Source organism: uncultured Maricaulis sp., assembly GCF_963975345.1.
Classification (GTDB): domain Bacteria; phylum Pseudomonadota; class Alphaproteobacteria; order Caulobacterales; family Maricaulaceae; genus Maricaulis.
Genome location: NZ_CAXBGE010000008.1, coordinates 1 through 57,671, shown reverse-complemented (window position 1 = coordinate 57,671; position 57,671 = coordinate 1). Strand labels below are relative to the sequence as shown.

The 57,671-nt window shown below is 61.9% G+C and carries 47 protein-coding genes and 1 pseudogene (1 of these 48 running past the window's edge); 32 read left to right on the top strand and 16 right to left on the bottom strand.

Features of this window, described 5'->3' with window-relative positions; all coding sequences use genetic code 11:
* The 6 genes in view from nuoN to AAC029_RS10000 are tightly spaced (at most 47 nt apart) and all read left to right on the top strand, a layout consistent with a single transcriptional unit that may run on beyond the window.
* On the top strand, positions 1 to 1,432 hold the 3' portion of the coding sequence (nuoN, locus tag AAC029_RS10025) for an NADH-quinone oxidoreductase subunit NuoN (protein ID WP_339747048.1). Its footprint begins 11 nt before the window's first position; the window shows 1,432 of its 1,443 coding nt (coding positions 12-1,443); its start codon lies off the left edge, out of view; its stop codon occupies positions 1,430 to 1,432.
* A 3-nt stretch (positions 1,433 to 1,435) separates the two neighbouring features.
* Complete coding sequence (locus tag AAC029_RS10020) at positions 1,436 to 2,188, top strand: biotin--[acetyl-CoA-carboxylase] ligase (RefSeq protein WP_339747046.1); 753 nt, start codon at positions 1,436 to 1,438, stop codon at positions 2,186 to 2,188.
* 2 nt (positions 2,189 to 2,190) lie between these two features.
* A complete protein-coding gene (locus AAC029_RS10015; protein ID WP_339747043.1) occupies positions 2,191 to 2,967 on the top strand; it encodes a type III pantothenate kinase in 777 nt (258 codons plus the stop codon).
* 47 nt (positions 2,968 to 3,014) lie between these two features.
* Positions 3,015 to 4,631 (top strand): ribonuclease J, encoded by a 1,617-nt coding sequence (locus tag AAC029_RS10010; RefSeq protein ID WP_339747041.1) that lies wholly within the window; start codon positions 3,015 to 3,017, stop codon positions 4,629 to 4,631.
* Between the two features lie 10 nt (positions 4,632 to 4,641).
* The gene (mce, locus tag AAC029_RS10005; protein ID WP_339747038.1) at positions 4,642 to 5,061 is read left to right on the top strand and encodes a methylmalonyl-CoA epimerase; all 420 of its coding nucleotides are present in this window, start codon (positions 4,642 to 4,644) and stop codon (positions 5,059 to 5,061) included.
* Entirely contained in the window at positions 5,058 to 5,402 is a 345-nt protein-coding gene (locus AAC029_RS10000; RefSeq protein WP_339747036.1) for a DUF1467 family protein, read from the top strand. Before mce ends, AAC029_RS10000 begins: the two co-directional genes overlap by 4 nt.
* A 24-nt stretch (positions 5,403 to 5,426) precedes the next feature.
* Here the strand turns inward: AAC029_RS10000 and AAC029_RS09995 are convergent, their stop codons facing one another.
* Positions 5,427 to 6,878, bottom strand: coding sequence for a serine hydrolase domain-containing protein (locus AAC029_RS09995; protein ID WP_339747034.1), 1,452 nt, complete (start codon positions 6,876 to 6,878; stop codon positions 5,427 to 5,429).
* Between the two features lie 198 nt (positions 6,879 to 7,076).
* Here AAC029_RS09995 and proS point away from each other — a divergent pair, with 198 nt between their 5' ends.
* The 19 genes from proS to lpxB all read left to right on the top strand — a co-directional run bounded on the left by proS (position 7,077) and on the right by lpxB (position 28,902).
* Positions 7,077 to 8,411 carry a proline--tRNA ligase gene (gene proS, locus AAC029_RS09990; RefSeq protein WP_339747032.1) on the top strand — a complete coding sequence of 445 codons (1,335 nt, stop codon included), beginning with the start codon at positions 7,077 to 7,079 and terminating at the stop codon, positions 8,409 to 8,411.
* Positions 8,404 to 9,723, top strand: coding sequence for a lipoprotein-releasing ABC transporter permease subunit (locus AAC029_RS09985; RefSeq protein ID WP_339747029.1), 1,320 nt, complete (start codon positions 8,404 to 8,406; stop codon positions 9,721 to 9,723). Before proS ends, AAC029_RS09985 begins: the two co-directional genes overlap by 8 nt.
* Positions 9,716 to 10,405 carry an ABC transporter ATP-binding protein gene (locus AAC029_RS09980; RefSeq protein ID WP_339747026.1) on the top strand — a complete coding sequence of 230 codons (690 nt, stop codon included), beginning with the start codon at positions 9,716 to 9,718 and terminating at the stop codon, positions 10,403 to 10,405. Before AAC029_RS09985 ends, AAC029_RS09980 begins: the two co-directional genes overlap by 8 nt.
* 266 nt (positions 10,406 to 10,671) lie before the next feature.
* Entirely contained in the window at positions 10,672 to 14,115 is a 3,444-nt protein-coding gene (gene dnaE, locus AAC029_RS09975) for a DNA polymerase III subunit alpha (RefSeq protein WP_339747024.1), read from the top strand.
* Between the two features lie 178 nt (positions 14,116 to 14,293).
* On the top strand, positions 14,294 to 15,277 hold the full coding sequence (rpsB, locus tag AAC029_RS09970; protein ID WP_339747022.1) for a 30S ribosomal protein S2: 984 nt from the start codon (positions 14,294 to 14,296) through the stop codon (positions 15,275 to 15,277).
* Between the two features lie 51 nt (positions 15,278 to 15,328).
* A complete protein-coding gene (gene tsf / locus AAC029_RS09965; protein WP_339747020.1) occupies positions 15,329 to 16,267 on the top strand; it encodes a translation elongation factor Ts in 939 nt (312 codons plus the stop codon).
* 54 nt (positions 16,268 to 16,321) lie between these two features.
* A complete protein-coding gene (gene pyrH / locus AAC029_RS09960; RefSeq protein ID WP_339747016.1) occupies positions 16,322 to 17,101 on the top strand; it encodes a UMP kinase in 780 nt (259 codons plus the stop codon).
* Positions 17,102 to 17,118: 17 nt separating this feature from the next.
* Positions 17,119 to 17,685: a ribosome recycling factor gene (frr, locus tag AAC029_RS09955; protein WP_339747014.1), complete on the top strand. Its 567-nt coding sequence runs from the start codon at positions 17,119 to 17,121 to the stop codon at positions 17,683 to 17,685.
* A gap of 25 nt (positions 17,686 to 17,710) precedes the next feature.
* Positions 17,711 to 18,448 (top strand): isoprenyl transferase, encoded by a 738-nt coding sequence (locus AAC029_RS09950; protein ID WP_339747012.1) that lies wholly within the window; start codon positions 17,711 to 17,713, stop codon positions 18,446 to 18,448.
* A complete protein-coding gene (locus AAC029_RS09945) occupies positions 18,432 to 19,235 on the top strand; it encodes a phosphatidate cytidylyltransferase (RefSeq protein WP_339747010.1) in 804 nt (267 codons plus the stop codon). The genes AAC029_RS09950 and AAC029_RS09945 overlap by 17 nt, the downstream gene beginning before the upstream one ends.
* Positions 19,232 to 20,443: a 1-deoxy-D-xylulose-5-phosphate reductoisomerase gene (dxr, locus tag AAC029_RS09940; protein WP_339747008.1), complete on the top strand. Its 1,212-nt coding sequence runs from the start codon at positions 19,232 to 19,234 to the stop codon at positions 20,441 to 20,443. Before AAC029_RS09945 ends, dxr begins: the two co-directional genes overlap by 4 nt.
* Positions 20,440 to 21,612, top strand: coding sequence for a M50 family metallopeptidase (locus AAC029_RS09935; protein WP_339747005.1), 1,173 nt, complete (start codon positions 20,440 to 20,442; stop codon positions 21,610 to 21,612). The genes dxr and AAC029_RS09935 overlap by 4 nt, the downstream gene beginning before the upstream one ends.
* A 62-nt stretch (positions 21,613 to 21,674) precedes the next feature.
* Positions 21,675 to 24,002 (top strand): outer membrane protein assembly factor BamA, encoded by a 2,328-nt coding sequence (gene bamA / locus AAC029_RS09930; RefSeq protein WP_339747003.1) that lies wholly within the window; start codon positions 21,675 to 21,677, stop codon positions 24,000 to 24,002.
* 4 nt (positions 24,003 to 24,006) lie between these two features.
* Positions 24,007 to 24,600, top strand: a complete 594-nt coding sequence (locus AAC029_RS09925; RefSeq protein WP_339747000.1) for an OmpH family outer membrane protein — start codon at positions 24,007 to 24,009, stop codon at positions 24,598 to 24,600.
* An 18-nt stretch (positions 24,601 to 24,618) separates the two neighbouring features.
* Positions 24,619 to 25,665 carry a UDP-3-O-(3-hydroxymyristoyl)glucosamine N-acyltransferase gene (lpxD, locus tag AAC029_RS09920; RefSeq protein ID WP_339746998.1) on the top strand — a complete coding sequence of 349 codons (1,047 nt, stop codon included), beginning with the start codon at positions 24,619 to 24,621 and terminating at the stop codon, positions 25,663 to 25,665.
* Positions 25,658 to 26,101 carry a 3-hydroxyacyl-ACP dehydratase FabZ gene (gene fabZ / locus AAC029_RS09915; RefSeq protein ID WP_339746996.1) on the top strand — a complete coding sequence of 148 codons (444 nt, stop codon included), beginning with the start codon at positions 25,658 to 25,660 and terminating at the stop codon, positions 26,099 to 26,101. The genes lpxD and fabZ overlap by 8 nt, the downstream gene beginning before the upstream one ends.
* Positions 26,101 to 26,895, top strand: coding sequence for an acyl-ACP--UDP-N-acetylglucosamine O-acyltransferase (lpxA, locus tag AAC029_RS09910; RefSeq protein ID WP_339746992.1), 795 nt, complete (start codon positions 26,101 to 26,103; stop codon positions 26,893 to 26,895). The genes fabZ and lpxA overlap by 1 nt, the downstream gene beginning before the upstream one ends.
* The gene (lpxI, locus tag AAC029_RS09905; protein WP_339746990.1) at positions 26,888 to 27,736 is read left to right on the top strand and encodes a UDP-2,3-diacylglucosamine diphosphatase LpxI; all 849 of its coding nucleotides are present in this window, start codon (positions 26,888 to 26,890) and stop codon (positions 27,734 to 27,736) included. Before lpxA ends, lpxI begins: the two co-directional genes overlap by 8 nt.
* Complete coding sequence (gene lpxB, locus AAC029_RS09900; RefSeq protein ID WP_339746987.1) at positions 27,733 to 28,902, top strand: lipid-A-disaccharide synthase; 1,170 nt, start codon at positions 27,733 to 27,735, stop codon at positions 28,900 to 28,902. Before lpxI ends, lpxB begins: the two co-directional genes overlap by 4 nt.
* A gap of 70 nt (positions 28,903 to 28,972) precedes the next feature.
* Here lpxB and gltA read toward each other — a convergent pair whose 3' ends face one another.
* Positions 28,973 to 30,280, bottom strand: a complete 1,308-nt coding sequence (gene gltA, locus AAC029_RS09895; protein WP_339746985.1) for a citrate synthase — start codon at positions 30,278 to 30,280, stop codon at positions 28,973 to 28,975.
* Between the two features lie 30 nt (positions 30,281 to 30,310).
* A complete protein-coding gene (gltX, locus tag AAC029_RS09890; protein ID WP_339746983.1) occupies positions 30,311 to 31,729 on the bottom strand; it encodes a glutamate--tRNA ligase in 1,419 nt (472 codons plus the stop codon).
* Between the two features lie 92 nt (positions 31,730 to 31,821).
* Here gltX and AAC029_RS09885 point away from each other — a divergent pair, with 92 nt between their 5' ends.
* On the top strand, positions 31,822 to 33,915 hold the full coding sequence (locus AAC029_RS09885) for a ComEC/Rec2 family competence protein (protein ID WP_339746981.1): 2,094 nt from the start codon (positions 31,822 to 31,824) through the stop codon (positions 33,913 to 33,915).
* A gap of 369 nt (positions 33,916 to 34,284) precedes the next feature.
* On the opposite strand, the gene lexA is transcribed toward AAC029_RS09885, so the two are convergent.
* From lexA to AAC029_RS09865, 4 genes are all read right to left on the bottom strand, one after another.
* Positions 34,285 to 34,989: a transcriptional repressor LexA gene (gene lexA, locus AAC029_RS09880; RefSeq protein WP_339746979.1), complete on the bottom strand. Its 705-nt coding sequence runs from the start codon at positions 34,987 to 34,989 to the stop codon at positions 34,285 to 34,287.
* An 89-nt stretch (positions 34,990 to 35,078) separates the two neighbouring features.
* Positions 35,079 to 35,903, bottom strand: coding sequence for an indole-3-glycerol phosphate synthase TrpC (gene trpC, locus AAC029_RS09875; protein ID WP_339746977.1), 825 nt, complete (start codon positions 35,901 to 35,903; stop codon positions 35,079 to 35,081).
* Between the two features lies 1 nt (position 35,904).
* Entirely contained in the window at positions 35,905 to 36,924 is a 1,020-nt protein-coding gene (gene trpD / locus AAC029_RS09870) for an anthranilate phosphoribosyltransferase (RefSeq protein WP_339746975.1), read from the bottom strand.
* A gap of 320 nt (positions 36,925 to 37,244) precedes the next feature.
* Positions 37,245 to 37,769 carry a hypothetical protein gene (locus AAC029_RS09865; protein WP_339746973.1) on the bottom strand — a complete coding sequence of 175 codons (525 nt, stop codon included), beginning with the start codon at positions 37,767 to 37,769 and terminating at the stop codon, positions 37,245 to 37,247.
* 420 nt (positions 37,770 to 38,189) lie between these two features.
* Between AAC029_RS09865 and AAC029_RS09860 the strand changes: the two genes are divergently transcribed.
* Positions 38,190 to 40,109 carry a cytochrome c/FTR1 family iron permease gene (locus tag AAC029_RS09860; protein WP_339746971.1) on the top strand — a complete coding sequence of 640 codons (1,920 nt, stop codon included), beginning with the start codon at positions 38,190 to 38,192 and terminating at the stop codon, positions 40,107 to 40,109.
* A gap of 312 nt (positions 40,110 to 40,421) precedes the next feature.
* Here AAC029_RS09860 and AAC029_RS09855 read toward each other — a convergent pair whose 3' ends face one another.
* The 7 genes from AAC029_RS09855 to AAC029_RS09825 form a co-directional block, all read right to left on the bottom strand.
* A complete protein-coding gene (locus AAC029_RS09855) occupies positions 40,422 to 43,448 on the bottom strand; it encodes an efflux RND transporter permease subunit (protein WP_339746968.1) in 3,027 nt (1,008 codons plus the stop codon).
* Positions 43,445 to 44,503 (bottom strand): efflux RND transporter periplasmic adaptor subunit, encoded by a 1,059-nt coding sequence (locus AAC029_RS09850; protein ID WP_339747322.1) that lies wholly within the window; start codon positions 44,501 to 44,503, stop codon positions 43,445 to 43,447. Before AAC029_RS09850 ends, AAC029_RS09855 begins: the two co-directional genes overlap by 4 nt.
* Positions 44,503 to 45,822 (bottom strand): TolC family protein, encoded by a 1,320-nt coding sequence (locus tag AAC029_RS09845; RefSeq protein ID WP_339746966.1) that lies wholly within the window; start codon positions 45,820 to 45,822, stop codon positions 44,503 to 44,505. The genes AAC029_RS09850 and AAC029_RS09845 overlap by 1 nt, the downstream gene beginning before the upstream one ends.
* 14 nt (positions 45,823 to 45,836) lie before the next feature.
* Positions 45,837 to 47,237: a HAMP domain-containing sensor histidine kinase gene (locus AAC029_RS09840; protein ID WP_339746964.1), complete on the bottom strand. Its 1,401-nt coding sequence runs from the start codon at positions 47,235 to 47,237 to the stop codon at positions 45,837 to 45,839.
* The gene (locus AAC029_RS09835) at positions 47,224 to 47,901 is read right to left on the bottom strand and encodes a winged helix-turn-helix domain-containing protein (RefSeq protein ID WP_339746962.1); all 678 of its coding nucleotides are present in this window, start codon (positions 47,899 to 47,901) and stop codon (positions 47,224 to 47,226) included. The genes AAC029_RS09840 and AAC029_RS09835 overlap by 14 nt, the downstream gene beginning before the upstream one ends.
* A gap of 72 nt (positions 47,902 to 47,973) precedes the next feature.
* Positions 47,974 to 48,363 (bottom strand): PepSY domain-containing protein, encoded by a 390-nt coding sequence (locus tag AAC029_RS09830; RefSeq protein ID WP_339746960.1) that lies wholly within the window; start codon positions 48,361 to 48,363, stop codon positions 47,974 to 47,976.
* 1,153 nt (positions 48,364 to 49,516) lie between these two features.
* Positions 49,517 to 50,107 (bottom strand): aminodeoxychorismate/anthranilate synthase component II, encoded by a 591-nt coding sequence (locus tag AAC029_RS09825; protein WP_339746958.1) that lies wholly within the window; start codon positions 50,105 to 50,107, stop codon positions 49,517 to 49,519.
* Positions 50,108 to 50,206: 99 nt separating this feature from the next.
* On the opposite strand from AAC029_RS09825, the gene AAC029_RS09820 reads away from it, so the two are divergent.
* Positions 50,207 to 51,247, top strand: coding sequence for a divergent polysaccharide deacetylase family protein (locus AAC029_RS09820; protein WP_339746955.1), 1,041 nt, complete (start codon positions 50,207 to 50,209; stop codon positions 51,245 to 51,247).
* On the opposite strand, the gene trpE is transcribed toward AAC029_RS09820, so the two are convergent.
* Together trpE and AAC029_RS09810 are read right to left on the bottom strand one after the other, a co-directional pair.
* A complete protein-coding gene (trpE, locus tag AAC029_RS09815; protein ID WP_339746953.1) occupies positions 51,233 to 52,735 on the bottom strand; it encodes an anthranilate synthase component I in 1,503 nt (500 codons plus the stop codon). The two genes, AAC029_RS09820 and trpE, sit on opposite strands and share 15 nt — an antisense overlap.
* Entirely contained in the window at positions 52,732 to 54,666 is a 1,935-nt protein-coding gene (locus AAC029_RS09810; protein ID WP_339746951.1) for a SurA N-terminal domain-containing protein, read from the bottom strand. The genes trpE and AAC029_RS09810 overlap by 4 nt, the downstream gene beginning before the upstream one ends.
* Before the next feature lie 178 nt (positions 54,667 to 54,844).
* Here AAC029_RS09810 and tpiA point away from each other — a divergent pair, with 178 nt between their 5' ends.
* From tpiA to AAC029_RS09790, 4 genes and pseudogenes are all read left to right on the top strand, one after another.
* Positions 54,845 to 55,573, top strand: a complete 729-nt coding sequence (gene tpiA / locus AAC029_RS09805) for a triose-phosphate isomerase (protein ID WP_339746949.1) — start codon at positions 54,845 to 54,847, stop codon at positions 55,571 to 55,573.
* Between the two features lie 91 nt (positions 55,574 to 55,664).
* On the top strand, positions 55,665 to 56,726 hold the full coding sequence (locus AAC029_RS09800; protein ID WP_339746947.1) for a response regulator receiver protein: 1,062 nt from the start codon (positions 55,665 to 55,667) through the stop codon (positions 56,724 to 56,726).
* Between the two features lie 67 nt (positions 56,727 to 56,793).
* Positions 56,794 to 57,111 (top strand): preprotein translocase subunit SecG, encoded by a 318-nt coding sequence (gene secG / locus AAC029_RS09795; protein ID WP_339746945.1) that lies wholly within the window; start codon positions 56,794 to 56,796, stop codon positions 57,109 to 57,111.
* A gap of 74 nt (positions 57,112 to 57,185) precedes the next feature.
* A pseudogene (locus AAC029_RS09790) lies at positions 57,186 to 57,671 on the top strand (CTP synthetase); the annotation flags it as partial.

The window sequence follows — 57,671 nt, the reverse complement described above, 5'->3', positions numbered from 1 at the left end:
TATGCTTCCCCACGACCTGTCGCTCCTGACACCGGAATTGATGTTGGCCGGCGGCGCCATGGCGCTTTTGATGCTTGGCATTTTCCTCAAGGGGCCGGGCACGGCACGCCTGGTGCACCTGCTCACCATCGCGCTCTTGCTCGGGGCCGGCTTCGCCGCGCTCTTCCTGACCGGTGATAATGGCCAAGCCTTCAATGGCGTCTTCGTGCTCGATCCGCTGGCGAAGTATGCCAAGGTGGCGATCGCATTGACCGCCGCCTTCGCCCTGCTGGTGGCCTTGCCCTATCTGGAATCGGAAAAGCTCTCCAAGATCGAATTCCCGGTCCTGTTCGCACTCGCCGTCACCGGCATGGTGATCATGGTTTCGGCCAATGATCTGATCACGATGTATATGGGCATCGAGTTGCAATCACTGGCGCTTTACGTCCTGGCCGCCTTCAATCGCGACAGTCTGCGGGCCTCTGAATCCGGTCTGAAATATTTCGTCCTCGGGGCACTCGCTTCAGGCCTTCTGCTGTATGGCGCGTCGCTGATCTATGGCTTCACGGGCGCAACAGGCTTTAACGAGATTGCCATCGCCGCCAGTAGTGAGCCGTCCATCGGTCTGATTTTCGGCATGGTTTTCGTGATTTGTGGCCTGGCCTTCAAACTCTCTGCCTCGCCCTTCCACATGTGGACGCCGGATGTCTATGAAGGCGCACCCACGCCGGTCACCGCCCTGTTCGCAACGGCGTCGGAAATGGCGGCCATCGTCTTGCTGGCCCGCTTCCTGCTGGAGCCATTTGGCGGCATGATCGATCAGTGGCGTGACGTGATCTGGATCATTGCGGTGCTATCGATGGGCGTTGGTGCCTTTGGCGCTCTGACGCAGCAGAACTTCAAACGCCTGATGGCTTATTCCTCGATCGGCAATATGGGCTATGGCCTCGTTGCCATCGCCGCCGCCAGCCAGACCGGCGTCTGGGCTTTGCTGATCTTCATGTCGCTCTACATGATTTCCGTGATCGGCACATTCAGCGCCATCTTGGCGATGCGGACCCGTGAGGGCCAAGTCGAACAGATATCCGATCTGGCCGGTCTGGCGCAAACCAATCCGGGGCTCGGCTGGTCACTGACCGCGTTGATGTTCTCGATTGGTGGTTTGCCATTCTTCGTTGGCTTCTTCGGCAAATTCTTCGTCGTGTTCGCCGCCGTCCAGTCCGACCTGATTATATTGGCCGTCCTCGCCGTCCTGTTTAGCGTCGTGAGCGCGGGCTATTATCTGCGCATCGTCAAGGTGATGTGGTTCGATCCGCCGGAGGTGACCTTCGTGCGGCCGGCGATGAGTATTTATTGGGTCACACGCGTGGCCGGCTGGTCGACCCTGTTCCTGCTGCCAGCCTTGGGCTGGCTGGTCTACCGGGCCTATAGCGTCGGCCTCCAGCTGATTTAAACATTGGCCGCCTCCGCGCCCCGCGTCGAATGGCTGGAGCAAGCCGGGTCGACGAATGCCGAGGCGCGCACCCGCGCGCTGGCGGGTGAGTGCGGTCCGCTCTGGCTTGCGGCGCGGCGACAGACGGCGGGCCGGGGACGCCGGGGTCGCGCCTGGCAAAGCCTTGACGGCAATCTCTTCGCCAGCGGGCTCTACGTTATTGACCGCCCGCCCGCGCAGGTGGCCCAGCTCTCCTTCGTCACGGCGCTGGCCGTTGCCGCCGTCTGCGATGCGGCTCTGGGAGATGTCGCCCGCACACGGCTGAAATGGCCCAATGATGTCCTCGTCGATGGCCATAAGGTTGCAGGCATATTGCTCGAATCCGGCGCCGCACCCGGGGGTGGGTTGTGGCTGGCGATCGGGGTCGGAATCAATCTGGTCGCAGCGCCTCAAGATACCGAACGGCCAGCGGTCGCATTGAGCCAAGCGGGTGCGAGCCTTGACCGTGAGGCGGCGCTGTCGCTGTTGGCGGGTGCGTTTGAATCCGGGTTCCAACACTGGATGCAAAGCGGCTTTGGCGCCATTCGTGATCGCTGGCTCACCCGCGCCCACGGACTGGGCGAACGCTGCGTCGTCCGCCTGCCCAATGAGACCCTCGACGGCGTTTTCGGCGACCTCGGGCCGGACGGTGCGCTGCGCCTCGACTTGGCCTCGGGTCAGCACAGGTATATCTCGGCGGGCGAAGTGTTTTTCCCAGGCCCGGGAGAGGAGAGCTAGACATGCTGCTCGCGATCGATTGCGGTAATACCAATATTTTGTACGCCATCCACGATGGCAATGACTGGGTCGCGCAATGGCGCGCCGGCACGGAAAGTACACGCACTGCCGACGAGTACGCCGTCTGGCTCTCCCAGCTGATGGCGCTGCGTGGCTTCAAGTTTTCCGATATCCATGCCTGCGTCATATCGACCGTGGTGCCTCAGGCCCTATTCAATCTGCGCAACCTGGCGCGCCGCTATTGCGAATGCGAGCCGATGATCGTCGGCGAACCCGGCATCAGGCTCGATATCGAGGTCCGACTCGAACGACCGCAGGATGCCGGCGCCGACCGGCTTGTGAACGCGCTCGGCGCTCGGGCGCGCTATCCCGGTGCCCTGATTGTGATCGATAGCGGCACGGCGACCACCTTCGATGTCATCGCCGCCGACGGTGCGTTTGAAGGCGGTATCATCGCACCCGGCATCAACCTGTCCATGCAAGCCCTGCACGGCGCGGCAGCCAAATTGCCACGCGTCGCAATCGCCAAGCCGGACCACGTTATGGGCAAGGATACGGTCAGCGCGATGCAGTCCGGGGTGTTCTGGGGCTATATCGATCTCATTGACGGGCTTGTCGAACGGCTCCGGTGTGAGTATGGCCAGCCCATGACGGTGATCGCAACGGGCGGCGTAGTTTCGCTCTTCGAAGGCGCGTCCCGGACGATCGAGCATTACGATCCCGATCTTACCATCCGAGGCCTGCTGGAGGTCTGGAAACTCAATGGCGGTGCCAATTGACCGATAGTATGTATTTTCTGCCGCTGGGCGGATCCAATGAAATTGGCATGAATCTCAATCTCTTCGGCTACGGGCCGGAGGAGAACCGCAAATGGATCATCGTTGATTGCGGCGTCACTTTTGGGGATCTATCGACCCCCGGCGTCGATCTGATCATGCCCGACCCGGCCTTTATCGAGGAACGTCGCGGCGATCTCGTCGGTATGGTGCTGACACACGCCCATGAAGACCATATGGGCGCTGTGGCGCATCTCTGGCGCAAGCTGCGCTGTCCAATCTGGGCAACCCCCTTCACCGCTTGGCTGGTGCGTGACCGCCTGCGCGAGCATGGTCTGCTCGACGCCGTGACCTTGCACGAGGTTGGGCTCGACAGCCGTTTCAATGTCGGCCCATTTGATTGCCAGATGATCACGCTGACCCATTCCATCCCTGAACCGAATGGTCTGGCGATCCGCACACCCGCCGGGCTTGTCCTGCACACCGGCGACTGGAAGATCGATCCCGATCCTCTGATCGGCGAAGCCACCGATATCCCCGCGATCAAGGCGCTGGGCGAGGAAGGTGTCCTCGCAATGATTTGCGACAGCACCAATGTCTTCTCCGAGGGCGAATCCGGTTCGGAATCGGGCGTGCGCGACGAATTGATCAAAGTGATCGGCGAGCATAAGGGCCGCGTTGCGATTGCCGCATTTGCGTCCAATGTCGCGCGCCTGCAATCGGCGATCGAGGCGGCCGAGGCCAATGGCCGCCGCGTCTGTCTGGTGGGCCGCTCCATGCACCGCATGACCGCCGCCGCCAAGGCCGTCGGCATGCTGTCGCATGTCCAGGATTTCGTCAACGAAGAGGAAGCGGTCACCTATCAGAAGAACCGCATCGCTTATTTGTGCACCGGCAGCCAGGGCGAGGAGCGCGCGGCGCTGTCGCGCATCGCCGCCGGCAATCACCGCAATGTCACCCTGACCAAGGGCGATACCGTGATCTTCTCCAGCCGGGTCATACCGGGCAATGAAGTCGGGATTTTCGAGCTGCAAAACCAGCTGGCCGAGAAGGGCGTCGAGATCATCACCGAGCGCGACCGCCCGATCCACGTTTCTGGCCATCCATGCCGTGGTGAGTTGGCGCAGATGTATGCCTGGGCCAAGCCGAGCGTCGCTATTCCGGTGCATGGCGAACGCCGCCACCTGCTTGAGCACGCCGCCTATGCACGCAAGCTGCAGGTGCCGCATTCGGTCTCCGTGCGCAATGGCGATATGGTCGAGATCCGCTCCGACGGCACTGCTTCCATCATCGACGAGGCCCCGGCACGGCGTCTACATCTCGACGGCAAATTCCTCACTCCGGCTGATGCGACCTCGATGCGCGAGCGGCGCAAGCTGGCAACGGCCGGCTATATCGTCGTGGCGCTGGCGGTCGATAGTAAGGGCCGCTTGATTTCCGGCCCCGATATCAAGCAGGCTGGTCTGGCCGAGAGCGCCGATTTTTCGATCGATGATTTCCTCGATGCACTGGAAACCTCCGCCGAGGAATGTTTCGAAAAACTGCATCCTCGCGTCAAACGCGATGAGGATCAGATGGAAGAGGAAATCCGTCGCGCCGTGCGGCGCACGGCATCGGGCATCTGGGGCAAGAAGCCTATGGTCGATGTGATGGTTCTAGCGGTCTAGGGAGTTGGGGATGCAGGTCGGACGTCTCAATCATGTCGGGGTCGCAGTGCCCGATATCGAAGCCGCCAAGCAGACCTATGCCGGGATGTATGGCGCCAGCGAAGCCACCGCGACGCGGGACTTTCCCCATCTCGGTGTTCGGGTCGCCTTTATCAAGCTGGCCAATAGCGAGATCGAACTGCTCGAACCGCTCGGTGCGGAAAGCCCGGTGCACAAATTCCTCGAGCGCAATCCCAAGGGCGGTCAGCACCATATGTGTTTCGAAGTGCCCGACATCATTGCGGCGCGCGACGATATGCGGGCCAAGGGCGCGACGGTGCTCGGCACCGGTGAGCCCTATATCGGCGCCCATGGCGTCCCGGTGATCTTCATCCACCCCAAGGATAGCTGTGGTCTGTTGATTGAGTTGATGCAGGAGCCGGTCCGATGATGCGTTGGTTCTCCCGTGGGGCGGTCGCCCTGGCTGGCCTGCTATGGCTGTCGCGCTTTTTTATTCGCGATGGCGGCGTCGGCATCGCCAATGGCGTCGTGGTGTTTCTTCTAATCTGGTGGGTCATGCTGTTTCCGATGCTCCCGATTGGCGTCACCAGTCAGACTGAGGATGGTGATGTCGTCGCGGGCACCGAGCCGGGCGCACCGACCCGGCCAAATCTGGCCAAGAAGCTGTGGTGGACGACCACGATCACTTCGGTCGTCTGGATCGCCTATTTCATCTTGATGCAGAGCGGCGTGCTGGCGCAGCTCACCCCGCATGGCGGGCGGTGGGGCTAGCGCCTCAAGGCACGGCCACGCCAATCACTCGTCGGGCAGGCGGCTAAAGACTTGCCCATCCGCGCGCGCGACCATCACGCCATCTTCGAGCGCAAACACAAAATCCTGGCCGTCGACCGGGTCAACCAAACGGTCCGCGCTGATCGGCACCAGACGGAAATGAACATAGCCGCCGAACAGGCCGCGCAAATCGCGACTCGCGATATCCAGCTGCATGATCGGCTGCGCATTGCCGCCAGTGGTGTAGCTCCCGGCAATCTCGGCCAGCCTGGCGGCAGGCATATCAAAGCGTGACTCGGTGCGCGGTGGATCATGCGGCCAGTCATAGGCGATTTCGGCCGTCCGATTGATGTCCGGGATTAAATGCTGGGCGTTATTGCCATTGGTCATGACGATAATCGCGTCGCCGCGGGACGGCAGGGCGATCAGATTGCACCGATAACCTTCAGCACTGCCGCTATGGTCCCAGCGGCGTTCGCCGAGATGGATGCTGGTCCCGATTCCCAATCCGTAATCATCGCTGATGGCCGTGGTCATCTCGTGCGCGATCTCGGGATCGATGCCGCGATCCTGCGCACCATCAGAGGCGGCCATCAGTGCGATCAGGAAGCGGCCATAGTCGCTCGGCGTGGTCCAGAGGTTGGCGGCGGCCTGTTCGGGGTAAAGATGCCAACCACCGTCAATCGGCTCACCATTCCAGCCATGGGCGCGGGCAATTCGGCCCTCGGCGATGCCGTCTGGCCCGTTCAGTGCGAAACTGCTCGAACTCATACCGACCGGATCGAGCACGAGGCGTTGTATCAGCGCGGCAAAATCCTCGCCCGAGGCCTGTTCTGCCCACAGCTGGGCGATTTCATAGCCACCGCCGGAATAGCGCCAGGGATGCTCGGGATCGAAATCGATCGCGACCGCCGGTGTATTGGTTCGCTGTGCCCCTGTGACAATTTCCAACGTGTCCGGTAGCGGTGTTCCAACCGGATAGCCGGGATAGCCGTGGATGGTGGCGCCGGCTGTGTGTGACAACAGCCCACGCAAGGAAACCGTTCGGCCCTCAGGGTTTATCGCCGCGAGATCGAAACTGCCCAATTGGCCGGTCAGATCGGCATCAATGTCGAAGCCACGCTCGCGCGCCAGCGCCAGAATGCCCGCTGCCGCCACCGCTTTGGAGAGTGAAGCGGCTTGGAACAGGCTGGCCGGATCGACATCAGCGCCATAGGCCGCTGCCCAAGCGATCTCGCCATCACGCACCACCGCAATCGATACCGCCGGCACATCATAGGCGGCCAGCTGGTCTTCAATCCCCCGGTCCGAGGCGTCATCGCCCGCAATGGTGACTGTAGGCACCAGCTGGGTTTCAATCGCGTGCCGACCGGCATCGACGGTTGGGTCGCTCGGCCCGGCATTGTTCGGACTGTCGCAGGCGGCAAGCGTGCAGGCGACGAGGAGGGCGAGCCCGATGATTGCAGGCCTCGGCATTGAGCGGTTTTTCATCAGCGGAATCTCAAACTACGAACAGGGCCAAAAGCTACCGCGTGCAGTTGTGTTTGCAAGCAAGGGATGTGCGCGTTCGCATGCCGGCAGCGCCCGCTAATCTGCACACGCAAAGACACATCGCTTGTATTGCGCGCCGGACCCGGTCTAATTGAACCCAACCTCCAGCTTGGACTGATATCGATGCGCCTGTCCCGATTTTTCCTGCCCGTCCTGAAGGAAACCCCTTCGGATGCCGAGATTGTCTCTCACCAATTGATGCTGCGTGCCGGCATGATCCGCCAGCAGAGCGCGGGGATATATTCCTGGCTGCCGCTGGGCTGGAAAGTCCTGCAAAAGATCGAGCAGATCGTGCGTGAGGAGCAAAACCGGGCCGGCGCCATCGAATTGCTGATGCCGACCTTGCAGTCGGCGGATTTGTGGCGCGAGAGCGGGCGCTACGACGATTACGGCCAGGAGATGCTGCGCATTGTCGACCGCAAGAAACGTGAAATGCTCTACGGGCCGACCAATGAGGAGATGATCACCGACATCTTCCGCAGCTACTGCCGCTCCTACAAGGACGTGCCCAAGCTGCTCTATCATATCCAGTGGAAATTCCGCGACGAGATCCGCCCGCGTTTCGGCGTCATGCGTGGCCGCGAATTCCTGATGAAGGACACCTATTCCTTCGATATGGATGAGGAGGGTGCCCGAAAATCCTATAACCGGATGTTCGTCGCCTATCTCAACACCTTCACGCGCCTTGGCCTCAAGGCGGTGCCGATGCGCGCCGATACCGGCCCGATCGGCGGCGACCTCTCGCATGAATTCATCGTTCTGGCCGAAACCGGCGAGAGCGAGGTTTTCTGCCATGCCGATCTGGTCGAGATGGGCGCGCCCGGCCTGGACGTTGATTTCGACGGCGATTTGCAGCCGCTGGTCGATCAGCGCACGGCGCTCTATGCCGCGACGGAGGAAATGCACGATGCGGCGGCCTTCGCCGCTGTTCCCAAGGACCGGCAATTATCGGCCCGCGGCATCGAAGTCGGCCATATCTTCAATTTCGGCACCAAGTATTCCGAGCCGATGAAGGCCAATCTCACCCATCCCGACGGTCAGGACCGGCCTGTGCATATGGGCTCCTACGGGGTGGGCGTGTCACGCCTGCTCGGTGCGATCATCGAAGCGCATCATGACGATAAGGGCTGTATCTGGCCCGACAGCGTGGCGCCGTTTGATGTCGGCATCATCAATATGCGCGTTGGCGACGAGGCCTGCGATGCCGCCTGCGACGCTGCCTATGCCCGTCTCGTCGAAGCCGGGCTCGACCCGCTCTATGACGACACCGATAATCGGGCCGGTGCGAAGTTCGCGACCGCCGATCTGATCGGTCTGCCTTACCAACTGGTGGTCGGTCCGCGCGGGCTGAAAGAGGGCAAGGTCGAGGTCAAGATCCGCCGTAGCGGCGAGACGCATGAATTGGCGATAGAAGACGCCGTGTCGCGCTTGGCCGCGAAAGACTTCGCCCATGGCTGAGGCCCCCGTGATCGATCCGGGTGGCGCAATGCCGTTCAGCCCCTATGAGTTCCAGATTGCCGGGCGTTATCTGCGCACCAAGCGCAAGAATGGCGGCGTCGCCCTGATCGCGATGATCTCGTTTTTCGGGATTGCGCTGGCGGTGACCGGACTGATCGCGGTGATGTCGATCATGAATGGCTTTCGCAATGAGCTGTTTAGCCAGCTTCTGGGCTTCCAGCCCCACGTCTATGTCGACACGCGCGTCATCGAGCCGGATGAAATTGGCGGTCTGGTCGCGCAAATCGAAGCGCTCCCTGGTGTCAAGAGCGCCGATCCGGTGGTTCAGGGCCAGGTCATGGCCTCCACTGAGCAGTACGAAACGGTAATTCAGGTGCTTTCGATCAGCCCTGATGACCTGAGCCAACTCGATGTGGTGCGCAGCGGCGGTGATCCGCGCAGCCGCACCGGTATCACCCAAGGTTCGATCGAGGAGTTTGGCGCCGGCCGCCATGGCGGCGATGTCATCGTGCTCGGCACCGGCGTGGCAAGGCGGTTGAACGTCAATGTCGGTGACTACGTTACCTTCCTGACCGCGCGCGGTGCTTCGACCTCCTTCGGCGTCGCGCCGCGGCGCAAGGCCTATTATGTCGGCGCGCTGCTGGCAGCCGGCGTTTCGACCATCGACGATGCCATCGCCTTCATGCCGCTTGAGCAGGGCCAGCTCTTTTTCGGCCGCGACCAGGCCATCGACATGATCCAGGTTAGGCTCGACGATCCCCAGCTCGCGGCGAGCTTTGTTGATCCGATCGCGACAATCGTCGGTGCCAATGCGGTGGTGTATGATTACACGCGGCTGGATCCGGCATTTTACAACGCGCTGCAATTTGAACGGTCGGCGATGCGGATGGTGATGACCATTGTGATCGCCATCGCCGCGCTGAACATCATTTCTGGTCTCGTCATGCTGGTGAAGAACAAAAGCCGCGACATCGCCATTTTGCGCACGATGGGCGCGACCCAGGCGTCGGTCTTGCGGATCTTCCTGATCGTCGGCGCCAGTATCGGCATGCTCGGCACGCTGGCCGGCATCATTCTGGGCATATTGTTCGTGATCAATGTCGGACCGATCCAGGATTTCATCACCTGGGTCACAGGCGCCCAGGTTTGGGATCCGAGTGTGTATTATCTTTACCGGATACCGGCCGAGCTGGACTGGGGTGAGGTCGCCTTCGTCTCGATTTTCGGTCTCGCCGTCTCCCTCTTGGTCACTCTGCCACCCGCCTGGCGAGCGGCCCGGCTCGATCCTGTCGAGGCGCTGCGCTATGAGTAATCCGGTTCTCGAGCTGCGCAATATCGAGCGGACCTATGTCACCGAGGCTGGCCCGCTGCAGGTCCTGCGAGGCGTCGATCTGGTGCTGCAGCCGGGCGAGATTGTCGGCCTGGTCGGCCCGTCCGGTTCGGGCAAATCTTCCCTGCTGCACGCGGCCGGCCTGCTGGAACGTCCCGATAGCGGCGATGTTCTGATCGGCGGCGTCGCGACGCGGGCGATGACGGATCGTCTGCGTACCGCCATGCGCCGCCGCGATATCGGCTTTGTCTACCAATTCCACCATTTGCTGCCCGAATTCGATGCGCGCGAAAATATCGTGCTGCCGCAACTGATCGGTGGCGTGTCGCATCGCCGGGCGATTGAGCGAGCCGACCAGCTTCTGGCCATGCTCGGCCTGAGCGATCGTGCGGCGCACCAGCCGGCCCAATTGTCGGGCGGCGAACAACAACGCGTCGCCATCGCGCGGGCTTTGGCCAATTCGCCGCGGGTATTGTTGGCCGACGAACCGACCGGTAATCTCGATCCGGCGACCTCCTCGACGGTGTTTGAAGCGTTTCGCGATACCGTGAGAGAGCAGGGCGCAGCGGCCCTGGTGGCAACCCATAATCACGATATCGCTGATCGGATGGACCGAGTCGTCACTTTCGCCGACGGCCATCTGACGCCCTATACCGGGCCCTGACACCTCCAAACCTGAGTCGATTTTTTCGTGTTCCGCTTGACGTTCTGCCTTTTCCATGAAAAGAACAAAACATGAACACGCCATCGAAGGGGTTCAAAATGCGTCGTATGGTTCAAGATATTTCGGCGGCGACTGCCATTCTCGGCTTCGCTTGGATGATCACCCTGTGGGGATCGGTTCTCGGCGCGGTCTGATCGCGTTAGACTTCGGGATTCGACGGGCGGTGTGTTCGTGGTGATCGTGACGGTTTGACGGGAGAGGCGGCAATGAGCGCGAAACAGCCCTTTGTGCATCTACGTGTCCGTTCACCCTATTCCCTGCTCGAAGGCGCGATCCGGATTCCGACCTTGGTCGAGGCCTGTCTGGCGCAGGACATGCCGGCGGTTGCGCTCACCGACACCAATAATCTCTACGGCGCCCTGGAGTTCTCTGAATATGTCGCGGCGGCGGGCATTCAGCCGATCATTGGCTGCACGCTCTCCGTCAGGCTCGGCGTGCCGCATCCCGGGGAACGCGCGGGTCCCGACGGCACCATCGCACTCCTGGTCCAGAACGAGGCCGGATACCAAAATCTGATGGCGCTCTCGAGCGCCGCCTTCCTCGATGTCGATGGCACCGAGGAACCGCATGTGCCGCTCGAAGTCGTGTTGGCCCATGCTGAAGGGCTGATCGCACTAACCGGCGGGCCTGATAGCGCGCTCAACCGCCTGATCGTCTCCGGCCGCAAGCCCGATGCCTCAGCCCTGCTCGACAAGCTGCACGCCGCTTATGGCGACCGGCTCTATCTGGAACTGCAGCGGCACGGTCTCGCCGATGAGCTCGAGGCCGAGAACTGGCTGGTTGAGCAGGCCTATGCCCGCAATCTGCCGCTGGTGGCGACCAATGAGGCCTATTTCCCGGACGCCTCGATGCACAAGGCGCATGACGCGTTGCTGTGCATTTCCCAAAGCTCCTATGTCTCGGTGGCGGATCGCCGCCGCGTCACACCTTTGCATTATCTCACCAGCCCGGACGAGATGAATGCGCGTTTTGCCGATTTGCCCGAGGCGCTCGCCAACACGATCGAGATCGCGCGACGCTGTGCCTTCCGGGTCCGGACGCATGCGCCGATCCTGCCCAGCTTTCCGACCGAGGCCGGACGCGATGAGGGGGATGAACTGACGGCGCGCGCTCATGAAGGCCTGACCCTGCGCTTGGCCGAAGGCGCCGACTCGGCACCGGAGGAAGACTATCGCGCACGGCTCGATTTCGAACTCAATGTCATCAAGGAAATGGGCTTTCCTGGCTATTTTCTGATCGTCTCCGATTTCATTCAGTGGGCGAAACAGCATGATATCCCGGTCGGGCCGGGGCGGGGGTCTGGCGCCGGATCACTGGTCGCCTATTCATTGACCATCACCGATCTGGACCCGTTGCGGTTCGGCTTACTGTTCGAGCGCTTCCTCAATCCGGAACGCGTGTCGATGCCCGATTTCGACGTCGATTTCTGCCAGGAACGGCGCGGCGAAGTGATCCATTATGTCCAGGAGCGCTATGGCGCTGACCGGGTCGCCCAGATCATCACATTCGGCACGCTGCAGGCCCGTGCCGTGGTGCGCGATGTCGGGCGCGTGTTGCAAATGCCGCTCGGCCTGGTCGACCGGCTCGCCAAAATGGTGCCGGCCAATCCGGCCAATCCCGTCACCCTCGGACAGGCGCTTGATCTTGAACCGCGCCTGAAAGAGATGCAGCGCAATGATCCCGCTGTCGCGGCGCTGCTGGAAGTCGCGCTGAAGCTGGAAGGCTTCTTCCGCAACGCCTCGACCCATGCCGCCGGTGTTGTGATCGGCGACCGGCCGCTGAGCGAGCTGGTGCCACTCTATCGCGATCCGCGCTCTGACATCCCGGCGACCCAGTTCAACATGAAATGGGTCGAGCCGGCCGGGCTGGTGAAATTCGATTTCCTTGGCCTCAAGACCCTGACCGTGATTGCGCGGGCGCTACAATATGTGGCGGTGGCGGGCAAGGATGTGCCGGATCTTGAACGGATCGAATTTGATGACGGTCCGACCTTCGAGCTTTTGGCGTCGGGTCATGCGATCGGCGTGTTCCAGCTGGAATCCACCGGCATGCGCGACACGCTGAAGAAGATGAAACCCGATCTGATCGAGGATCTGATCGCGCTGATCTCGCTCTATCGCCCCGGCCCGATGAAAAACATCGATGTCTATGTCGACCGCAAATTCGGCCGCGCCGAGGTTGACTGTCTCCACCCCGATCTCGAGGGCGTGCTGAAGGAGACCTATGGCGTCATCATCTACCAGGAACAGGTGATGCAGATCGCCCAGATCCTGTCGGGCTATTCGCTCGGCGAGGCCGATCTGCTGCGCCGGGCGATGGGCAAGAAGAAGAAAGAGGAGATGGACCTGCAAAAGGCCCGCTTCCTCGAAGGCGCCGAAGCGCGCGGCGTCAACCGCGCCAAGGCCGGTTATATCTTCGAACTAGTGGCTGAATTTGCCGGCTATGGCTTCAACAAGTCCCACGCCGCAGCCTACGCCCTGATCGCTTATCGCACCGCCTATCTGAAGGCCAATTACCCGGTCGAATTCATGGCCGGGCTGATGTCGCTCGATCGTGCCAATACCGACAAGCTCTCCGCTTTCTTCCAGGAAATTCGCCGGATGAAGATCGAGGTGCGGCCGCCCGACGTGAATTCCTCGCACGCCGATTTCACCGTCGAGGAGGGCACGATCCGCTTTGCCCTCGGCGCGATCCGTAATGTCGGCTTCGCGGCGATGGAGCATATCGTCGAGGAGCGGGTGGCAAATGGTCCATTCAAGGACCTCTATGATTTTGCCGAACGGATCGATCCGCGCGACGTCAACAAGCGCACCTTCGAAAATCTGGCCCGCGCTGGCGCTTTCGACAGCCTCGATCCCGACCGGGCGCGGGTGTTCGGTGCCGCTGAAACCCTGATCTCAATGGCGCAGCACGCAGCCGAGCAGCGCGAAAGCGCCCAAGCCAGCCTGTTCGGCGGCGGCGATACCGATGTCGCTCTGGAGCGTCCGACCATCCCGGAACGCGAGCCCTGGACCGCAACCCAGCGGCTGGATGGCGAACTGGCCGCAATCGGCTTTTATCTCTCCGGCCATCCGCTCGATGATCTGGCCGATCAATTGGCGCAGCGCGGGGTGGTGTTCTTCACCGATGCCCCGGCGCGCGTCGCCGATGGCGCGACGGCGCTGCGACTTGCTGGCGTGGTGCGGCGGCGCCAGGAGCGGGTCTCCAACAAGAATGGTGAACGCTTCGCTTGGGTCACCCTTTCGGACCCGACCGGCGAGTTCGAAGTCTTCGTCGCCGCTGATCTGTTGCAGGCGTCGCGCGAATTGCTGGATGCCGGCACCGCCATTCTGGTCAATTGCCGCGTCGATTCCCGTGAAGACCAGATCGGTTTCTTCGCCGACCGGATTGATGCGCTCGACACGCAGTTTTCGGCGGATGGCCTGCGAATCCGGCTCGACAATGTTGGGGCGCTATCGGGAATCCAGGCGCGGATGGAGCGGGCCGACACCCGTCCTGATGCCCAGCGCCGGGCCGTGGTTCAGTTGTTGGTGCCGCTACGCGATGGGGGCGAAGTTGAGCTGAAACTGGCCGGCCGGCATTGCGCCGATGCCGCTGTTCAGGCGGCGCTGAAAGCCGTGCCGGGCGTTGCCTCTGTCGAAACCGTCTGATCGAGGCGCGCCACTGTGTCGGGGGCATGTTGAACCGCTTGCTATTGGCTGGCTTCAAACGTATAAGCCGCGCCATCCCGCACGCGGAGCTCGGAAGGTGTCAAAATCTTTCGCTCCGGTGCCGTTCGACGTCGAACGGCTCCGCTCCGTGGAGGCCAACCGGAAAAAGGATTTAACGATGGCACTCCCTGATTTCTCCATGCGTCAGCTTCTCGAAGCTGGCTGTCACTTTGGTCACCAGACCCACCGCTGGAACCCGAAGATGAAAGATTTCATCTTTGGCGAACGCTCCAACATTCACATTCTCGATCTGTCGCAAACCGTTCCGCTGCTGCACCAGGCCCTGGTGAAAGTGCGCGATACGGCAGCCAAGGGCGGCCGCGTGCTGTTCGTTGGCACCAAGCGTCAGGCTTCCGAGCCGCTGGCCCTGGCGGCCAAGCGTTGCGCCCAGTATTACGTCAATCACCGCTGGCTTGGCGGTACGCTGACCAATTGGCGCACCATCTCTTTCTCCATCGCGCGCCTACGTGAGCTGGAAGGCATGTTCGACAGCGAAGGCGGCCTCGGCGGTCTGACCAAGAAAGAACAGCTGATGTTGACGCGCGAGCGCGACAAGCTCGAGCGTGCGCTCGGCGGTATCAAGGACATGGGCGGCGTGCCGGACCTGATGTTCGTGATCGACACCAACAAGGAAGGCATCGCCATCCTGGAAGCCAAGAAGCTTGGCATTCCCGTGATCGCCATCCTCGACAGCAATTCCGATCCAGACCTGATCGACATGCCAATCCCGGGCAATGACGATGCCAGCCGCGCGATCTCACTCTATTGCGACCTGATTGCCGATGCCGTCCTGGACGGTATGACCGACAGCCAGATGGCGATGGGCGTTGATATCGGTGAAGCCGAAGCGCCAGTCGAGCTTCTGGTCGAAGAAGCTGCTGTCGAAGTGGCGGCGCCTGAAGCCGCTGTTGAAGCCGCTCCAAAGGCTGCGCCAAAAGCCGCTGCCAAGGCTGCTCCAAAAGCTGCCCCGAAGGCTGCTGCCAAAGCCGCTCCAAAAGCGGCGGCCAAGCCTGCTCCGGAGGCTGCCGCCGAGGTTGCCGCTGAGCCTGCCGCCGAGGCCGCGACCGACACTTCGTCCGACTCTGACAAGACCGACGCGTAAAGCTTCGATCACACCACAAGACTATCACACCACAAGACTCAGGAGATACCGATGGCTGCGATTACTGCTGCTCTCGTGAAGGAACTGCGCGAGAAGACCGGCGTAGGCATGATGGATTGCAAGAAGGCGTTGACCGAAAACGATGGCGACATCGAAGCGTCAATCGACTGGCTGCGCAAAACCGGCCTGTCCAAAGCCGCCAAGAAGGCCGACCGCATCGCTGCGGAAGGTCTCGTCGCGGTTGCGACTGATGGTGGGACCGGCGCGGTTGTCGAGCTGAATTCGGAAACGGATTTCGTTGCTCGCAATGTCGCCTTCCAGAATACCGCTGGCGAAATCGCCAAGCTGGCCCTGACGGCCGGCGGTGATATCGAGGCCATCAAGGCCGTGAAAATGGCGTCGGGCAACACGGTTGCCGACCATTTGACCAATCTGATCGCGACGATCGGCGAGAACATGTCGGTGCGTCGCGCCGCCGTGGTCACCGCCAGTCCCGGCGTCGTTGCCAGCTATGTCCATAATTCCGTCGTCGATGGCATGGGCGCACTGGGCGTGATCGTCGGTTTGAAATCGACCGGCGATGCCGACAAGCTCAATGAGCTTGGCCGCAAGATTGCCATGCATATCGCGGCTGGCGCACCGGCTGTCGCACTCTCGGTTGATGTTGACGGCGTCGATGCCGCCATCGTCGACAAGGAACGCGAAGTGTTCTCCGCCCAAGCTCGCCAGTCTGGCAAGCCTGAGAGCATTGTCGAGAAGATGGTCGAAGGCCGGATCCGCAAATTCCTCGAAGAAGTCGTGCTGACGAAGCAGACCTTCGTGATGGATCCCGATCGTACGATCGAAAAAGTGGTGGCTGATGCCGCCGCCGAACTCGGCACCACGATTGAAATCACCGGCTTTTTCCGCATGGCCCTCGGTGAGGGTGTGGAGAAGCGTCCGGAAGAGGATTTCGCCGCGGAAGTCGCCGCCGTTTCCGGCAAAGCCTGACAATAGCAGAGCGCCGGCGCTTTCAAGCGCCGGCGCTTTGTATATGCTGCGCCTGTGACCGATTCATCTGCATCCTCGCCTCAGGGCCCCGCCGCCACGCCGCGTTTTCGCCGCGTGCTTCTGAAAGTGTCCGGTGAAGCCCTGATGGGCGCCCGCACTAACGGAATTGATCTCGAAACCGCCAGCCATATCTCAGGGCAGGTCGCTGATGCGGTCGCCGCCGGGGTTGAGGTCTGTCTCGTGATTGGCGGCGGCAATATCTTCCGCGGTCTGTCCGGCGCTGCCAAGGGTATGGACCGCACCGCCGCCGACTATATGGGCATGCTCGCAACGGTGATGAATGCACTGGCGATGCAGAGCTCGCTCGAGCGCATTGGCGTCCAGACGCGGGTTCAGTCTGCCATTCCGATGACGACGGTGTGCGAGCCCTATATCCGGCGCCGCGCCATGCGGCATATGGAAAAGGGCCGGGTGGTGATTTTCGCTGCCGGCACTGGCAATCCCTATTTTACCACCGATACCGCCGCCGCCTTGCGGGCTGCGGAAATGGGTTGCGACGCCCTGTTCAAGGGCACGCAGGTCGATGGCGTCTACAGCGCCGATCCCAAGACCCATCCCGACGCTGAACGCTATGACCGGCTCGATTATCTCGATGTTCTATCGCGGGACCTGCGGGTCATGGACGCCTCGGCTGTGTCCTTGATGCGTGAAAATGCCATTCCGATCGTCGTGTTCGATATTCATCAGCCCGGCGGGCTGGTGAATGTGCTGTCGGGGCAGGGCGTGTGCACCATTATCGGCAAGGTGCGCTCCGAAACAGCCGGCAGCGAATAGCAAGGGAAGACAGAGCCATGAGCGACGCGACCGATTATGACGAGGACGATCTGAAACGCCGCATGGCCGGTGCCGTTGAGTCTCTGCGCAAGGAATTTGCCGGCTTGCGGACCGGGCGTGCCAGCGCTGGCTTGCTTGAGCCGATCCGCGTCGAGGCCTATGGCTCGCCGACGCCGCTGACCCAGCTGGCAACCGTATCCGTGCCGGAATCGCGCATGATCACCGTCTCGGTCTGGGACCGCGCTCTGGCACCGGCTGTCGACAAGGCGATCCGAAACTCCCCGCTCGGTCTCAATCCGATCATGGAAGGCCAGATGTTGCGCATCCCGATCCCGCCCCTCAATGAAGAGCGCCGGGCCGAGATCGCCAAACTGGCCGGCGGTTATGCCGAACAGGCCCGTGTCGCGGTGCGCAATGTCCGCCGCGATGGCATGGACGGGCTCAAGAAATTGGAGAAGGACGGCATTCTGTCCGAAGACGAACAGAAGTCCTTTGCCGAGGATGTCCAAAAGTTGACGGACGACGCTATCAAGCGCATCGATGAGAGCCTGAAAGCCAAACAAGAAGAGATCATGCAGGTTTGATCGGCCTGCACGGCGGAGCGAGACCATGAGCGAGGACGTCTCCGCTCTCAGTCCGGGGCCCAGGCATGTCGCCATTATCATGGACGGCAATGGCCGCTGGGCGAAGGCGCGTGGTCGTCCACGGGCATTTGGCCATGCGCGCGGGGTTGAAGCCGTACGGCGCGTCGTGGAAAGCGCCGGCGATATGGGCGTGCGCCATCTCACCCTGTTCAGCTTCTCAACCGAAAACTGGAACCGGCCCGCCGATGAAGTCGGCGCCCTGTTCGAACTCCTGCGCCGTTATGTGGAAGCGGATTTGGAAACGCTGAAGGGCCGCGGCGTGCGCATTCGCATCATCGGGCGCCGGAACGATCTCAGCGATGACCTTCGGGCCATTATCGAGCGCGCTGAAACCGGCACGCGGCACAATGTGGGCTTCCATCTGACGATTGCCTTCAATTATGGCGGCCGCGATGAGATTGTCCGCGTCGCCCGCGAACTGGCTCGCGCTGCCAAGGCGGGCGAGATCGATCCCGACGTGATCGATAGTGAAGCCTTTGCTGCCCGGCTTGACACCGATGATTTGCCCGATGTTGACTTGGTGATCCGTACCAGTGGCGAACAGCGCATCTCCAACTTCCTCCTCTGGCAAGCGGCTTATGCTGAATTGCTCTTCCTCGATGTGCTCTGGCCTGATTTCGAGTCGAAGCATTTGGCGGCCGCGATCGAGACCTTCCAGCAGCGTGAACGCCGCTATGGAGGGCTTGATGCTGGCGCGGCGTGATCCGGTCTTTCGCCGGCGCCTGATTTCAGCGCTCCTATTGGGGCCGCTGGCGCTGGCCCTGCTTTGGTATGGCGATCTGCCCTTCACCGCCTGGGTCGCGGCCTTCGCAGCGGCAATGGCGTGGGAGTGGATTCAAATGTCCGACCCTGAAGCGCCGCCTGTCGCGTATGCGATCGCCTGCGCCACTGCCTCCGGCACGGTTCTGCTTGCCGGGCAGACCGGTATTGGCGACGCTGTCCTTTGGGGTGCGGCCGGGACACTGGCGAGCGCGGTCGAACGTTGGCGTCGCGGCTGGTCGGTGGAAGTGATCGGTGTGCTTTACGTCTCGCTGGCTGCCGGATTACTGGCCGCGATGCGCGCCAGCCCGGCGCACGGGCTGGAATCGGTCATCCTCCTGTTTGCCATCGTCTGGGCCGCTGACAGCCTGGCCTATCTGGTCGGAACCTGGATTGGCGGACCCAAGCTCCTGCCACAAGCCAGCCCAAATAAGACCTGGTCTGGTTTTCTGGCCGGTCTTGCTGCCGGCATTGCGGCCGGAATCGCGGCGGGGGTTGTGTTTGGGCTTGATCCGGTACGCACGGGCTTGTTTGCCGCCATAGTCGCCACCGCATCGGTCGCAGGCGATCTTTCAATGTCGATCTTCAAACGCAGCTTTCACGTTAAGGATTCCGGAACGCTGATTCCGGGCCATGGAGGCGTGCTCGACCGGGTCGACGCGTTGATGCTGGCGGTGATCGCGGCTGTGTTCACCGAGCGCTTCTTGCCGCTTGGCTGGGTGGCGTCATGACCGCCGCGCGCCGCATTTCCGTGCTGGGTGCCACTGGGTCTGTCGGTGTGGCAACGCTCGACCTGATTGAGCGTGCCGAACCGGGCACGTTTGATGTTGTCGCGCTGACGGCCAATCGCAATGCCGCTGCGCTGGCCAAGTTGGCGATCCGGCATCGGGCGGACTATGTCGCAATTGCCGATCCGCGTGCGGCAGCAGAGCTGCGCGAAGCCCTCGCTGGCCATCCGGAGATCGAAATCGGGACGGGTGATACGGCAGTGAGTGAAGCGGCGGCCCGTCCGGCCGATTGGACCATGGCGGCGATTGTCGGTGCTGCCGGGCTCAAACCGACGCTGGAAGCCTTGCGTCAGGGCCGCGCGCTCGCCTTCGCCAACAAGGAATGTCTGGTTTGCGCGGGTGCGCTGTTCATGCGTGAGGCGGCGGCTTGCGGAACACGGCTTCTGCCGGTGGACTCCGAGCATAATGCCGTTTTCCAGGTATTTGACTTTGAGCGCCGTGAGGCGATCCGCGCCATCACGCTGACCGCGTCCGGCGGCCCGTTCCGCACCTGGTCCCTCGAGCGAATGCGCACGGCCCGGCGTCAGGATGCGTTGGCCCACCCGACCTGGGAAATGGGCGCCAAGATCACGATCGACAGCGCGACCATGATGAATAAGGGCCTCGAAATTATTGAAGCCTGCTGGTTGTTCGATTTGACGCCGGACCGGGTCGAGGTGGTGGTCCATCCACAATCCATCGTCCATGGCCTGGTGGAATACCGCGATGGCAGCGTGTTGGCGCAATTGGGCTCGCCCGACATGCGCACACCGATCGCCAGCGCACTGGCTTGGCCGCAGCGGATGCGCGCGCCTGTCGAGCGCATGCGGCTGGGTGATATCGCGCGGCTGGATTTTGAAGCGCCGGATGAGGTCCGCTTTCCGGCGCTGCGCCTGGCGCGCGAAGTGATCGCTGCGGGCGGCATTGCGCCGGCCGTCTTTAATGCCGCCAACGAGATCGCCGTCGCCGCCTTCCTTGAGGAACGGATCGGTTTCCTTGACATTGCGGCCAGCGTTGAAGAGGTTCTCGAACGCAGCCTCGCAGATCCCGACATGCCTCGCGGCGTGGAGTCGTTCGACGATGTCTATGCCATTGATGCGCGATCGCGCGAACTGGCACGCAATTTGATAGCGACCAGTGGACAATCCAAAGCGCGGATACCTTCAATATGAGCCTGATTGGCAGCGGCTTTCTGACGATTTTCTCCTTCGTCTTTCTGATCTCCATCGTGGTGGTGATTCACGAGCTTGGCCATTACTGGGCCGGGCGCATTTGTGGCGTGCATGCCGAAGCCTTTTCGATGGGGTTTGGCCCGACTCTTTTCTCCTGGCGCGACAAGCAGGGCACGGTCTGGCGCATCGCGGCTTTTCCGCTCGGCGGTTATGTCAAATTCCTTGGCGATGCGGGGGCGGCCAGCGAGCCGGATGAGGCCAAACTCGCCGAAATTCGCGAACGCATGGGGCCAGACGCGGAGAAATGTTATCATTTCAAACCGATCTGGCAGCGAGCCTTTATTACGGCGGCGGGTCCGATCGCCAATTTCATTCTCGCGATCACGATTTTTGCGACGCTCGCACAGTCGCTCGGCGTCAATTATCTGGAGCCGGTGGTCGGCGGTTTTACCGAAAACTCGGCAGCCGAAGAGGCGGGTTTTTTGCCGGGTGACCGCATTACGGCAATCAATGCCCAGCAGGTGACCCGCTTTCGCGACATAACCAGTGAAGTGAGTTGGCGGCCCGGTGAACGCTTGACGTTCCAGATCGAGCGCAATGGCGAAACCCTCGTCCTGCACGCGGCTGCCGCCCTGACCACCGTTGAGGACCCTTATGGTGGTGAGCGCCAGATCGCGCGACTGGGAATTCAGTCCAATGGCGTTGCCCTGCGCCGAACGTTCAATCCGTTCACCGCAATCGGCTATGGCATGGACCAGACCTGGACCGTGGTCTCGATGACCGGTCGCTATGTCAGCTATGTCGTGACCGGGCGGTCGCCGCCAACCATGCTCAACGGACCGCTGGGCATTGCGACTACGGCTGGCCAGACCGCGATGGCGAGCGTCGAGCGCGGGTCAGATGCGGCGCAGAGTGTGTTTTTGCTGCTGATAAATCTCGTTAATCTCGCCGGCTTTCTGTCGGTCGGACTGGGTTTAGTGAATCTTTTGCCGATACCGATCCTCGACGGCGGCCATCTGGTGTATTACGCCTATGAGGCGGTTGCACGGCGTCCTTTAAGTATGAAGGCGCAGGCGATCGGTTTTCGTGTGGGTCTTGCACTTGTCCTCGGGATGATGCTTGTAGCGACCTGGAATGACCTGAATTATCTGCTCGGCCAGATTTTCTGACCGGGCCCAACGAGCGGCGATTTTCAATGGTAAGTGTTCTGCGCGTTCTTTTCGCTGGCCTGATGGCTGTTGGTCTGTCGGCGACCGTGGCAGCGCAACCAGCCCCTCCGCAATCGCCGGAAGCGACGGTCGAAGCCCCTGTGGCGCAGCCGGTGATCCGGCAGATACTGGTTGAGGGCAATCAACGCGTCGAAATCGACACCGTGCTCTCCTATCTGTTGATCCAGCCTGGCCAGGTCGCCGATGAGCGACTGACCAATCTGTCGATCCAGACCCTGTTCGCGACTGGCCTGTTCTCAGACGTTCAGATTGAAAATCGCGGCGAAATCGTCGTGGTTCGGGTGATGGAAAACCCGATCATCAACCGGGTCGTGCTTGAGGGCAATCATGCGATCGACGACGAGAAGATTACCGACGAGATCCAGGCTCAACCGCGCGCGATCTTCACGCGCGCCCGCGTCCAGTCGGACGTGCAACGCATCATTGAAGTTTATCGCCGCTCCGGCCGATTCGCCGCGACGGTAACGCCGAAAATCGTCGAACAGCCGCAAAACCGGGTCGATTTGATCTTCGAAATTTCCGAAGGCCCGATCACCGGGGTGCGCCGGATCAATTTTATCGGCAATCATACCTTTTCCGATGGCCGCTTGCGCCGTGAATTGGTGACACGGGAATCGCGTTGGTGGCGGTTTTTGGGGTCCAATGACAATTATGACCCTGACCGGCTGGAATATGATCGCGAACTGCTGCGCCAATTCTACCAGAATCGCGGCTTTGCGAACTTCCGGGTGCTCTCCGCTGTGGCAGAACTCACGCCGGACCAGGAGTCCTTCTACATCACCATCACGATCGATGAGGGCGAGCTCTATAATTTTGGCTCGGTGACGGTCAGCACTGAGATTGAAGATCTCAACGAGGATTTCCTCGCGGCCATCCTACCTGTCAGGGAAGGCGATATTTTCCGCGGCGAGCTGATCGAGCAGAGTATCGACTCGCTGACCTTTGCTGCCGGAGCGTCGGGCTATGCCTTCGTCAATGTGCGGCCGATTACCCACCGTGATCGCGATACCCGCACCGTCGAAGTCGAATTCGTGATCGATGAGGGTCCGCGAGTCTATATCGAGCGGATCGACATTGCAGGCAACACTCGCACTCTGGACCGAATTGTCCGGCGCGAGCTGGATATCGTCGAGGGCGATGCTTTCAATCAGGTTCTGGTTGATCGCTCGCGCAATAATATTCGCCGTCTCGGCTTCTTCGAGGACGTGACGCTTGAGGAAACGCCCGGCTCTTCACCAGACCGGGCGCGGGTGCGGGTCCAAGTCACCGAGCAGCCGACCGGCGAGCTCGCTTTCGGGGCCGGGTTCTCATCCACTGATTCCTTCCTGGTCGATTTGTCGATCTCCGAGCGAAATCTGCGCGGTCGCGGTCAATTCCTGCGCTTCCGCGTCTCGGTCAGCGGCGTGCGTGAAACGATCGATGTGCGCTTTACTGAGCCGCGTTTCCTGGATCGAAATCTGGCGGCTGGTTTTGACCTGTTCCGGGTCAATTCCGACTTCCTATCTGAAGCGTCTTTCCGGACCGCCTCGACCGGGGGCAGCCTGCGACTCGGCTTTCCGGTAACGGCGCAGGCGAATCTGCAATTGCGCTACACGCTGCGCACAGACGACGTCCAAGTGTTCACCACTGCGTCGCAGGCGTTGCGCGACCAAGCGGGTAGCCGGGTCACTTCGGTTCTGGGGTATTCGCTCAACTGGTCGCGGCTCGACGACCCGATTGAACCCCATAACGGTTTCCGTTTTCAGTTCAGTCAAGATTTCGCCGGATTTGGGGGCGATGTTCGTTACGTCCAGTCGGAGTTCAGCGGTTCTTTCTTCAAGGGCTTGTTCGGAGATGTCGTTGCAAGCTTCAATATGAATAGTGGTTTTATCCTGCCTTGGAGCGGTGATTCCGTCCGAATCAATGACCGTTTCTTTAAGGGCGGCAGTTCGTTCCGCGGCTTTCAGGTGGCTGGCGTTGGGCCTCGCGTCGTGAGCCGGGACCCCGTTACCGGTAACCTGATCCGTCGTGACGCGCTGGGTGGCAGGCTTTATGCAATCGGGTCATTGGAAGTCAATTTCCCGCTCGGTCTGCCCGAGCAATACGGTGTGCGCGGCAGCGTGTTCACCGAGTTTGGTACCTTGGGGTTGCTTGATTCAAGCGATCAGATTGATGAAGTCACGGGGCAGGCATTCACCGTGGACGATCTGGCGCTGCGGGCATCTGCCGGGGTCAGCATATTCTGGGATTCACCTTTTGGTCCGGTTCGTTTCGACTTTGCACAAGCCTTCATGCGTCAGGAATATGACAAAGCCGAATTCTTCCGTTTCAGTACTCGTACAGGGTTCTAACATAATGAAATCTTTCAAATCTCTCTTCCTTCTTCCAATCCTCTTGGTCGGATTGGCCGCTCCGGCCATGGCCCAGCAGAATATCGCTGTGATCAACGAGCAGCGTGTCTTGCGCGAAAGCGTTGTCGGTCAGCACATCCGCACTCGCCTTGAAGCGATCGGTACGGAAGTTCGTGCCGAGTTGACAGCGATTGGCCAACCGATTCAGCAACAGACTGAGCAGTTGTCGGCCGAAACGGCGTCGATGACGCAGCAGGCGATCCAGCAGCGTCCCGACCTGATGCAACGTATCGAGTCGCTCAATCAGCAGGCGCAGCAATTCGAAACTGAGCGTCGGCGCCGCGAGCAGGAGCTGCAGCAGACTGAACGTCAGGCGATGCAGCCCGTTTATGAAGCCCTCAACCCCATCCTCGAGGAAGTGGTTGCACAGCGTCATATCGACATCCTGATTGATCGTTCTAATCTGGTTTTCGCTGGCCCGACCGTAGATATCAGCGATCCGGTGATCGCGTTGTTGAACGAACGCCTTCCTACGGTGCCGGTCAATCGCGTTCGCTTGCCTGAAGGCGCTCCAGCTGCAGCTGCGCCTCAGCAATAAACGCGTCAGGACAAGCCCTTGGCAGACCAACGGTTCTATGAGGCGCTTGGCCCACTGACTATCAAAGAGATCGCCGCACTTTCGGGTGCGGCGATTTCTGATTCTGCGGCGGCTGACACCGTCGTGGACGACGTCGCACCACTGGAGCAGGCCCAACCAGGGAAATTGAGCTATGCCGAATCGGGCAAGGTGCTCGACGAAATGGGCTTGGATGCCCTGGCTGGTGTCATTCTGATTGTCCAACCCGTGCTTGCGGCTCAAGCGGCGCCGCTCGGTGCGATCATTCTGGCACACGCCGCGCCGCGCCAGGCCTTTGCCCGCATCGGCTCAAAACTGTTTGCCGTGCGCCGTTTCGAAGCCGGACCAAACTGCCATGCCGATGCGCAATGTCATCCGACAGCTTCTGTCGCGCCAGGCGCGGTCATTGGCGCCGGCGCGGTGATTGGGGAGGGGGCCCGGATCGGGCCCAATGCCACAATTGGGCCGGGGTGCCGGATTGGTCGCCACACATTGATCGGCGCCAATGCCAGCGTGAACTGCACCGACATCGGTGAATACTGCAATATTCTTGCGGGTGCCGTGATTGGTGAGGCCGGGTTCGGTGTCGCAATATCGGGCGGAGCGGTGATTGACGTCCCGCATCTGGGCACAGTGCGTGTGGGGGATCACGTGACTATCGGAGCCAATTCGACGATTGATCGCGGCGTGTTCGGGGAGACCCGGATCGGCGATGGCTGCAAGATCGATAATCTCTGCCATATCGCGCATAATGCCCAGATCGGTCAGGCCTGTTTGATGCCGGCCTTTGCCGGTGTTTCGGGCAGCACGGTGATTGGTGACGGCGTCATGTTTGGCGGCCGGGTCGGGGTCTCCGATCATGTCGTGATCGGTGCAGGCGCCAAGATCGGTGCCAATTCTGCCGTGATGGGCGATGTCCCGGCTGGTGAAACCTGGGCCGGTGCACCGGCGCAGCCGATCCGTCAGCACATGCGTGAAATCGCCCAGTTGCGCCGCATGGTGCGCGCGGGCCAAAAACCGAAACCGGGGGACGTGAAGGGTGACTGACCGCATCGAAAATGCCGAAATCCTCAAACTCCTGCCCCATCGCTATCCTTTTCTGTTGATCGATGCGGCGGAAGACTATGTCGCCGGGCAGTCCATCACCGGGATCAAGGCGGTCACCGCCAATGAGCCCTTCTTTCCCGGCCATTTTCCGGGCAATCCGGTCATGCCGGGCGTTTTGATGATCGAAGCGATGGCCCAGACCGGTGCGGTCTTGATGTACAAAACGCTTGAGGCTTCACCCGATAGCGCAACGGTTTTCTTCGTTGGTGCCGATAAGGTCAAATTCCGCTTTCCTGTCCGCCCGGGCATGATGTTGCGGCTGAATGTCGTCGTGGTCGCTGCCCGCCATGGCCTGTTCAAATTCCGTGGCGAAGGTTTCGCCGATGGCAATAAGGCCGTTCAGGCCGAATTTTCCGCGAAGGCGATTGCACACTGATGGAAGCGTCCAGAATTCACCCAACCGCCATTGTTTCGTCTGATGCCAAGCTTGGCGCTGATGTCGAGATCGGCCCGTTCTGCATCGTCGGGCCGAATGTGATCCTGCACGACCGCGTCCGGCTGGTCTCGCATGCGACGGTCGATGGGTATACCGAGATCGGCGATGACTGCGTCCTCTATCCGGGCGTTCACCTGGGCCATCCGCCGCAGGATTTCAAATACCAGGGCGAAGAAACCTGGCTGATCCTCGGCCAGCGCAATATCATGCGCGAGGGTGTGACGATGCACCCCGGCACTGCCTTCGACAAGGCGCGCACCGTGGTTGGCAATGATTGCTACTTCATGGCCGGCTCGCACATCGCCCATGACTGTATCGTTGGCGACCGCGTTGTGCTGGCCAATGGCGCCCAGATCGCTGGTTCATCGCAGATCGGTGATCATGTCATTTTTGGCGGCCTCTCAGGCATGGTCCAGAAAACCCGTGTGGGCCGCCACGCCTTCATCGGTGCGATGACCAAGGTCGCTGCTGACGTGATCCCCTACGGCTCGGTCAATGGCAATGACGCCTATCTGGTCGGCCTGAATGTAGTCGGGTTGAAGCGCCGCGGCATGCCGCGTGACGCGCTGCGCGATTTGCGCGCCGCTTACCGGCTGTTATTCGCGGAGGAGGGCACCTTCCAGGAACGGCTCGCCGATGCCAGTGACCTCTACTCGCATAATGATCATGTGATGGAGATTATCGCCTTCATCCGCGCCTCCTCGAAGCGTGCGCTTTGTATGCCCCATGCCTGACCAGCCAAAATGGACCCGGCTTGGACTGATTGCCGGTGGCGGCGATCTACCGGTCGAGATCGCCCATGCCATGGCAGGCATGAATCCCTTCATCGTGCGGGTCAAAGGCTTCGGCACCGATCCCTTCGAGGGCTTTGAGAGCGTCGAGAAGTCGATTGGCCAAATCGGCGGCATCCTCAAGGCGCTCAAGGGCGCGGGCTGTGATGCGCTGTGTTTTGCCGGCTATGTCAAACGCCCGGACATGAAAGATCTGCAGATGGACGCGCGTGGCCTGGTGCTGGTGCCCAAGGCGCTCGCGGCTGGCCGCAAGGGCGATGATGCCATCTTGCGCGTGGTGATCGACGAGTTCGAACAGGCCGGCCTGACCGTGATCGGCGCCAATGACGTGCTCAAATCGCTCGCGCCCGGCGCCGGGCTTTTGACCCGGACCGGCCCGTCCGAGGCGGACCACTCCGATAGCGCCAAGGCGCTCGCTACGGCGCGGCATATGGGTGAGATGGATATCGGCCAAGCTGCTGTTGTGGCCCATGGCGTCATCCTTGCCGTTGAGGCGCAGGAGGGCACCAATTCCATGCTCGACCGGCTGGTTGACCTGCCCCAGCATTTGCGTGGCACGGCCGGGGCGCGAATGGGCGTTCTGGCCAAGGCACCCAAGCCGATCCAGGAGCGGCGCATTGATCTGCCGACTATCGGGCTGGAAACCGTCGAGCGCTGCGAGCGGGCCGGTCTCGCCGGTATCGCGCTGGAAGCTGGCAGCGCGTTGATCGTCAATCGCGACGCGGTGATCGCGGCACTGGATGCCGCCGGCATGTTCCTGCTCGTCGAGGATGTCACGCCATGACCGCGCCAGCGCTGGTCTACATCGTTGCCGCTGAACGCTCCGGTGAACTGCTCGGCGCCGATCTGATCCGTTCTTTGCGCAAAGCGCGCGGCGAGAACATCGCCTTCGCCGGCGTCGGCGGTGCGGCCATGGCCGCAGAAGGCGTCCCGACGGCTGTCGATATCGATGGCCTGGCGATCATCGGCTGGATTGATGGATTGCTCGCTTACAGGCGGGTCAAGGAGCGCGTCGCGCTGACCGTGGCCGATATCATCGCCCGCAAGCCCGATGTCGTCGTCCTGATCGACTCTTGGGGCTTCATGCTGCGGGTCGCGCTCGGGGTGCGTGACGCCGATCCGTCGATCAAGCTGATCAAATATGTCGGCCCGCAAGTCTTCGCGACCCGGCCGGGCCGCGCCAAGACGCTGGCCGCGACCGTCGACCATTTGTTGTCCATCGTCAGTTTCGACGCACCATTTTATACCGAGTTCGGCCTGCCGGTGACCTTCGTTGGCAATCCGACTCTGGAACGCATGACGGTGGGCGATGGCGCCGCCTTCCGCGCCCGCCATGGTCTCGCACCGGAGGCACAGGCCATGCTGCTGTTGTTCGGCAGCCGGCCATCGGAAATTCGGCGCATGTATAATGTTCTGGTGCGGGCGGTCGAACGCGTCCTGAGCCATCGCCCCGATTTGAAGATTGTCATCGTTCTGGCCGAACCGGTTGCGCAAATCGTGCGGGAACGCTTGAAGATCGATACCCGCATGCCCAACGATATCATCATTGTCGACGAGGCCGAGAAAGCCGACGCTTTTGCTTCGGTGGATCTCGCGCTGGCCTGTTCCGGCACGGTGATTACCGAGCTGGCCACGACCGGCGTACCAACCGTGGCCGCCTATCGGCTCGGCTGGATCACCTGGGCGCTGATCCGCATGCTCAATGTGATGAAATCGCCCTATACGACTCTGGTGAACATGGCCTCGGACTCCAATCTCGTCATCGAACACGTCCAGACCCGTTGCACGTCTGATCGGCTGGCGTCTGCGAGTGAAGGCCTGTTGGCATCACCGGAGCGACGGCGCGAGATCGGCCAGGCGCTGCGCGCCGCGACTGACGAGATGCGCGGCGAGGGCAAGGCGTCAGACCGCGCCGCTGAGATCGTGCTGCAATACCTGCCTGCGGCCTGATTTTTCGGAGCCAGAAACAAAAAAAAGCCACCCCGAAGGGTGGCCTTTTGCATGTCGTTCCGGCGCGAGATCAGCCGCGCTTGCTCAGATCGACATAATCGCGTGGTACCGCGCCAGTGAAGAGTTGGCGTGGACGGCCGATCTTCTGGGACGGATCCTCGATCATTTCCGACCATTGGGCGATCCAGCCGACGGTGCGCGCGACGGCGAACAGCACGGTGAACATTTCGGTCGGGAAACCCATCGCGCGCAGCGTGATACCCGAATAGAAGTCGATATTCGGGTACAGCTTTTTCTCGATAAAATACGGGTCTTCCAGCGCGATCCGCTCGAGCTCAAGCGCGACCGCAAGCAGCGGATCATGGCCGTGCCCGGTGATTTCAAGCACCTCATGGCAGGTATCGCGCATCACCGTCGCACGGGGATCGTAATTCTTGTAGACGCGGTGACCAAAGCCCATCAGGCGGAAGGGATCATTCTTGTCCTTGGCCTTGGCGATGTATTCCGGGATGCGATCAACGGTGCCGATTTCCTCAAGCATGTTGAGCGCGGCTTCATTGGCGCCGCCATGGGCAGGCCCCCATAGCGAGGCAATACCGGCTGCGATACAGGCGAATGGGTTGGCACCCGAGGAACCGGCCAGACGCACCGTCGAGGTCGAGGCGTTTTGTTCGTGATCGGCGTGCAGGATGAAGATCCGGTCCATCGCCCGGGCCATGACGGCATTGGCTTCATAGTCCTCCGCCGGCACGGCGAAGCACATGCGCAGGAAGTTTGCGGCGTAATCCATGTCATTGCGCGGGCTGATGAAGGGCTGGCCAATCGCATATTTGAACGCGCGCGCCGCAATGGTCGGCATTTTCGCGATCATGCGGTGGCTGGCAATTGTGCGCAATTTCGGATCGGTCACATCGGTGCTGTCATTGTAAAATGCAGACAGGGCGCCGACCGTTCCAACCATGATCGACATCGGGTGGGCATCACGGCGGAAGCCGCGGAAAAACTGGTCGAACTGGTCGTGCAGCATGGAGTGACGGCGGATCGTCCAGTCGAAATTCGTCAATTCGTTCGGCGAGGGCAGTTCGCCGTGCATCAGAAGATAGCAGACCTCGATGAAGGAGGAGCTCTTCGCCAATTGCTCGATCGGATAACCGCGATACAGCAAGACGCCCTTATCACCGTCGATATAGGTGATCTGGCTTTCGCAACTGCCCGTCGAGGTAAATCCGGGGTCATACGTGAACATCCCGGTGTCGCGATAAAGCGTGCGAATGTCGATGACATCCGGCCCAATCTCACCGCTCAGCACCGGAAACTCGACGCTCTTGCCGTTATAGGTGAGCGTTGCGGAACCGTTCGGTTTGGCCTTGCTTTGCATCTTGTCTTCCCTATCTGGCGGTCGCCGGCATCAGCTGCGCAGCGACAATTGATCCTTCATTCGATCCAGTACCTCATCACGGCCGAGAAAGGCCATCACGAGTGCGAGATCGGGGGCGGCTGCCCCACCGGTCAGGACCGCGCGGAGCGGCTGGCCGATTTTGCCAAATCCGACCTGTTCGGATTCGGCGAATTGCTTGAGTTCGCTGGCGAGAGTCTCTTCATTCCAGACAAGGGTTTCCACCAGACGCGTGAAAAGCCGGTTAAGACGCGCACAGGTCTCTTCATCCAACAGCTTGGCGAGCTTGCCTTCGAGCGAAAATGGCCGGGCCTTTACCAAGAAATAGGCCTGCTGGGCCAATTCCGCCAGTGTCGCGGCGCGTGATTTGAGCACAGGCATCGCGGTTTTGATGCGAGCTGCCTTGATCGACTCGTCCTCGATCTGCCCGTCGAGCCCTGCCAGGAATGGGCGAACGAGCTCACACAGCCGCGCATCATCGGCCTGAGCCATATGGTGCGCATTGATATGCGACAGTTTGTCCAGATCCAGCCGCGACGGGGCCTTGTTAAGACCGCTCAGATCGAAAGCGACGATCGCCTGCGCGTCGTCGAAAATTTCCTGGTCGCCATGCGACCAGCCCAGCCGCAGCAGATAATTGCGCAGGCCCTCCGGCAGATAGCCCATATCGCGATAAGCCTCGGCACCCAGCGCGCCATGACGTTTGGAGAGCTTCTTGCCATCCTGACCATGGATTAGCGGGATATGCGCAAAGACGGGCCGCTGCCAGCCGAGCGCGTCATAGATCTGACACTGGCGGCCAGCATTCACGAGATGGTCGTCGCCGCGAATGATATGGGTGATATCCATATCGTGATCATCGACGACAACGGCGAGATTATAGGTCGGGCTGGCATCGCTGCGCAGCAGGACGAGGTCGTCAAATTCTTTCGCCGCCCAGCGCACATCGCCCTGAACCGCATCGGCAACAACCATGTCCTCATCGGCGGCGCGGAAACGCACGGTGAACGCAGCGTCTGCCGGCGCGTCGGCCGGGTCGCGATCACGCCAGGGCGAGCGCAGGGCGCGGCCCTGGTCGAAGGCGGCGGCGCGCAGGGCATCGACTTCATCGGCGGTGCAATAGCAACGGAAAGCATGGCCAGACTCAACCATTTGGTGTGCGATCTCGACATGCCTGCTGGCGCGGTTATATTGCGAGACGACATCGCCATCCCAGTCGAGGCCAAGCCAGCTGAGCCCGTCCTGGATGGCGTCAATCGCCGGCTGGGTCGAGCGCGCCCGGTCGGTATCTTCGATGCGCAGCAGGAATTGACCGCCATGATGACGCGCGAACAGCCAGTTGAACAAGGCCGTCCTGGCGCCGCCAATATGCAGAAAGCCCGTGGGCGAGGGGGCGAAGCGCGTGCGGACGATGTGATCAGTGTGTTGCATGTGCGAGATAATGCTGCGCTGCAAGAGGGAGTGAGTTTGTTAGCATGATTAGCGGCGGTGGCGATAGGGGTTAGCAGGGAGGTTGTCGGCCAATGCGCCAGCGTCAGACCGGGCTGCCCGGCCAGACTTTCGGCCCCGAACAGCTGTTTGTGCCGCTATTTGTCATGGCTGGCCGCCCCGCTATTGTGACTGCGCTGGGCTTTGCCACCGGTAGTGCGCTGTATTTTTCGCTGCCCGCCGAGCCCTCGAATCCGTGGGTACTGGGCTTGGCCGCGATCACCTTGACCGGTTGGCTGGTAGTGCGCGCCGGGCGCCGCGGTGGGACGGTGGCCTTGGCTCTGCTTTGCCTGTTCGCCCTGACCTGCGGCTTTGCCCGGGCGCAATATCGTAGCCAAGCTCTGGCGGCCGGGCCCGTTGCGGCCCTCTCGCTGGGACGGCCAGCGACCATCACCGGCTGGGTGGAAGCCATCGAGCGCAACGGCTCTGGCCGGACCCGGCTTTCCATCCGTCTGCCGCATCCGGGCGGTGCGCCGGTGCGGCGTGTACGGGTCTTGGCCAATCCGCACGGGTTTGAACCGGGGGATCCAATCAGTATTCGCGCCGTGGTGGATCGTCCGCGCCGCGCGCCGGTACCGGGCAGTTATGATTTCCGCTTCAACGCCTATTTCTCCGGCATCGCCGCCAGCGGTTACGCGATTGCCGCGCCGGAGGCTGGGCCAGAGCCCGGCCAAGACGCGCCCGCCCGTGCGATTGCGCGCTGGCGCTGGCATATCGCGGAGCATTTGCGCCAGCGACTGCCGGGTCGCAATGGCGCCATGGCCGCAGCGCTGCTGACCGGCGACCGCTCTGGACTGGCGCCTGGGGTCAGCGCGACACTGCGGGCTGCAGGGCTTGGGCATACCCTGGCGATTTCGGGCATGCATATGGCACTGCTGGCGGGCGGCGTGTTTCTGGCGCTGCGCTTTGGTCTCGCCGCAATCACACCGTGGGCGAGGCGGTTTGACGCGGCGATCCCGGCCGCCATCGGGGCCCTGATCGCCGCTGCGGCCTATTTCCTGCTCTCCGGCGGTGCGATCCCGACCCAGCGCGCCTTCCTGATGACGGCCGCCGTCCTGACCGGCCTGGTGGCCGGACGGCGGGCTTTGTCGCTGCACACTTTGGCGTTGGCGATGATTTTCGTGCTCGCGCTGCAGCCTGAGGCAATCCGCGCGGCGGGCTTTCAAATGTCGTTCGCAGCTGTGGCGGCCCTGATCGCCAGTGCCGATCTGTGGCGTCAGAGGCGGCGGCCAGCGGCGCCGATGGATTCCGGACGCAGCGGCGCATTGGCGGCTCTGGGCGGGCTCAGCCTGACCAGCCTGATCGCGGGGCTGGCGACTGCGGGCTTTGCGGCCTTTCATTTCCATCGCATCGCCGGCTTTGGCCTGTTCGGCAATTGGCTCGCCATGCCGGTTTTCACTTTCATCGTCATGCCGGCCGGCGTGGTGGCGCTGTGTCTGATGCCGTTCGGGCTCGACCAGCCAGCGCTGTGGGCGATGAGCTGGGGCCTCGATGTGATGTTTGCGGTCGCCGACCGCGTTGCTGCTGCGCCGGGCGCTCTGCAGCCCGTCATCGCCGCGCCCGGCTGGATCTTGCCGCTCTATGCCTGCGGCTTCGTGACACTGCTGCTCGGCCGCGGTCTGGTGCGCGGTGGTGGCGCCGCGCTGGCGCTTGTGGCGCTGACCCTGTGGAGCCTGACACCGGCGCCTGACTTGTTCATCTCCGAAGACGGCATCGTCGTGGCACAGGCCCCTGATGACCCTAGTCACTGGACTGCCAGCTCAATCCGGCGCGGCCGCTTTGCCGTCACGGTCTTTCTCGAACAGCGCGCCGCCCGGAGCGCTGTGAGCACCACCACCACTCTGCACTGCGATGATCTCGGCTGCAGCGGTCAGGCACCGGGCTTGAATTATGCCGTGCTTAGCTCGGCCGAAGACTGGGCGGTGGATTGTGAGCGCGCGGCGCTGGTTGTGCTGACGGTGGAAATGCCATCCTGGCTCAAACCGCACTGCCACGCCCTGGTGATCGATCGCGAATTCCTGCGGCAACGCGGCGGAACGCTGATCTGGACCCGTGACGGCGCGATTGTGCGGACGCAGAGCGTTTCGGCGCCAAATGGTGACCGTCCTTGGGAGCTCAATGCGCGTTGAGCGCGGGCGTCCGCCGCCCCCATCGAGCCTGCTGCGCCTTCGGCTGTGCAGGCCCACTTCCCCCGCGCTGCGGGGGAAGAAAGCTTGGCGGTGAATGGGAAGGCCTACGGCCTGCATGCCCGCTTTCCTCCTCGGTTTACCGGGGAGGGGGACCGTCCGTTGCCGAAGGCAAAGGATGGTGGAGGTGCCGCGCGGCAGCGCGGGGATTACACCCATCGCAGCAGCAGGATTCGTGGCCTCCATCTACCCTACACCGCCTTTGGCGCCGCACGCCCACACCACTGTCGCTTCGCCATGGGTTGCGCAAGACCGCGTCCCCCCACTCTGCAGGAGAAGAAGGCGCGAAACTTCAGCCCGGCATATTCCGCCCTAGTGGTAGCGGCGGATCAGGCCGACCAGCCGGCCTTGGACCTTGACCCGATCGGGGCCGAAGATCCGTGTCTCATAGGCGGGATTGGCGGCTTCCAGGGCGATGGAGCCGCCCTTTTTGCGCAGGCGTTTCAAAGTGGCTTCTTCGTCATCGACCAGGGCGACGACAATCTCGCCGCTCTCCGCCGACTGGCCGCGCCGGATCAGCACGATATCGCCATCGAGAATGCCCGCTTCGATCATCGAATCGCCATTGACCTCGAGGGCGAAATGCTCGCCGCCGCGCACCATGTCGGCGGGGAAGGCGAGGCGGTCGGTCTCGTGCTGGATGGCGGCGATGGGCACACCGGCGGCAATGCGGCCGAGCAGCGGGATCTCGACCGAGGCTTCCGGCGAATTCTCGTCGCTGGAACGCTTGAAATTGGCCCGCACGACATTGGCGCCCAGATCGGCATCGCTATCGAGCGCTTCATCGACTGTGGCTGCTGCGGATTCCGGCAGTTTGAGCACTTCGAGCGCCCGGGCGCGGTGGGCGAGGCGGCGAATGAAGCCGCGCTCCTCCAGCGCCGTGATCAGGCGGTGAACACCCGACTTCGAAGCCAATTGCAGCTCCGTCTTCATTTCGTCGAAGGAGGGCGAGACGCCGGTATCCTTGATCCGGTTATGGATCAGAAGCAGTAGCTCGTGCTGTTTACGGGTGAGCAAGTCAGCCCCCTTTGATGAATACGGCGCGAAGGCCGTAAGGAACAAATCAGGAATATGCCTGTTTGTTCTACAAAGGTTCCCGATTCAGGTCAAGCGCGCTCTTGCCAGGCCATCAGGGCGCGCGTAGCAGCAGCGACATCGTCCTGCCGCATCAGGCTTTCCCCGACCAGTAGGGCGCGGGCACCGGCGGCGTGGAGGCGTGCGGCATCGCTCGCCGTGAAAACGCCGCTCTCGCCGACCAGCAGCGCATCTCCCTCCACCATCGGCGCCAGTGATTCGAAGGTCGCCAGCGAGGTCTCGAAGGTGCGCAGATTGCGGTTGTTGATGCCGATCATCGGCGCTTTCAGGGCGAGGGCGCGCTCCATCTCGGCGGCGTCATGCACTTCGACCAACACATCGAGCGACCAGCGTGCCGCCTCCTCGATCAGGGCCCGGGCGGTGGCATTATCGACGGCGGCGAGGATAACCAGGACCGCGTCCGCCCCCAGCGCACGCGCCTCGGCGACCTGATAGGCGTCATACATGAAGTCCTTGCGCAGGACCGGCAGGTTGCAGGCGTCGCGCGCGGCGACGAGAAAACTGTCGGCGCCCTGAAAGCTCGGCCCGTCGGTCAGCACGGAGAGGCAGATCGCGCCGCCGGCCTGATAGGCGCGCGACAATGCCGGTGGGTCGAAGTCGGCCCGGATCAGACCTTTCGACGGGCTGGCCTTCTTGATCTCCGCGATCAGGCCGAGCCCATCGCTGGCCGCGGCGCCTTTGAGTGCCGCGAGAAACCCACGCACCGGCGAGGCGTCAGACGCCTGCGCCGCGACCTCGGCATAGGAGCGCTTGGCCTTGCAGGCCGCGATATGCTCGAGCTTGTAAGCGCCAATCCGCGCCAGAGTGTCTGGGACGATGCTTGTATGGGCGCTCATCTCAAGCCTCGCCGCGCGAGATCGCGGCCATGCGCGCCAGCGCCGTGCGGGCGCGTCCGTCATCGATCGCGGCGGCTGCCAGTTGAGCGCCTTCGGCCAGCGTTTTTACCTGACCCGACAGGATCAGGGCGGCGCCGGCATTGAGCAGAACGATATCGCGAAAAGCCCCGGCCTCGCCGTCGAGCAGGCGAATTATGGCGGCGGCATTATGCTCCGGATCGCCGCCCTTGAGGTCAGCCTCGGTCGCGCGGGCGATGCCGGCATCCTCGGGCGTGACGACATAGGTGGTGATCTGGCCATCGCGCAGCTCGGCGACATCGGTGCCGGTCGTGGTGGTGATCTCATCCATCCCGTCCTGGCCGCAAATCACCAGCGCATGCTCGCAGCCCAGATCGCGCAGCGCCTCGGCCATCGGCACCAGCCAGCGCTTATCGTAGACGCCGAGCAATTGCCGCTTCACGCCCGCTGGATTGGCCAGCGGCCCCAACAGGTTGAACAGGGTGCGCACGCCGAGATTCTTGCGCGCACTGGCCACATGACGCACCGCGGAATGGTGCGCCGGCGCAAACAGAAAACCGACCCCGGCCTCGTGCAGCGAGCGCTCCACAGCCTCGCGCGGGCAATCCAGCTTCACCCCGAGCGCGGCGAGCACGTCCGACGATCCCGATTGCGAGGAGGCGGCGCGATTGCCATGCTTGGCGACAATGGCACCGGCCCCGGCCGCGACGATCGCCGCCGCGGTGGAGATATTATAGGCGCCCTTGCCATCACCGCCGGTGCCGCAGGTGTCGATGGCACCGGCAGGCGCAATGATCGAGCTCATGCGCGAGCGCAAGACGCGCGCACCGGCGGCAATATCGGACGGCCGTTCGCCCAGCGCGGCGAGCCCCATCAGAAAGCCGCCAATCGCCGCATCGGGGGCATCGCCCTCCATCAGCTGATCGAAGGCGCCGGAAATCTCAGCAGTCTCGGGCCGCCGGCCCTGGCTGAAGGCCTGCAGGCATAGGGCAAGATGGTTCATTCACGTGTCTCATTTCAGATTATTCGTTTGGGCTAAAAAAGGGGACAGGTTTATTTAACGCAGCAAATTCAGTGGGGTCCACGCAAGGCGCGACCCGCGTTAAATAAACCTGTCCCCTTTTTCATCACGCCATCGGCCGCCAGCCCAGAGGTATCGAACGCGCGTCACCGCCCCACGCCCGCCGCCCGGCAAGGCCGGGCAGGGATGGGCGAGACGGGCAGATGAGATCGGCATACCGGCTGACTTTCCATTGAACCAAGCGAACCCGTGAATTGATAATGCGGGCGCGGCGGGTTTTCAATGCGGCGGTGCCGTTGAGCCTAGTCCACGCGTTCCAGGCGCATGTAGAAATTGGCATGGCACTCGCCCTCGGGCGGGCAATAGGCGCCGGTTTCCTCCCAGACCCCGTTCGCATGCCGGGCCTCGTAATTGAGGCGCCCTTGCGGGCCCAGCGAGAGCGACCAGGAAAACCCTGTTTCGGTAACCGTCATCGCCACGTCCTGGCTATGGCCCTCAATCGTCACGCTGCGCATTTCATAGCCATCGGAGGTGCGGGAAATCAGGCCGGTGGCGTTGTGCGCCGGCTCACCGCCCCGGCCTGCACCGGCCGGGCTGAAGCCTTCGCCGAACAGGATGACAGCTTCGCCGCCGGAACCCAGTCGGGCCTCCTCGAACACGTCAAAGGTCTGGCGCTGCCGCTCGCGATCAATCATCCAGCCGGAGCCTTCCCACTGCCCGATCATCCAGGCCAGGCTGTCGCCGGGCCGGGCGGGCCGATCCTGGGCGAGAGCCGGCGCGGCGGCCAGCAGGCTGGTCCCGATCAGTCCGGCCGAAAGCCAGCTCACGCTCGTAATTCTCTCAAGCAATCCCCGTGATGCGCATGTCATGGCTAAATCTCCTCGTCCCCGAAACAGCCGCAGAGCGGTTGGGCCGTTTCCTCCAGGCTGAAAATATCCAGCAAGGAGGACCTCGGCACAAGCGCAAGCGAGCTGCCACAGGGTCAAATACTTGTGAAGCAGCGGCGGAAATAATCGAAATAATTGGGACAGACACAATTAATCGGTCCCCGCTGTCCCAATAATTTGGCACACGGGACATGGTCCTGTTTCTTTGAAACAGGTGCGTGTTCCGACTTGGGTTCCGTGCAGCCGCCGGCATTCGCGCACTCACCGTGATGGACGCTGCGAAGGCCGTTCTGTCAGCCCGTGGCTTGCGCACGAAATATGCAGGTGATACGCATTCGCAATCTATCATGGAGATATTCGATGCGAAGATTCGCTCAGCTTCTCGTCGCGGTGTTCGCACTCGCATCCGGCCTCTGCCTGCCCGCCAGTCTGGCCCAGGACGCGGCGCCCTCCGAGCAGGTGGCTTGGCGTTTGCTCGATTATCTCGCGGTCGACTATCCCGGCGCGGTCAGCGATGGCGAAGTGGTGAGCGTGTCCGAATACGCCGAAATGCAGGAATTCTCGGCCTCGGTCCGTGACCGCTTAACGGCCTTACCGCCCTCAACTGCCCAGCCAGATCTGGTCGGGGCGGCGGAAGACCTCGTCCTGGCGATCGGGCGCAAAGCGCCGGCCTCGGACGTCGCTGATCGGGCCCGCAGCCTGGCCAGCGCCCTACTGATCGCCTACCCGATGACGTTGGCACCTTCGGACGTGCCCGATCTGGAGCGCGCAGCGGGGCTCTATGCCGAGCAATGCGCCGCCTGTCACGGCGCCACCGGACGTGCCGATGGCCCGGCCGCCAGCGGTCTCGATCCCCAGCCGATTGCCTTCACCGATCAAGCGCGTGCCCGCCAACGCAGCCTGTTCGGCCTCTATCAGGTCATCGGCCAGGGCCTGGATGGCACCGCCATGGCGAGCTATGCCGACCTGCCGTCCCAGGATCGTTGGGCGCTGGCCTTCTATGCCGGTGCTTTTGGCTTTGATGACACCGCCGATCAGGGCCGCCGGCTCTGGACTGGCGATGCCGAGCTGCGTGCGCGTTTTCCCGACCTGCAGGCACTGACACAAACCATCCCGGCGACGCTTGCGGCTGAGATCGGCGCGGCCGATGCCAGCGATCTGACCGCCTATTTGCGCCGTCATCCGGAAGCCGTTTCGCAGCAAACCGACAATATCGGCCTGGTCCGCACCAAGCTTGCGCAGAGCCTCGCCCGCTATCAGGCCGGCGAGAGCCGCATGGCGCAAGACTTGGCACTCGCCGCCTATCTCGACGGCTTTGAACCCATCGAGCCGATGCTTGCGGCGCGCGACCGCGCCCTGTTGCGCCAGATCGAAGAAGCGATGGGCGATTTTCGCGCCACACTCGCAGGGGGCAAGCCGGTTGCCCATGCGCAAGCACAAGTGCACGAATTGAACGTTCTGCTCGATGCGGCCGAGCAGGCTATGGCCCCCAACGAGGCCAGTGCGGTTTCAAGTTTCCTCGGTGCCTTCACCATTTTGCTGCGCGAAGGCGTTGAGGCCTTGCTGATCGTAGTGGCGATGATCGCCTTCCTCGGCAAGGCGGATCGGCGCGATGTTCTGCCTTATGTCCATGGCGGATGGATTTCAGCACTGCTGGCCGGCGTTCTGACCTGGGCGGCGGCGACCTCGCTGATCACGATCAGTGGGGCGAGCCGCGAAATGACGGAAGGATTCGGATCCTTGCTCTCGGCGGTGGTGTTGATCTCGGTTGGCATCTGGATGCATGGCAAGGCGCAGTCCGACGCCTGGCAGGACTACATCAAGGAAAAACTCTCCAACGCGCTCTCGCGCGGCTCGGCCTGGTTCCTGTTCTCGCTCGCCTTTATCGTCGTTTATCGCGAAGTGTTCGAGACCATCCTGTTCTTTGTCGCGCTGTGGAGCCAGGGTGCGCATCTGGCGCTGCTGGCTGGAGCGGGCACGGCGACGATCGCGCTGGTCCTGATCGCTTGGGGCCTGCTCAGCTACAGCAAGCGTCTGCCGATTTCGCAATTCTTCTCCTACAGCTCGCTGCTGATCGCTGTGCTGGCCGTGGTGCTGGTCGGCAAGGGTGTTGCGGGCCTGCAGGAGGCTGGTCTGCTGGGCATGCATCCACTCGCCTGGCTGCCGCGGATCGATCTTCTCGGGCTCCATCCAAGCTGGGAAGGCTTCGTGGCCCAGCTCTTGGCGCTGGCAACCCTGATCGTCGGTTTTGGGCTGGGTCATCGCAAGGGTGCGCAGTAGGGGCGTTTGATGCGGCACCCGAGTCAAAATCGCGAGCCCGTCACCAGCTCCGACTGCTTCGCGGCCACCTCGTCCATCAAGGAAGAGGAGGGCGGTTGGGCTGACCGGAATCGATATTCTCGCTCCTCTTCCTTGATGGAAGGGGGTAAAGCGAAACGGTTTTGGAGGCACCTTCGTGACCACACGCAGGTCGCGGTGAATTCCTCACTTTTTGATTGTGACCTGCAGACAGGTATTGAACGTCATATCCGTCGGCTTCCAGATGCTGGACCGGCGCCATCTGACAATAAAGTTGAATTAATTAGGGTATTCTCACTCGGTCTTGGCCAAATGTCGCGTGGACAAGGCCCCATGAAAGATCGGTCCGGCAATCAAAACCAAGGGGGCACCGATCAACAGTCCAGAGATAATGGCGACGGCCATCGGGGCAAGCAAGGCGGAGCCTTGGCCGAGTTTCAGAGCCAAAGGCGCCAGAGCCAGCATAGCGATCACGGCGGACATGATTATGGGGCGCAAACGCGCTCGCCCGGCGGCGATGCGGTGATGATGTTGGATCGCTGCCTCCGGCAATTCGGCAAAATAGAACACACCCAGCTCGGCAATAATGCCGATCACCATGGTCAGTCCCATCATGGCCGCGATATTGAGCTCCGTGCCGGTGAGCACCAGGCCGGTCAAAACGCCGGCAATTGAGAGGCCGACAATACCGAGAATCGAGACGGTCTTGATCCAGTTGCGAAACAGGAACAGGAGCAGCAAACCGGAAAGCGTCAGTGCGGCGGCAAAGACCGCCATCAGGTCCCTGAATGATTTTTGTTGCTCCGCAAACAGCCCGCCGAACTCGTAGCGCACCCCGGCCGGCAGGGAGACGGTACGCATGCTGGCTGTGACATCACGCATTGCCGAGCCCATATCGCGACCCTCAAGCCGACCGGTCACCGCCATCATTGGCTGCAGGTTTTCACGGCTGGATTGAAGTTGGCCGCTCACCAGATTGATCTGGGCGACGCGCGACAAAGGCACCAGATGCCCATCCGATGCGCGCAGCATCAGGACTTCGATTGCGGAAATTCGGTCGCGCAGGGGCGAGGGTGTCCACACCCGGATATTGATGGTGCGTACGCCAGCCTGAACGGACCCTGCAACACTGCCATTGATCAGCGATTCCAGTTGCGTCGCGACCATCACGGGATCTAGGCCCTCCAGGGCCAGGTGGGCGCGGTCAAGTGTGACGATAATGGCGTCGCCGGCAATCCGGTCCGATTGCCGGACCTCCACCACACCCCTGACGCCTTCAAGGGCGGCAACGGCACGCTCGGCCGACAAGGTCAGCGCGGCCGGGTCGCTGCCATAGAATTTCACTTCAATCGGTTGGGGAACTGCCGTCAGGTCACCAATCAGATCGCCCATCAGCTGGATGGTCTCTATCTCAAGGCCCGGCACTGTCGCGGTAATGCGCCCGCGTATGTCGGACATCACCGTTTCAATCGGACGTCGAGGCAGCGGGTTCAGTCGCACGAACATATCGCCCGTATTGGCTTCGGTCAGACCGCCGCCAAGCTGTAGACCGGTGCGGCGCGAATAGCTGGCCACTTCGGGCACGGCCTGGACAATCGCCTCGACCTGGCGCACCAGCCGATCCGTCTCGGTGAGCGAAAGCCCCGGCGGCGCCACATAGTCCAGTACGAAGCCACCTTCATCCATTTGCGGCATGAATCCCGAACTCACCCGCAAGGCAGAAACACCGCCAGCCATAACCGCGATCAGAATCAAGGCCAAGCTGACCGCTCGTGGCCAGTTCAGCAATCGCGCCATCATGCCTTCATAGGCATCGGCTAACCGGTTCAACCAGCCATTGGAGGCCTCGGCGCGTTCGGCATCTTCGGCTCTGGCGAGACGCGTGGCGAGAAGTGGACAGATGGCCAAGGTGTAGATCAGCGAGAAAACCAGACTTGCCGCCATGGTGACCGCCAACGCCTTGAAAAAACCGCCTGTCACGCCACTCAAAAAGGCCAGCGGCGTAAACACGATGATGGTGGCGAAGGATGAGCCGATCAGGGGACGCGCCATCTCGGCTGCGGCCTCCAGCACGGTTGCTCGCTTGTCGCTCAATCGTCGGGTTATATGCTCCAGCATAACCACGATATCATCGACAATCAGCCCAACTGCCGCTGCCATGCCGCCGAGCGTCATCAGGTTCAGGCTCAGGCCAAGCACCATCAGCAGCAGGGCCGTTGAGGCGAGCACGGTCGGCAACAATATCGCGACAACCAGCACGAAGCGCAGACTGCGAAGGAACAGAAATAACACGAGTCCCGCGAGGACCGTTCCGATCATGATTGCATCGCGGACACTGGACGCTGCGGCCTTCACCAGATCAGACTGATCATAATACGGCGTGATCACAATGCCGGGCGGAAAGCTGGCCCCTTCGCGGGCGAGCACGGCCTTGACCGCATTGGTCAGCGCCAAGGAATTGGCGGCAGGTGCTTGGCGGATATCGACCAAAACGGCTGGTCGCCCATCGGCATTGACCCGTGTCCATTCCTGCGCAGTGGACAAACGCACCTCGGCGATGTCGTCAAGGTCGATCACCCCGCCGCCGCTTGCGGTGACAACAATCGATCCGATCGATTCAATATCGGTCAACCGGCTGTCGACCAGCGTCAAATACAGGCGCGAGCGGTCCTCGATCCGGCCTGCGGCTGCCACCAGATTGCTGGCACTGAGCGCGGCCTGGATATCGGTGATCGTCAGTCCGTGTGCCTGTAGCCGGACCGGATCGACAATGACCTGATACTCGGTCTGCCGGCTGCCAAGAACATTGACCTCTGCGACACCGTCGAGCGATGCCAGCAAGGGCCTGAGCTGGTAGGTCGCAAAATTACTCAGCGACACCAGCGATACCGTTTCGGATGTCAGAGAATATCCGATCACCGGGAAAATTGTCGGGTCCATTTTGCGGACGCTGAATTGAAACCCGGCCGGCAGACTGGGCGATAATCTCGCCATTTCCGATTCCGCCTGCAGGACGGCGGTCGTCATGTCATGCCCCCAGTCAAACATGACCGACACTTCGGCCGAGCCGCGACTGGTCTGGGATCGTATGTTCCGGACGCCGGGAATGGCGCGCAGGGCTTCCTCGGCCACACGTGTGACCTGCGCGGACATCTGATCAACCGGCCGGTTGCCAGCTTCGAGAGTCACGGCGATGCGCGGAAACTCAATGGTTGGAAACAGACTGACCGGAAGGAGTGTCGCCGCGAAGGCCCCGGCAACCGACAGGACAATGAAAGCCGCCAGGAGAAAGCGCGCTTGCCGCGACAACCACTGGCTCATTGCGTTGACCCTGACACAGCGGGATTGACGATTTTGACCGTCATGCCATCGGACAATACAGCGCCTCCATCGAGTACAATGACATCGTTGGCGCTAAGTCCCGACAACGCCGCGGTATCATCACCGCTGGTGATCCCCACATCGATACGGGTCAGTGAGGCGATGTCATTGATGACGCGAAACACATAGGCTCCCTGCTCGTCAAAATAGACGGCGCGGCGCGGGACCACCAGCGTGTTCGGATGGATCGCAGCGGTGATCTCGGCGCGGATGGCCTGGCCTGGCAGGAGACCGCTTTCAGCCGGTATCGTGGCATACAGAGTCGCGGTCCGTGTGATGGGCTCGACACGAAGATCGACGGAGCGGGCGACCGACTCAAATCGGGTTCCGGTATTATCCAGACTGGTCAAGGTCACACCTGCACCGCTTTCAATCCTGGCCGCATCCTCGAGCTCAAGCCGGACCGCTGCCTGCAGCGTATCGAGCGGTGCGATAAGGGCGAGTTGGCTGCCCGCTGCGACCAGGTCTCCGGGTTCGACGAAAACGGATTCGACCACCCCGCTGATGGGCGCGTGCAGTTCAGCGATGGTGCGCACACGCCCGCTCAGGCTTCGCGCCAGGGTCTGCAAATCAAGCGCGGCGAGGTCAGCGGCTTCAACATCGGCATCGCTGGCCAGACCATCATCGCGCAGCCGCCTGGTCCGTGCTGCCACCTGCTCAGCCGCTGCCGATTCATTGCGGATGCGCGCCAGTTCGGCGGCTGAGGCTTGCGAGGGGGCCAAACGCAGAACGATCTGACCCTGATCGACCAGATCACCTGGCCGAGCCAGTAATTCGAGAATTTGCGCTTCAATCTGGGTGTTCATGGACCGTTTGGTGCTTGGGTCAAATTGAACCACACCATACCCGCCGACAAGTTCGTGCAGGTCCACGGTTCTCACGGTTCCTGTCGAAATTTCTGCGGTGGGAACCGGAGCGTTTTGAAGGTCGCCTCCGCTACAGCCTGCGAGAAAAAGCGCACCTGCGCACGCGATCAGACCGGTCCTGGAATGCATCATTGTGGGGTATCCAATCTTTGGCCGGAGAGTATTTCCAGGCCAAGCTCAAGTTCCTCAGCCGAGAGTTCCAGTTCGGCTGCGACGATTTGCTTGTCCAGTGCCGTCATCCGGGTCGCGAGCGCCACAGAGAGCGGCAGATCGCCCCGCATAGCGGCCTGCTCGGCGGCATCCGCCATGGGCAAGAGAGCGGCTGTTTCCCGTTCGAGTTCAGAGCCTTGCTGCCGCGCCAGCATCAGTGCCGAATGGGCCGAGTAGATTTCCGCTCGCACGGCTTCGATACGCGCCAAATATTCGGCGCGAACCCGCTCAAGCGTCGCACCGCTCACGGCCACCTCGCCGCGTCCACGATTGAACAGTGGAATATTGAACGATACGGAAGGGCCGAGTGTACGCAGCGCACCGGTGTCTCTTGCGGCGTTGACCGTAACTGACGGAAACGGAAAGCGCGATAACTGGGCGAGGTCAAGATTGGCCTCGGCACCCTGATAGGCGGCCCGAAACGCCGTCAAATCTGTGCGAGAATCAACGGCTCGTGCGAAAATTTGTGCTGCCCCCGGCAGGTCTTTGCGCGGGCCGGAACCGGCAGAGAGCCTGACAGTCTCGGTCGGGTCAATGCCCAGAAGCCGGTTGAGGTCGAGTTCTGCAGCCCGCAATCGCCGTTCGACATCGCGATCCCGCGCCGCCGCGTCGCTGGCAGCAAGCCGATAGGTCTCGACCTGTGCCGCCGGTAGATCACCGCGTTGCGCGGCAGCCAGCACCCGTGTCATCGCGCTGTCGGCGTGTTGGCGCAAGACTGTGGTCATCTGCCGGATCGCCTGCAAACGGGTTATGCGAAGGGCCGCCAACCGGGCCTGCTCGGCGGTCAACCACTCAGACCACAGGATATCGAGTCGAACCTGGTCGAGATTGGACCGCGCGCCCCGTACAAGTCCCGGCCGCCTGGCCAAAACCGCGAAGTCCAAACCCAGAGAGCCGGCCAGAGCCGTGACCAGTCCTGTGCCGTTGAGCGGAGCATCGGCCCCGAAGCTGAATGCTGGATCAGGCAAGAGCCCCGCAGCAAAGAGCTGCGCTTCGGCGACGCCTTCCCCGGCGCGCAAGGCCTTGAGATCCGGATTGGTGTAGACTGCAATCATCGCAATGGAATCAGGCGTCAACGGCTGGGTCAAATCGATCGACAACGACGCGGCGGAGGACGCCAGGCGCGGGGCTGCCACAGTGCCGAGCGGAAGTGGGGCCGACGCAGGGCGATCAATGGCGCAAGCCGGGGTCAGCAGGGCGATCAGCAGGGTCAGCGATGCAGGCCACGTTTTCGTCATCTTGCCCTCATTGGTCAATTCCCGCCGGAATTCACATCTGCTGCCGTAATTTCTGGGCAAAGCCGCGCAAAACGCAATTCCACCCACAGCCCTGGCACGGCATTTTTCAGTGTCAGTTTGGCATTGTGAAGGTCGCTCACGGCTTTGACCAGCGCCAGGCCAAGACCCGACCCTGGTGTGTGGCGAGATTGGTCCAGCCGGTGAAACCGTTTGAGCACGCGCGCGTGATCGTCAACCGGAATGCCCGGGCCCGTATCACTCACGCGTAGCACGACATGATCCGGCTCCGCTCGGGTCAGCACTCGGATCATCGCACCCGCGCCGGAATGGCGGATGGCATTCTCGATCAGATTAGCGATCAACTGCACGAGAAGGTCCCGGTCACCGAGGATGCGAGCTGGTGTGTCGCCCTCCGATTTCAAGCTCAGAGTCTGATCGTTTTCTTCTGCAACCGCCGCATAGACATCGAACACGCTCTCGGCAATTTCCGACAGATCCAACGGCTGGAAACGTGCCCGCCGCGCGCCCGCTTCGATCTGGGCGATCCGCAAGAGCGCATCGAAAGTGGTGATGATCTGTCGAACTTCTGCACGCGCTAGTTCGAGCTGTGGGCCGAGAACTTGATCAACACCGACGCTGTCACTGAGTCGTTCAAGATGAATTCCAAGCCGGTTGATCGGCGTGCGCAAGTCGTGGGCAATGTCGGCGCTAACCTGTCGAATCCCCTCAACCGTCGCGTGGAGCTGATCCAGCGCCGAATTGATCCGGGTTGAGAGTTGGTCGATATCATCGCCTGATCCCGACACCGGTAAGCGGCGCGTCATCTCGCCTGACGCCACCCGGTCGAGCACGCCGGACGCAGCATCAATACGTCGTTGCCCCTGACGGGCCAGCGCCAGCCCTGCCAGGCTGGCCAGCAGCAGTGTCAGCAGGGCCGCTGCACCAAAGACCAACGAAACAAGCCCGAGAATTTCATCGGATTCCTCATGACTAACCCCGGTAATCAGGCGCATGTCATCCAGATCAGTCACTTGAATATGGTAGCCCTCGTCGAGCTCGGGTAGCAGGCTCTGCCCTGCGACATCGCCGGTTTGTAGCGAGCGCGGTGCGGTCAGCGCCGGACCGGCAAGTCGCTCGCCATTGCGGGTGCCGAGCCAGGCAAAGCTATCGTCCGGTTCGCCGCTTTCACTGGAGGATCGCACGGCTTCGACCAGAGCGGAGCGTCCGGAGCTGCGGTAGAGCTCGACAAAGCCGGTTGAAGTGACCAGGTCGGCCTGCGAAACGCGTTCGCGCAATTCGGCATCGACGGCCAGGAATGCGAACCAACCGACAAGCAGGTAGATGACGGCAAACACAGCCGTCAGGGCGATGGCAAATCGCAAATGGGTGCTTTTCAAAAGCTTATTCAGGGGCACGAAGGCAATATCCCACATTCTTTATCGTATGCAGCAAGGGTTGGTCGAACGGCTTGTCGACCTTGCCACGTAGCCGGCTGATATGAGTTTCGACGACGCTGGTTTGTGGGTCAAAATGGAAATCCCAGACCCGCTCCAGCAACATGGTCTTGCTCAGGACGCGCCCCTGCGAGCGCATGAAGTATTCGAGCAGGGCAAATTCCTTGGGCAGCAGATCGACGGGTTGGCCGGCACGAACGACCCGGCGCCGGACCAGGTCCATCTCAAGGTCAGCAACGGTGAGCCTGACTTGCTCGGTCTGAAGGGCCGGGCGCCGTCCGATGGCCGCCAACCGGGCCGCCAGTTCGGAAAAAGCGAAAGGTTTGACGAGATAGTCGTCGGCTCCGGCCTCCAGACCGTCAACCCGATCATCAAGACCGCCAATTGCCGTCAGAAACAGAACTGGCGTGTGTATCTCGGCCGCGCGGAGCGCTTTCAAAAGGGACAGACCGTCCATGCCGGGCAGCATCCGGTCGAGAATGATTGCGTCATATGCCGCGCGCAGGGCCAGCGCCAAACCGTCAATGCCGTCGATGGCATGGTCGGTCGAGTGCCCGGCGCCGCGCAGCCCGGCCAGGACATATTCACGTGTGAGATCGTCATCTTCGACCAGCAAAATATTCATGGTTGCCGCCTCAATTGACGATGCCCCCTGCCGGGAAATACCGGCAGGGGCAGAAGTTGGCCAGGATTACGGTCAGTCCTCGACCTCATTGTCGTTGTCATGGCCGCGTTCGTTGTCATTGTCGGCACCATCTTCATCATCGTCTTCTGATTCGGACTTGATGACCGTCGGGGTCGATGTCGCGACAAGGACTTCGAACTCGGTACCATCAGCAGCGACCAGTTCGACGGCATACACAAAGGTGCCATCCTCGTCCTCAAACTCCGCCGACATCGCCTGTGCGCCAGTCTCGGCTTCGGCGACGCCGATGGCGTCATCCAGGCTGACCCGTGCGTTGAGAAAGGCTTGATGCTCGGCCTGGTCATCCTGGCCCTCATCCATGCCACGCGCCAGCGCCGCGCCGGTGAAACCGCTGGCAATGAAGGCGCCAACGACGATCAATTTGGTGATAGAATTTTTCATCTTGAGTCTCCTCTGGCTGCCGGGATCAGCAAGCCGATGAAGCCAAGATAATCCATCGATCTGACATCGACCGGGCATGTAATATACAAAAATGTAAACCGCGTTCAGGGCTGGCAGGCGGACCTCCATTCAATCACCCTGCTCAATATCAGAACCCCCTGTCGAGGCGCGTCCCTATTGCCCGACACAATGTGCCACCGAACAGCGCCGTGGGGGCCATTTCATCAACAACCTCGGCAAATTACTTCTGTCCAATTTCAGCCGCCCCGCCAATCGGCTGAGGCCAAAGCGCCGGACTATTCTGCGTAACTTTTCGGTTCGAACCTGGCGGGCAATCTCTGCGGCTTCGTGCTCGCTCATCGCTTGGCCCGCTCCGCTCATAAGCAGTTCCAAATCGGTCGATGATATTCCCCGACGCAGCCGGGCGCGAAGATGGTCCGGCAGGCGAAAGCGCGCGGTCATGATGAGCCCTCCTGTGCGGTGCCATCGATCCGAACGGCCAACTCGATCAGGTAGACGCCCCGTTCCATGAGCCGCTCGACCAAGAGCGCGAACAAATCGGCAAGCCCAAGCAGAAAACGGCCAATCGATTCAACTTGGCTTGGGCCGGTCGCCGTTTTAGCGGGGTGATCCTTCTGCGTTCGGATCGGTTTCGAGTGGGTGCGACCTGCCGCGCAAATCTGTCAGGCGTTCACCCTCAAACGGGGTAAGGTGCGCGGTATCATTGGTTTCCACTACCCCCCCGACCTGCTCATAAATATCGATGAAAACGTGGGCTGGAGCATCCTCGCCAACTGGCCTTGTCCATCGGAAATAGGCCCCTGACCACTTGCAGGCTCTTTGGTGAGGCACGGCAAGCGCTCGCCGTTTCGCTTTGCCCACTTCCTTGATGGAAGGGGTGTCGCCGAAGGCGACGGAGCTGGTGAGGATGACGGGCGCGACGGCCGCCAGTTTGTCGGGCCTATCCCCCCCTCACAATTAGCCCACGTCATCCCGGCGAACGCCGGGACCTCGACGTGACAAGTGCGGAGGCCGTGATATCGAGGTCCTGACTGGAGTTTACCCCCCGCGCAGGCGGGGGTCGGGATCACGATAATGAAATGAGTTTAGCCACGCCCCCTCCAGCCGCTCGCGGCGTGGAGATTTTGGTGCGTCACGCAGCCCGGCTACGCGCGCCGCGGGTCATCTCGAGGAAATTGCGCAGCAGATCATGGCCATGCTCAGAAGCAATCGATTCCGGATGGAATTGCACGCCGTGGACCGGGCGCTCGATATGGGCGAGGCCCATGATCTCGCCGTCGGCGGTGTGGGCGGTCGCGCGCAGGCAGGCGGGCAGGGTTTCCGGTTTGACGGCGAGGGAGTGATAACGCGTCGCGATGAAGGGGCTGGGCAGGTTGGCGAAGAGGCCGCTGGCGTCGTGGACGATTTCGCTGGTCTTGCCGTGCATGATCTGTTTGGCGGCGATCACATCGCCGCCAAAGGCTTGACCGATCGCCTGGTGACCGAGGCAGACGCCGAGAATCGGAAGATCGGCCGGCGCTTGGCCGATCAGCTCGAGGCAGATGCCGGCGCGGTCGGGATCGCACGGACCCGGTGAGAGCACGATGCCGTCGGGCTCAAGCGCAAAGGCCTCGGCGGCGGTGAGCGCATCATTGCGCACAACGCGCGTCGTCGCACCCAATTGCTGGAAATAATGCACCAGGTTGAAGGTGAAACTGTCGTAATTGTCGATGATCAGCAGCATGCTCGGCCTCCGTCGCTGCAAGCTAGGCGGATTGCGCCGCGCCGCCAATCCCGCCACGTGCTTAACGCGACATTAATCCGCTTTGGGCCTGCTGGTGGCATGCGTTCAAACCCTGTCAAACCGATTCGCCGCCGCAATGCCGCCATGCCTGCCCTGGCTGGCGCGGTAGTGGCTTCGGCCTATCTGGCGGCGGCGATGGCGTTTTCGATTGCCAGTGCGGCACCGGCCACGCCTGATCGTTCGATCCGTTTCGCGATCTCGGATGTGCCGGCCGCGATGGCTGACGCGCAGCCCGATGCGAGCAGTGCGCCGGTAACCGCATCGGCCGGTAGCGCGACGCCGATGGCTGCCGATCTGCCGGCTGCCACGTCAATCGACACGGCCCAAGTCGCGCTGCCCATTCCTGTTTCCGCTACCCTCGCACCGATGGCTGCACGGCCGCGTCTTGCCCTGATCATTGACGATGTCGGGCTCGATACGGCTGCGGCAGCGCGGGTGCTGGCCCTCGATATTCCATTGACCATCGCCATCCTGCCCTATGCCGACGCGGCCGCCGCAACGGCGCGCACGGCCGAAGCCGACGGACGTGACGTGCTGGTGCATGTGCCGATGGAACCGCTCGGTCTGGACGACCCGGGGCCGAATGCCCTGCTTGTCGATCTCAGTGATACCGACCTTCGCGCCCGGATTCGCTGGGCGATGGCGCGCGTGCCCGGCGCAATCGGGCTGAATAATCATATGGGCAGCCGCTTCACCCGCGATCCACGCGCGATGCGCGTTGCCCTTGGCGCAATTGCCGGACAGGGCCCGCTTTTCATTGATTCAATGACCACGCCTGACAGCCGCGGCAGTGCCGTCGCCGAGGGACTGGGTCTGGCTGCGCTGCAGCGCGATATCTTCCTCGACCATGTCATTGAGGCCGACGCCATCCAGGCGCAGCTGGCGGCGGCAGAAAGCCTGGCCCGCTCGCAAGGCTATGCCGTGCTGATCGGGCATCCGCACGGGCTGACGCTGGATGCGCTTGAAGGCTGGATTGGCGAAGCGCGTGAGGCGGGTTTTGAGTTCGTCACCGTGACGACGCTCTCGGCGCAGCTGGCCCGTGAACCGGCGCCGCGAATTTCGGCCTCAATCGCGCACTGAGTCCTCAGCGGCGCGGAACAGCGCCATCGCCTTGTTGACGGTCTCAACGCGTTCCGATTCCGGATTTGAATCGAGCACGACACCGGCGCCGGCCTGGACATGCATGCGGCCATCCTTGATCACCGCCGTGCGCAAAGCGATGCAGGTGTCCATGCCGCCATCGGCGCTGAAATAGCCGACCGCACCGCCATAAATCCCACGCCGGTGCGGTTCCAGTTCGTCGATGATCGCCATCGCCCGCACCTTGGGCGCCCCCGAGACGGTGCCGGCCGGAAAGCCCGCGAACAGGGCCGAGACGGCATCCTCACCATCGGCCAGATCGCCTTCGACATTCGAGACGATATGCATGACATGGCTATAGCGCTCGACGACCTCACGTGAGGTGATCCTGACCGAGCCCGGTTTGGCGATCCGGCCGACATCATTACGACCCAGATCGAGCAGCATCAGATGTTCGGAGCGCTCCTTGGGGTCGGCGAGCAGATCGGCTTCCAGCGCATCATCCTGCGCCGGTGTGGCGCCGCGCGGCCGTGTGCCGGCGATGGGGCGGATGGTGACGGTATCATCGCGTAGCCGCACCAGGATTTCCGGGCTCGAGCCGGCAATCTCAAACCCGTCCATGCGGAAATAGAACAGGAAGGGCGAGGGGTTGAGGCGGCGCAGTGAGCGATAGAGCCAGAAGGAATCATCGGTGAAGGGCGTCGAGAAGCGCTGGCTCGGTACGATCTGGAAAGCGTCGCCGGCCCGGATGTAATCGCGCGCTGTCTGAACCGCAGCGCGGTATTGCGCCTCGCTCTGATTGGAAGTGATCGCGCCGGTTTGGCCGATCGGGGCCGCGATTTCGGGCAGGGCGCCCGCGAGGATGTCGAGGGTCGCTTGCAGGCGTGCCGCTGCCGCATCATAGGCTTGGCGCGGTGTCTCGGGCCCGCGGCGGATCGTGCAATAGACCTGGATTTCCTGCTTCAACGCGTCGAACACGACCACGATGCGTGGCCGGATCAAACAGGCCTCCGGCGTGCCGAGCGGGTCGGGCGCGGCGTTTTCAGGCAGTTTTTCCAGATAGCGCACCATGTCATAGCCGACATAGCCAAACAGGCCGGCGGCGATTGACGGCGCGCCGTCGGGCAGGGCGCAGTGGGCCTGCTCGATGACGGCCCTCAGGGCGGTCATCGGATCGGTATCGAGGGCGGTGAATTGGCGTGCCTCAATCGCGTCGCCCCGCGCTTCGCTGACGATCCCGTCGCGGCATTGCCAGATCAGATCCGGATCGAGCCCGATCGCCGAATAGCGCCCGCGCCAAGCGCCGCCCTCGACCGATTCGAGCAGGCAGGCATGGCCGTCCGCCTGGGCCAGTTTGAGATAGGCCGCCACGGGGGTCAGCAGATCATCGGCCTTGCGGGCGCTGATGATGACCGGCTGACCAGCTGTCAGATCGGCTTCAATGGCCGTGAAATCCGGCGCGGGTCTGCTGCGCGGGTTTGTGGTCACGGCGTTTGGTTTTCACCCAGAGCGTCGGCCCGCAAGCGCTGGTCGACCGATGATCCGTCAATGCCGTATTCGGCCAACAGGGCGGTCTGCACCGAGACCAGAATATCGTCATTGATCTCGGCACCGATTTCGCTCGCCTTCTGCTCAACCGCGCCTAGAGGGGCTTGCGCCAGATCGGCCGGGAGGACTTCGTCGACCACCAGGATCATGTGGGGTCCGCCACCGCGCCGCGCTGCCAGGGCCGGCTCGCCAGGCGCCATCGAGAAGGCCTGTCCGACGACATTGGCTACGAAACTGCCAGCGGTCTCGTCTCGCTTCAGGGTCGATGTCTCGATCCGTCCGCCGGTGGTCAATGCCACGATGTCCATGGCATCACCGGCCTGGATTTGGGCCAGGGCTTCATCGGCGCGGGTTTGTAATTGGGTGTCGGTTTCGGCGGCACGCCAAATGTCGGTGGCCTGCTCGCGCACTTCGCTCAATTCACGGGCGTGCGACGGGATGATCTCATCGACCCGCAGAGTGAACCAGTCGGTGTCATTGACCTGCTGCAGGTCAATCGCAAAGCCGGCGAACTGATCGAAGGCGATACGGAGAATATCGGGTGCGAGCGATTGGTAGCGGGCGAAATCGACCGCGCCGTCCTCGGTGCGGGCGTATTGGTCGAGCGGAACGAAAGCTTCCAGCGGCGTGCCCGAGTGCATCGCCGCATCTTCCAGCGACGCGCCATTGGAGCGCTCCTGCTCGAAGGCGGCCATGGCGTCATACATGTCATTGGTGGCTTGGGCGCGAGCGGCTTCGTCGCGTAGCGCCGGCATGGCCTCTTCAAAGCTGGGCAGGACCGCATCAACGGCGGCGTCGATCTTGACCGCAGACCAGCCGAATGTGCCTTCAACAGCGGCGATCTCGCCCTCAGGCATGGCGAAGACAGCGTTGGCCAGCGCGTTATCTGGAACCTGGTAGGCTTGCACATCAGTCTGGGGCAGCGGCGCGTCGAGACCGAAATCGGTGGCAATGGCCGCCGCCGTTTCGCCAGCTTGCAGCCGGGTTGCGATGGCGTTGGCGGTCGCTTCGTCGGGCGCGATCAGGCGCACGAAGCTGCGTGTGGCCGGCGTGCCGAGTTCGCCGTTTTCGACCTTGTAGTCATAGGTTTCGCGCAAGACCGATTCGGCGACATCGACATCAGCGATGAAATCTTCGAGCCGGAACCGCACCAGGGTGATGGAGCGGTATTCCGGGGCGGTGAAGACGGGCAAGCCAAGCTGGTCGGTCTGGTTCGGGTTGGCGTCGATATAGGCTTGCAATTGTTCATCGGTCGGATCGTCGACCGGTTCAGCCGAGCTGGCGTCCAGGATCAGTGCCCGGATGCGTCTTTGCTCCTGCTGCACCAGATAACGCGTAGACGCCATGCCGGGCGGAACGCTGATGCCGGCCGTGAGGGTGTCAGCGAGCTGGGTCCGGGTGATGTCTTCGCTGATTGAGCGCTCGAATTCGGCTGGTGCGTAGCGGGCATTATTCAGAGCGCTGACATACAGGGATTGCTCGAAATTGCCGGTGACAGGGTTGTGGAAGGCCTGATAGCTGCGCAATTCGGTGGTCAGGGCCCGATCCGATGTCACCAGGCCCATATTGCGGGCCTTGGCGTAAAACGCCGCCTGGACGATCAAACGCTGCAGCACCTGGTCGCCGAGGCCGGCTTGGAGCGCCTGTTCGCGCGTCGCTTCGGGGTTCTGCTCCTGCACGCCCTGCCACTCGCGATCAAAGGCCTGAGCCAGTTCGCGCTGACTGATCTGCTCGCGATCAACCACGACGACCGCCGTACCGGATCCCGTGAAGATGCCGCCGACGCCATAGAGGGCGAAGCCGAGGACCAGCAGAACAATGATCACCAGCGCGAGGGGCGATTGGGCGAATGCGCGAAAATCTGACAGCATGAGTGGGCTGGGCCTTTTGACAGCAATGGCGGCAAACTAACGGCGCAGATTCGCTGCCGCAAGCATCAGCGGCTGTATTGGCGGCAAATGCGGCGGCGCAAGATTGCCGTCATCGGATTTGAGGCCTAGTTCTGCACCCGTCAGGGGTGCCGACGCGGCAGTAAAAATGGGGGGCTAGATGCCACGACGGATACTGATTACCGGCAATTGGAAGATGCACGGCTTGCGATCAGATCTTGGCTTCTTTGAAGCCCTGACGCCAATCGCTGCGAAGGCGGGCGCCGAGGTGCTGGTCTGTCCGCCGGCCAGTCTGTTGGCCGCCGCCGCGGCGCAATGTGCAGGCACAGAAATCCGGATCGGTGGACAAGACTGCCATACGGGTCAGTCCGGCGCCCACACGGGCGATGTCTCGGCGATGATGCTGCGTGACGCCGGTGCCAGCCATGTCATCCTTGGTCATTCCGAACGCCGCCAAGAACATGGCGAGACCAGCATACTGGTTTGCGCCAAGGCCAAGGCGGCACGGGTGGCCGGGTTGATCCCGATCATCTGCGTTGGAGAAACCCTCACTGAACGTGAAGCAGGCCGTGCGCACGAGATCGTGGGTGCGCAATTGAAGGCCTCGCTGCCAGCGGACGCCGGTGCGGGGGTGGTCATCGCTTACGAACCCGTCTGGGCAATCGGAACCGGGCTGACCGCTGCAGCGGAGGACGTGGCCAGCATGCACGCCTTCATTCGTTCGCAGCTGCGCGAACCCGCCGCAACGCGTATTCTCTATGGCGGTTCGGTCAAGCCGGAAAACGCCGCAGAACTCTTGGCCCTCGAAGATGTCGATGGGGCCTTGGTCGGCGGCGCGAGTCTCCAGATCGACTCATTTGCTGCCATCGTTGTGGCCGCAAAGCAGTAATTCGCTCTGTTCGGTAAGTGGATTGAAACCTTCTTATCCGATGATCCGCTCGAACTTGGATGTTTATGCATCGACCGGGAGCGCACAACGTATGAGTGAAGTTGATTACGCTAGGGCTTCCGTCCTCCTTTTTGATCCCGTCCACGTCAACCAGCGTACGAGCCGCTATGCGCTGTTCGAAATGGGCTTTCGTAAGATCGAATGCGTGTCCAGCCCGGCCGAGTTCAAATCCAGCTTGGCCGAAACCTCACCCGCTCTGGTCGTGGCCGAGAGCAGCGCGACCGATGCTGATGTCTTCAAGCTCGTTCGCAGCATCCGGCGCAGCGATCTTGGCCGCAATCCCTTTGTCGTCATTCTGTTGACGACATGGAGCCGTGACACCACGCATATCCGGCGCGCGATCGAATGCGGCGCCGACGATGTCATCGTACGGCCATTCTCGACGATGTTCGCAGCCGAGCGCGTTCGCACCCTGATCCGCGACCGCAAGGATTTCATCGTCACGAGCGATTATGTCGGACCGGACCGCCGCAAGAGCACCGACCGGCATAGCGACACCCAGCCATTGGCGGTGCCGAATTTCCTTCAGGCGATTGTGAATGGCGACGAAGCCGCGATCGAGCGGGCCAATAGCTGGGCTCGGGAAGCCCAGGATGTGGTGATCGCCGAACGTCTGCGCCGGATGGCGATGCGGATCGTGGTCTCAGTGGAGATCCAGCTCACCAAACCGGAAAGTTCCACCATGCCCGTGCGGCTCGATGTCATCGACATGACCCGCACGGCGCGCGAACTGCGCATGCAGCTTATCAAGGCCAGCCGTTCGGAGGCGGCTGAGGTCGCCACCGCACTGCTTGAGCAGATCAGTTCGCTGGGTGAGGGCACCGGCGCATCGAACCGGACACTGCAATTGATCAAGGAATTGTCGATGGCGACCTATGCCGCCTTTGCCAATGGCGAATCGCTCGAACGGTCCAAGGACGAGATCGGACGCACTGTCGCCAATCTGCGCACGCGGCTGCAGTCCAAGTCCGTCGACGAGAAAATCCGGGCCCAGCTCGAAGCCGCCAAGGCCAAGCCCGCTGAGGGTGCAGACAGCACGGCAGACGATACTGGCCAAGCGGCCGGTGCTGGTATAAAACGCGCCGCCATGTGACCGGGTTGCCTGCGGGCGGCCCAGGGGCCATGTCTGCAGTGCAGAACCCAAATCTCAGGCGGTATTCATGACAAACGTGCTTTTGATCATCCAGCTTTTGGTCGCGGTTGCCCTCGTGGCGGTCATTCTGATGCAACAATCCGAAGGTGGCGCTCTGGGCGTCGGCGGCGGAGGCGGCATGATGAGCGGTCGCGGTGCAGCCAATGTGCTGACCCGGACAACGATGATCCTGGGCGCGCTCTTCATCGGCAATTCCATTCTTCTGGCGATTGTGATTGGCGTGAATGCCGAGGGCCGCAGCGTGTTTGAGCGCAGTTCCAGCGAAGCTCTTCCGGTTATTCCTGCCGATGAGATCCCCGCTGATGGCGTGCCGACCGACGGCTGATCGAACAGCCTTTCTCACCGAAAATTGAAATTGCGCCTTTCGGGTCGCACGAATCTCCGATAGGCAGATTGTCCATGCCGCGTTATATCTTCATCACCGGCGGCGTGGTCTCCTCGCTTGGAAAAGGCCTCGCCTCAGCCGCCCTTGGCGCTCTGCTGCAAGCGCGCGGCTATTCTGTGCGCCTGCGCAAGCTCGATCCCTATCTCAATGTCGATCCCGGCACGATGTCGCCCTATCAGCATGGCGAATGCTATGTGACCGATGACGGCGCCGAAACTGATCTCGATCTGGGCCACTATGAGCGCTTCACCGGCGTGCCCGCGAGCCAGTCGGACAATATCACCACCGGACGCGTCTATCAGCGCATCATCGAGCGTGAACGCCGCGGCGATTATCTCGGCGCCACGGTGCAGGTCATTCCGCACGTCACCGACATCATCAAGCAATTCGTCCTGTCCGATGCCGGCGATGCCGATTTCGTGCTGTGCGAGATCGGCGGCACGGTCGGCGATATCGAGGGCCTGCCTTTCTTCGAGGCGATCCGCCAGCTCGGCCAGGAA

What these genes read in the sequence shown, in the direction of transcription:
- AAC029_RS10015 (WP_339747043.1), top strand. Translation starts at nt 2,191, where the DNA reads ATGCTGCTCGCGATCGATTGCGGTAATACCAATATTTTGTACGCCATC.
- AAC029_RS10010 (WP_339747041.1), top strand. Translation starts at nt 3,015, where the DNA reads ATGAATCTCAATCTCTTCGGCTACGGGCCGGAGGAGAACCGCAAATGG.
- mce (WP_339747038.1), top strand. Translation starts at nt 4,642, where the DNA reads ATGCAGGTCGGACGTCTCAATCATGTCGGGGTCGCAGTGCCCGATATC.
- AAC029_RS10000 (WP_339747036.1), top strand. Translation starts at nt 5,058, where the DNA reads ATGATGCGTTGGTTCTCCCGTGGGGCGGTCGCCCTGGCTGGCCTGCTA.
- AAC029_RS09995 (WP_339747034.1), bottom strand. Translation starts at nt 6,878, where the DNA reads ATGCCGAGGCCTGCAATCATCGGGCTCGCCCTCCTCGTCGCCTGCACG.
- proS (WP_339747032.1), top strand. Translation starts at nt 7,077, where the DNA reads ATGCGCCTGTCCCGATTTTTCCTGCCCGTCCTGAAGGAAACCCCTTCG.
- AAC029_RS09985 (WP_339747029.1), top strand. Translation starts at nt 8,404, where the DNA reads ATGGCTGAGGCCCCCGTGATCGATCCGGGTGGCGCAATGCCGTTCAGC.
- AAC029_RS09980 (WP_339747026.1), top strand. Translation starts at nt 9,716, where the DNA reads ATGAGTAATCCGGTTCTCGAGCTGCGCAATATCGAGCGGACCTATGTC.
- dnaE (WP_339747024.1), top strand. Translation starts at nt 10,672, where the DNA reads ATGAGCGCGAAACAGCCCTTTGTGCATCTACGTGTCCGTTCACCCTAT.
- rpsB (WP_339747022.1), top strand. Translation starts at nt 14,294, where the DNA reads ATGGCACTCCCTGATTTCTCCATGCGTCAGCTTCTCGAAGCTGGCTGT.
- tsf (WP_339747020.1), top strand. Translation starts at nt 15,329, where the DNA reads ATGGCTGCGATTACTGCTGCTCTCGTGAAGGAACTGCGCGAGAAGACC.
- frr (WP_339747014.1), top strand. Translation starts at nt 17,119, where the DNA reads ATGAGCGACGCGACCGATTATGACGAGGACGATCTGAAACGCCGCATG.
- AAC029_RS09950 (WP_339747012.1), top strand. Translation starts at nt 17,711, where the DNA reads ATGAGCGAGGACGTCTCCGCTCTCAGTCCGGGGCCCAGGCATGTCGCC.
- AAC029_RS09945 (WP_339747010.1), top strand. Translation starts at nt 18,432, where the DNA reads ATGCTGGCGCGGCGTGATCCGGTCTTTCGCCGGCGCCTGATTTCAGCG.
- dxr (WP_339747008.1), top strand. Translation starts at nt 19,232, where the DNA reads ATGACCGCCGCGCGCCGCATTTCCGTGCTGGGTGCCACTGGGTCTGTC.
- AAC029_RS09935 (WP_339747005.1), top strand. Translation starts at nt 20,440, where the DNA reads ATGAGCCTGATTGGCAGCGGCTTTCTGACGATTTTCTCCTTCGTCTTT.
- bamA (WP_339747003.1), top strand. Translation starts at nt 21,675, where the DNA reads ATGGCTGTTGGTCTGTCGGCGACCGTGGCAGCGCAACCAGCCCCTCCG.
- AAC029_RS09925 (WP_339747000.1), top strand. Translation starts at nt 24,007, where the DNA reads ATGAAATCTTTCAAATCTCTCTTCCTTCTTCCAATCCTCTTGGTCGGA.
- lpxA (WP_339746992.1), top strand. Translation starts at nt 26,101, where the DNA reads ATGGAAGCGTCCAGAATTCACCCAACCGCCATTGTTTCGTCTGATGCC.
- lpxI (WP_339746990.1), top strand. Translation starts at nt 26,888, where the DNA reads ATGCCTGACCAGCCAAAATGGACCCGGCTTGGACTGATTGCCGGTGGC.
- lpxB (WP_339746987.1), top strand. Translation starts at nt 27,733, where the DNA reads ATGACCGCGCCAGCGCTGGTCTACATCGTTGCCGCTGAACGCTCCGGT.
- gltA (WP_339746985.1), bottom strand. Translation starts at nt 30,280, where the DNA reads ATGCAAAGCAAGGCCAAACCGAACGGTTCCGCAACGCTCACCTATAAC.
- gltX (WP_339746983.1), bottom strand. Translation starts at nt 31,729, where the DNA reads ATGCAACACACTGATCACATCGTCCGCACGCGCTTCGCCCCCTCGCCC.
- AAC029_RS09885 (WP_339746981.1), top strand. Translation starts at nt 31,822, where the DNA reads ATGCGCCAGCGTCAGACCGGGCTGCCCGGCCAGACTTTCGGCCCCGAA.
- trpC (WP_339746977.1), bottom strand. Translation starts at nt 35,903, where the DNA reads ATGAGCGCCCATACAAGCATCGTCCCAGACACTCTGGCGCGGATTGGC.
- trpD (WP_339746975.1), bottom strand. Translation starts at nt 36,924, where the DNA reads ATGAACCATCTTGCCCTATGCCTGCAGGCCTTCAGCCAGGGCCGGCGG.
- AAC029_RS09860 (WP_339746971.1), top strand. Translation starts at nt 38,190, where the DNA reads ATGCGAAGATTCGCTCAGCTTCTCGTCGCGGTGTTCGCACTCGCATCC.
- AAC029_RS09855 (WP_339746968.1), bottom strand. Translation starts at nt 43,448, where the DNA reads ATGAGCCAGTGGTTGTCGCGGCAAGCGCGCTTTCTCCTGGCGGCTTTC.
- AAC029_RS09850 (WP_339747322.1), bottom strand. Translation starts at nt 44,503, where the DNA reads ATGCATTCCAGGACCGGTCTGATCGCGTGCGCAGGTGCGCTTTTTCTC.
- AAC029_RS09845 (WP_339746966.1), bottom strand. Translation starts at nt 45,822, where the DNA reads ATGACGAAAACGTGGCCTGCATCGCTGACCCTGCTGATCGCCCTGCTG.
- AAC029_RS09835 (WP_339746962.1), bottom strand. Translation starts at nt 47,901, where the DNA reads ATGAATATTTTGCTGGTCGAAGATGACGATCTCACACGTGAATATGTC.
- AAC029_RS09830 (WP_339746960.1), bottom strand. Translation starts at nt 48,363, where the DNA reads ATGAAAAATTCTATCACCAAATTGATCGTCGTTGGCGCCTTCATTGCC.
- AAC029_RS09825 (WP_339746958.1), bottom strand. Translation starts at nt 50,107, where the DNA reads ATGCTGCTGATCATCGACAATTACGACAGTTTCACCTTCAACCTGGTG.
- AAC029_RS09820 (WP_339746955.1), top strand. Translation starts at nt 50,207, where the DNA reads ATGCGTTCAAACCCTGTCAAACCGATTCGCCGCCGCAATGCCGCCATG.
- AAC029_RS09810 (WP_339746951.1), bottom strand. Translation starts at nt 54,666, where the DNA reads ATGCTGTCAGATTTTCGCGCATTCGCCCAATCGCCCCTCGCGCTGGTG.
- tpiA (WP_339746949.1), top strand. Translation starts at nt 54,845, where the DNA reads ATGCCACGACGGATACTGATTACCGGCAATTGGAAGATGCACGGCTTG.
- AAC029_RS09800 (WP_339746947.1), top strand. Translation starts at nt 55,665, where the DNA reads ATGAGTGAAGTTGATTACGCTAGGGCTTCCGTCCTCCTTTTTGATCCC.
- secG (WP_339746945.1), top strand. Translation starts at nt 56,794, where the DNA reads ATGACAAACGTGCTTTTGATCATCCAGCTTTTGGTCGCGGTTGCCCTC.